A 56,699-nucleotide genomic window follows, 5' to 3' on the forward strand; every position below is an offset into this window, starting at 1 on the left:
GCCCGTCCCGATGACGGCGCCGATGCCCAGTAATGTTAAATCAAATCCACCCATCGTTTTGGCAGTCTGCCTTTTTCTGCTTTGTTCAAGCAGCTGGGTGATGTCTTTTTTTTGTAGGATATTCCGCAACACGCATCCCTCCATCCAAAAGCAAAAGCCAAGAGGGACTCTTTGGCTTTTACCCGTGTCACATCTTCTGTGTAATCGACAATCCTGTGTTCTGTTTCCCCGTCTGTTCCGTTTCTTTTCTTTTCCAATCATATTGTCTGCCGCATCCGATCAGATTATCCTTTCCGTCAAACGCAGTCACCCTTAATGATTTTACCTGAATCGTGTCTATAAAACCAGCATTGCATAAAAGGATATGGTAAAAAAGAGGGAGACAAAAGTCTGTGCAGGGCAGGATAAAAGTTGCGGGCATTCCGGCCGGAATTTTGACTTTCTCCGTAAGGTATCAGTAAAATGTAATAAAAAACAAACAAATGATGATGGATGCATCTTGAAATGGGGAGTTTCTGCATGAAGCACGATAACTTGCAAGCAAATGTACTGGATTACGCGCTCACGAAATATTTAAAGAGCACGAAAAAGCTTGATGAGGCGACAATTCCGAAGAGTATAAACAATATCAGAGGATTTATTCTGAGGATTATTTACCGGCACGGCACATGCACGATTAAAGATATATTACAGGAGGTCACATTATCGCCTTCCGCCACGACAACCGCTCTCAATCATTTAGAAAAAGAAGGATTCGTGGAAAGGTCGAGAAACAACGAAGACCGCCGCACGGTATGGATGACGCTTTCCGAATCGGGAAAAATGGCGGCCGTGCAAATGATTGAAAACCGGCAGCTTCTCATTGACGAACTGTTCGAAGCATTGACAGAGGAAGAAAAGAAAATCTTTTTCAGCCTGGTTGAAAAGGTTGTGAAATAAGCCGGCCTGACATAGCAGCGCCGGCCATTATCAAGGATTACTCCGTATCGCTGATCCGTTTGCCGGCGACGGCGTAATGATCCTTTCTCATTTCTTCAATCATGACAATGATCTTTTCTTCGGCTGCGCCTGTCGTTTCTTTTACGGCTTCGGTCACTTTTTCAACCAGATTCCGTTTTTGTTCATCTGTGCGGCCTTCAAGCATTTTAACGGTTACGAGCGGCATGGTGCTGATCCTCCTTTATCGTTTCCTCTCTTTGGAAGAGAGATCACTTATAGTATACTGAATGAAGGACAATCTTGCATTTTTTAAAAAAGGGGATTTTGACATTTGGACAGATTTTTATATTATCCGTTGGAGCTTATGCCCTATGTCGTGATTACGCTGATCGTGGCATTTACGATGCATGAACTGGCGCACGCGTATGTCGCGTATCGGTTCGGAGACGATACCGCGGCGAGACAGGGCAGATTAACGCTCAATCCGATTAAACATCTTGATGTTTTCGGAACGATTCTAATTTTGGTCGCGGGTTTCGGCTGGGCCCGTCCGGTGCCGGTGAACCGCCGCGCCTTTAAAAGACCGCGGCTGGCGGGAGTGCTGGTTTCCGTCGCCGGGCCCGTAAGCAACCTGCTTCTTGCCTTTATCGGTTTCTTTTTGCTAGTGTTGATGCATGCTTACGGAATGGAGCTGCTTTCTGCATTCAGCATGGGGCTTGACCGCTTTTTCTCTATTTGGATTCAGCTGAATCTCGCGCTGTGTTTATTCAACCTGCTGCCGCTTCCTCCGCTTGACGGCTACCGGATTATTGAGGATCTCGTGCCGCCGCGGGTGCGCGCCAAAATGACTCAGTTTGAGAGCTACGGGATTATCGTGTTTCTCGTGCTGTTTGTAACACCGGTCGGCTCCTATGTCGTGTGGCCGCTGTTAAGCGAGGGGAGAGACTGGATTCTTAAGGTATTTGCCATTATATTTCAACCGCTTTTGTAGGAGGGTATTTTCATGGAAGAAAAAAAGAAGAAAACAATCGGATTTAATATTATTAAAAGTGATCCGACCGACGGACATGGCGGTTTTGGCGCCGGGTCGCTGAGCCTTGATAATATTTCTCCGGTATTTGTCGATGTGGAAGAGAAGGAAGCTTTCGTTGACATCGGCGCAATGCATGCCCGCAGTGTCGTTGAAAAAGGCATCAAATTCCTGCCGAACAAAGATGAAGTGCCGAACGGAAAACCGTACTGGCTCGTGTGGGTCACCATCGACAGAAAAGAAGAAGGCCCTTATTACGCGGGTGTGACGGCTTGTGAAATGACCGTGGACAGAAGTATCCGCAGAGGCTATAAGTCATTGCCGGAGCATGTGAATTTAATGGATAAATCAATGAAGCGCCGCATTATCGTGGACAAAATGGACGCCAGCTCAAAGCAGGTGCTTGCTGAATTTCTGCAGAAGCATGACCAAGGGCTCTGGGAACGTTCATCCGATGAATTGAAAACGGGTCTGCTTCCGGGCGAAAAATAATTTGTGAACTTTTTATGAACTTTATAAATATTTGCACTATTTTGCAATTGTACTGAGTAAACTGTTGATACAGAATCAGGACATGGAAAGTCCCGAGCCGAACCAAGACTCGGGGTTTTTCATGTTTACGCGGAGGTTTCATCATGTTCACCGTCTTTGACATCGGGCCTTGGGTCATTGAAGCAGATACGGCGGAAACGAGAAAACAATATGAAAAATCATGGCCTGATCCCTGCGATTGCGGGAGCTGCCGGAACTTTTCCGAGGCGGTGAATCTCCTTCCCGCCGAGAAAACAAGATTGTTTACGCAGTTTGGGATTCGTCCGGCTGTCTGTCACGACTTGGGGGAGCATGGAAAGGAAAACGGCCTGCATCATTATGCGGGCAGCTATCCGATTGTCGGCATGCTTAGGGAAGGCTGGCCGAAGTTTCATATTGAGAGAGCGGGAGATACCCGCTTTTCGTTTTCTTTGCCTAGTACAACATTTTTTATACCGAAGGGTTTTCCTGACCCTATTATCCATCTCGACTTTTCACTCTTGCTCCCGTGGGTGCTTGAGGAAGACTCGGATTAAAGCCCGGCGCGCAATGCACCGGGCTCAGTCTTTTTTGCCGAGCCACTTATCCCACCACTTTTTGCGCGGAGCTTCTTTACGGGCGGGGACGTGTTCCTTTTCTTTTTTAGACGGTTCCGGTCCGTAGCACACATCCGCGGGCTCAGTGCCTGCGATGAAATACGTATAATGCTTTGCGGCGCATCCGGGTCCCGAAGTGTAGCCGGAAGCGGGATCGATATAGACGCCCGTGACGCCCTTCGGCGGTTTAAGCGCTATTTCCGGTTCTCCTTCGAGCGCCTTCTCCATAAAGTCCGCCCAAATCGTCTTCGCATAGCTTTTTTCTTCTACTGAATCAATCGTGCTGCTTTTGTCATAGCCTGTCCACACACCGGCGGCAAGAGCGGGATTAAAGCCGATCATCCAGCTGTCTGCGCTGGTCGTGCCTGATTTACCGCCATAGGTTCGGGTCAGCCGGTCAGAAATGGTGCGTCCCGTGACGGAAGTATAGCCGTTTAAATCCTGATCAAACATGCCCGTCATCATGCTCGCCGTCACAAAAGCGGCTTTTTTATCAAGCGTCTGCTGATGTCCGCGAGGCTGTTCATACAAGACGTTGCCGGCGGTATCCGTCACTTTTGTGATAAAGGAAGGGGTGATTTGTTTTCCCCCGTTTGCGAGCATCGCATAGGCATTAACCATCTCAATCGGGCGCACGGGTTCAGTTCCGAGCGCCAGAGACGGAAGGGGCTTTAAATGTTCGCTGATGCCGAATTCCTTTGCCGCCGACACGAGCTTATTCATGCCGAGAAAGAGATGGGTCTTCACGGCATAGATGTTGTCTGATAACGCAAGCGCCTGAAGCAGCGTAATCGGTTTATTGGCGTAGTAGCCGTTGTAATTGCTTGGAGAATAGGTATCTCCGTTTTCGTCAATCTGGAACTCAGTGGCTTCGCTTTTCATCAGCGTGACCGGTGTAAAGCCGCTTTGAATCGCTTTGTAGTACAAAAGCGGCTTGATCGTGGAAGCCGGCTGCCGTTTCGCCTGTGTCGCCCGGTCAAACGGGCTTTTTTCGTAGTCACGTCCGCCGAGAAGCGCAAGCACGCGCCCTGTTGCCGGATCAATCGCGGAAAAGCCGACCTGAATGTCAGAGCCGGTACGGATCGTATGTGCCACAGTGTTTTCCGCGATCCGCTGCATGCGCTTATCAAGCGTTGTATAAACACGCAACCCGCTCGTTGCGAGCTGTTCACGCGTCATGCCGAGCTTTTTCTCGAGTTCTTTCATCGCATCGTCGTAAAAATAAGGCGCCGTTTTCGCTGCGGTTCTGTTTTTCAGCGGCTGATAGGCAAGCGGCGTTTTCTTAATCCTTTCCGCCTTTTCTTTTGAGATCATTTTTTGTCCGGCCATCAGACGGAGAATGGTTTCCTGGCGCTGTTTGGCCTTCTTTTCGCTGACATATGGCGAATAGCCGGACGGGCCTTTCGGTATGCCCGCCAGAAGCACGGCTTCCGCATCGTTCAGATCTTTGGCGTGTTTGCCGAAATACAGGCGGGAGGCGGCTTCAATTCCGTATGCGCCGTGGCCGTAATATATCGTATTTACATAACCTTCTAAAATCTCGTTTTTAGAATAGTTCTGTTCAAGGCGGATCGTGTAAAATGCTTCGTTCCATTTTCGTTTCCATGTTTTATCATGCTCAAGGTAGAGATTTCTCGCGTATTGCTGGGTGATGGTGCTGGCGCCCTGAACCTTGGCCATTGCCTTTATGTCAGCCAGCGCGGCGGCGGCCATCCGCCGGTAATCAAAACCGTGGTGATTGTAAAAGTTTTGATCCTCCACCGCAATCGCGGCCTGCACCGCTGTCGGATTGATATCTTTTAACCGGACCCAGTAGCGCTTTTCCCCGAAATCGGTCTCACCTAGCTTTGAGCCGTCATTTGCATAAAGAATCGTAGACTGAGGAACCCGGACGGAGGGGGCGCCCTGCCATTTCGCTGCAAGAAGAACGGATGTGAAGCAGACGCCGGCCAGCATTCCGCCGATCAGTGTCAGAAAGATGCAGGCGCGGATGATTTTGAACGTGATTCTGAGCTGTTTTCCAGATACTTTATCCACTTTTGGGAACCCCCTTTTTCATGATTCTATTATTATGTGAAAAAAGGGGGTTTTTTAAACATATCAAACCGGACACTTCTTTACTTTTTCCCCTCCATCCTCTATACTTTTTCCTTAGGTGAAAATGAGATTTTAACCGGAATAAAAGCGATACAGACGCTTACAATAAATGAAATAAGCCTTGAAAGGGAGATGACAATTGAGCGAGCTTTGGTATACGGAGAAGCAGACGAAGAATTTCGGCATTACATTAAAGGTGAAACAAACATTACATACGGAACAGACGGAATTTCAGCATCTGGAAATGGTGGAGACAGAAGAATTCGGCAACATGCTGTTCTTAGACGGAATGGTCATGACTTCTGAAAAAGACGAATTCGTCTATCATGAAATGGTTGCGCACGTCCCGTTATTTACGCACCCGAATCCGGAAAACGTTCTCGTTGTCGGCGGCGGAGACGGCGGTGTCATCAGAGAGATTCTGAAGCACCCAAGCGTAAAAAAAGCGACGCTTGTCGACATTGACGGCAAGGTTATTGAATACTCTAAAAAATTCCTTCCGTCCATTGCGGGCAAGCTTGATGATCCGCGCGTCGACGTGAGAGTCGATGACGGTTTCATGCACATCGCGAAATCAGAAAATGAGTATGACGTTATTATGGTTGATTCAACAGAACCGGTCGGACCGGCCGTCAATCTGTTCTCAAAAGGCTTCTATGCCGGAATTTCCAAGGCGTTAAAAGAAGACGGCATCTTCGTCGCGCAGACGGACAACCCGTGGTTTACACCGGAACTGATTACAAACGTACAGCGTGACGTGAAAGAAATCTTCCCGATCACCCGTCTGTATACGGCTAATATCCCGACGTACCCGAGCGGCCTGTGGACATTTACGATCGGTTCTAAAAAGTACGATCCGCTTGAAGTGGAGGACAGCCGTTTCTTTGACATCGACACGAAATATTACACGAAAGAGCTTCACAAAGCGGCATTTGTTCTTCCGAAATTTGTGAGCGACTTAATCAAATAAAAACGTACGGCGCAGGAGCGAATCTTGCGCTTTTTTACAGGAAAGCGAGGGTATTATTGATGAGATTTGATGAAGCTTATTCAGGAAAAGTATTTATCGCAAGCCGCCCCGACTGGAAAGAGGCGGACGCCATCCTCTACGGCATGCCGATGGATTGGACGGTCAGCTACCGTCCGGGTTCACGGTTCGGCCCGGGGAGAATCCGCGAGGTGTCTATCGGTCTTGAAGAATACAGCCCGTACCTCGACCGTGACTTGGCTGATTTGAATTTCTTTGACGCCGGAGACATTCCGCTTCCGTTCGGCAATCCGCAAAGAAGCCTTGATATGATTGAAGAATACGTGGACGGCATCTTAGAAAAAGGCAAGTTCCCGCTCGGCATGGGAGGGGAGCACCTTGTATCATGGCCTGTCATAAAAGCCATGTATAAGAAGTTTCCGGATCTTGCCATCATTCATTTTGACGCGCACACCGACCTGCGCACGGATTATGAAGGCGAACCGCTTTCCCACTCTACTCCGATCCGCAAAGCGGCCGAGCTCATCGGGCCGCAAAACGTATTTTCATTCGGCATCCGCTCCGGAATGAAGGAAGAATTTGAATGGGCGAAAGAAAACGGCATGCACATTTCTAAGTTTGAAGTGCTTGAGCCGCTGAAAAAAGTGCTGCCGCAGCTTGCGGGACGCCCTGTTTATGTCACGATCGATATCGACGTTCTTGACCCCGCTCATGCGCCGGGAACGGGCACGGTTGACGCGGGAGGCATCACGTCTAAAGAATTGCTCGCGTCCATCCATGAAATCGCGCGCTCAGAGGTCAGCGTAAAAGGCGCCGACCTCGTAGAAGTGGCACCGGTCTATGACCACTCAGAACAAACCGCAAACACGGCAAGCAAGATGATCCGTGAAATGCTGCTTGGGTTTGTGAAATAGAAAGAATTTCCCCCGCTTGAAACATGGCGGGGGATTTTTATATTGTATATAAACTCCTTAGAAGTTAGTAAAAGCAATATATTATTTTACTATTAATAATTGATGTTATTGATAAAAATTATATAATAGGGTATTATTTAGTAAATACATCTTTAGAAAGGAAGTTAGAATGAAAACAGCAGTAGAAAATGAATTGGAATTAAAAAAGATTGAAATTTCAGTAATTAAACTGATAATTGCTGAAAAGCCTAATAAAGAGATCGCTAAGTCATTAAACTACTCGCAGCGTAATGTCGAATATATCATAGCCGGTCTTTGTAAAAAGTGGAATGTGAGTACTAGAGTCGGTATTGTTTCGGAAGCATATAAAAGGAATTGTATACAGTGAACGAAATGAAAGAAAAACCCCTATTGAGGGGGTTTATTTATATATGCTAAAAAAACATTCTATACAGGAATGCCGTAAAAATAAAAACTGAGATTGTCAGGTAGTTCAAATTTGTTCTCCATTTCAGAAGAATAAACAAAAGAAATAAATATGCAATATTGAACAAATCAAAGATAGAAAAAATCAAATGATTACTTGTGAAAAATAAACTAGTGTTTGGATGTTCTGCGAAAATATTTTTGAATGATATAAGAAAAAACTTAATTGCGACCGGGATGTTAGAAAACATAAATAGGGAATAAAAAGTTTTGATCTTAATTTGAGCGCCAAGAAAATTTATAATGAGAAATAATACGAATCCTTCAAAAATGACCCCGAACATTAAAAGAAACAGTGCGGCTATTGCAATGATGTAATCTAAATGTTTTACTTGCTCAACAACTTGTATAGGGATGTTTTTGGGAATTAAACTTTTCATAAAAGGTAAAAGGGAACTTAAATAAAAAGCTAACCCGATAATATAAAACAAAAACGAGGACAAAAAATTAATGTTTCGTTCCTTAAATGAAGATAATTCAATTTGCATAATCCTAAGAGGCTCCTTTTATAAAGATAGGTGTAATAAATGTTTCTAACATAGCTGCTATCATTAAACCGAGAAATATAATACCAATATATTTAAAAGTGAATTTCAAATTTATTTTGAGGAGTAATAAATCTAAAGTTAATTTCATTCCTACAGAGGCTGCAAGAAGCAATACCGGCACTTCAATTATTCCATGGGGTATAACAAGCAGTAAAAGGTTTAAATTGTCTTTAATGTTTCCTATCGCATTTCCTAAAATTAATCCATTAATAATTAAAACAGCAACCGTGCCAAGCGACAGCGTCAACGGGCCTAAAAAAACAAGCAGACTCGCTACTTTAATATTATTAAAGAAAATCTGAAAAAAATCCGGACGGATATTTCGATTTAGATTATTTACATTTGAAGCGGAATCTGTATAAAAATATGCTGTAAATAAAGCAATTAAAAATAAGATCAGACAGAGTATGTACAATTTGACTAAAACATTCTTTTTAAACAATGTATTTTCATCCATTCGTTAAAGGGACTGCCAGGGATATTGAATTTAATGTTTTATATTATGCTGCTGCTGTACTTGCTGCAGCCAATTGTTCTAAAACGGCCAATGGTAAGCCCGCACCAAGAGATCCTAAAACAGTAATGATAGCCAGAACTGAACCCGTTGCGGTGATAGCACTGACAATCCAACTAGGAGCGATAATTCCAGCTCTGTTTAAAATATCGATAACATCCATGCTTAAATGATTATGTTTCATACTGAAAAGAGCGAGAACAATGATTCCTGATGCTACTAATGTAAAAATCGCTTTACTATTTTGTGTTTTTAAAAGTAGATTCATTTTTTCCTCCAATTTTTTCAATATCCCCAGCAAGTTAAATAATAAAATATATTGGAATCTATTTGAATTGCGGATTTCCGAAAAAATAATAGTTAAGAGGTGAAATCCGTAAAAGTATCTGCTGGCTTATTTCGTACAAAGAAAGCCGGACCATATGTATGATCCGGCTTTCTTTGGTACTGAAACATTATACTTTTTTTTTCAAAAATAATATCAAAATAATCGGCTGCCCCATAGCCTGAAATAGCAGGAGCAAATATTTGAACCAGCTTTCACCCTTGTTGCGAATACTTTTCAATAATTTATTTATAGTCTTCTTTAGGTTTTCCTTTCCATCGGTTTACTTCTGCTTTTATGAACTTGTATTCGTACATTGCTGTATAATCCTCCGGAAGTGTATTGGAATCGTTACCTTGTTTTTCGATTTTGATAAACTTGAATCCATAAATAGAGCGCGCAGCCTATTAAAAGAATCGGAAATTGCCATCCTGTATTTCCGTTTTTAAAATAATCTATTAATGACCATATCAGTAAAGCGACAGTATAAAAACTAAATGCTATTCTGGCGGCTGTACCCGATTGGTGTTTTTGCATCTCATCCATTTTCTTCATAAGAACCGCTCCCTTAATTTTTTTTGGCGTTATAGTTGAATACTTTATCTATTCCCGTATTTAAAGCGTGAGCTATCGAAAAAGCCAGACTTAAAGTCGGGTCATATTTATTATTTTCAATTGCATTGATGGTTTGCCTGGTCACATTGCAGAGCTTAGCCAGATCATTTTGTGAAATATCAGCTGCTGTTCTAAGTTTTTTTATATTGTTATCCACTAAAACCCTCCTTAACTTATTTTGTTTTTTATTTTAAATTTTCAAATTTATATATATTTATTTTAAATAATATATGTATAAGTGTCAAATACTTTTTACACATTTGAGTTCTAAGGTATGTTTTTTGTTTTTGTAAATTAGTTGTTTATATAAAAAACGGCTTGCAGTTTAACCTGCAAGCCTAAAAGTAATTATCATTTAAATCATTCCGCGCTGAGCAATTTCAAATTGATGTTCCGGTGCACTTGCGATGTCGGCTGAAACAAAAACAGTGCTTACTGCCAAGCAAGTAAGTGCTAATTTATACTTCAATTTCATACAACTTCACACCTCCTTGAATCTGCTGTCTTGTTTCTTCCACCTTTAAAAAATATGCAGCAGCCTTCTCGAAATTCTCTCTTTCATGATAATATTTTGCCACATCTAAGGCAAAATCTTCAAGATCAGCATACATCATTTTATCTCTGAGAAAGTCAAAACATTCCATGATTGCTTCTTCATCAGGCTCACCGACATACAAAGATTCTAAAAATTCATATTCGACTATATATAGGGAATCTTCTGCCTCCTCTGCATAAGATACCCCTTTGTCATGATATTGTCTGGCTATGGCCATATTTCCGATTTTATAATGTATTTGTGTGATTAAGAAATAGGCTTGCGGGAGAGAAGTGATGATGTTCCCATCTTCAAAAACAGCTATTGCCCGTTTTATGTAATCAATGGCTGGTTTGTAATTTCCTTGGCTGTTAAAACAAAGTCCGATATTATATAGAGTCCGGCCCATTAATTGAGGCTGCTGTTCTGCCTCTGCCATGGCATAAGCTTTTTTAAAATGCTGAATTGCTTCATCATATTGCTTTAAGTCAAGAAAGTTGGTAGCGAACAATGAATGGCACTGAAGCACCCTTATATTATATGCCTCCTGCTTATGATAAATTTTATAAGCCTGCCGGGCATAATCCATAGAAAAATAAGTCTGCTTCATATAATAGTAGGACTCTGACATCTTAAAATAAAATTCAGCTTTCTCGATACAATCTTTGACAAAATCCAGCTTATATTCAGCTTTCTTAAAAAACTGAATCGCTGAAAGATATTCACGGCATTCCAGCTCATACATCCCCCGGAAAAAATTAAAATAATAATCAAGCCGTCCGGTCAGCCGGGCCTGCTTTTTATCAATATCCGCGAGCAGATCCGATAGTCTCGGCTGTTCTTCTATCCGCTGCGATTCCAGCGGTTCGAGGTATTCGAGCATCAGATTGTGGCGGAATTCCATGAGAGAATAGTACAGATGAAGATCCTGGTCATCTTCCAGGCCTGCAAGTTCTTCTTTGATTTCTCTCCGCAAATACTCGGCGTCCGGGATGCTGAACCTTCGAATGTACATATACCATTCGTTGATTTTTTCTCCAATCGCTGAAGACGATAAAACACTCGCCACTATTCCGAATCCCTCCCTTCCACGTTATGTATATGACATATTTTATCATTTTCATTCGGAAGGATAGCGCAAAAATACCGCAATGTTTTCTTTCGTTAAAACCGCATGTCTGCGGATATCATTTCAAAAATCCACTATTATCCCCGCAATTTGTACAAGCAAACAAATACACCTTCCCATATTCTGTTGTATCTGCGTGAGCAGTGTATGTCTGAAAAGGAAGTGAAGATATGAGAAATAACAAGCTTTCCTTTAAAGAAAAAGCAGGAGCCGCACAAGAAGAATGTTTATGTTTTTGCGAGGAAGAAGCAAGCCGTGAAGCGATGTTTCAAGCGCCGATTGAATTGCCTGAGGGGTTTGTTGTTGATCCGGCTGAAGCTGTTGCAAACGTGACGTGGAATGCAGGCAGCCTTTCTTGTGTCATTGAACGCTGTTTCATTGAGACGGGGCCTGAGCCTGATGAAATCGGTATTCAATTTGCAGTGCGCCTGCAGGGAACTGTTACGCTTCTCGTCAGTGTCTCACCAGTGCGAAATCAATATGGACAAGGGGACGGGGCTGTTTCTGTCATCCGCAATGCAGAGATTGACCAAGTCGTCTATTATTCTGATGAACCCGATGATTGCCCGGATGTCAGTGACATTACGATCGAGAACCTTATTGTCGTTCCGCCATTCTATGGCAGTCCTTTATCGGTGACGGGCACGATTGTGTTTGTTCCTGAGCCGGAGCCCGTTTATGCGTTTACAGCGAATCCAAATGATCAATCAGTTTCTGTGATTGATACAAACACTCATACTGTTGTGACAACGATTGCTCTGCCGTACCGGCCGACAGGTATTGAAATAACTCCGGATAAAAGCGCTGTGTTTGTTTTGCACTTCAACAATAATGTGATTTCTGTCATCGATTATGACACGTTAACGGTGACAGCATCCATACTGCTGGACCAGCCGTCTAGATCGATAAAATGTATCCCAAATCATGAGTTTGCTTATGTTCTCGGCGATACTGCGATTTATGTGATTGAAATTGATACGTTAACTGTGGATAGGTCGATTCCTGTGGAAGGATTTGATTTTGAAATTGATCCCAATGGGTTATTCGCCTATGTTCTTGATTTTGGTTTAGTGCAAAAAGTGGACCTATTCACCGGTGAAGTCACAGGAACAATTGAACGAGAGCTTATCGTATCATCCATAGAAACAAATTGGCCGGAGCGGTATGCGTGTGTCTTAGAACAAGAATTCTTATTCAATTATTTGACGGTTATTGACTTAAATACGTTTACGATCAGCATTACCCAAGAGCTGGAGTCTGATGGCCAATATGTAATGTTTACGAGTGGATCAGAGGTGTATTTACATGACAGCTTCACCGGAAATTTATATGCTGTCAGTCCGAATGGTGCAGGCGTTATAGGAAATGTTCGGCAATCGGCAAGAGACTTTGCGTTTACTCCGAATGGCGAATTTCTGTATGCTGCTCATTTTATAGAGCAGAACATCACTGTTTACAACACGGATGATTATTCTGCGGAAACTGTGATATCTCTTGGGGTTTCACCGGGAGCTATTGTGATTTAATCAACTGCATGCTGTACATTTCTAAAAGGACGTGAATTCATGAAAAAGAATGATCTGTCTGCTTTACAGGAAAATTGTTTCTGTTTTTGTGATGAGGAAATTAGCCGAGAAGCGCCGTTTCAAGTGCCGATTGACATTCCCGAGGGGTTCACCATTGATTCTGCCGAAGCAGCTGCGACGGTTACATGGAGTACTGATCATTTATTATGTATCAGTGAGCCTTGCTTAATCCAGACTGGGCCGGAACCAGAAGATATCGGTGTTCGATATGCCGTGAGAGTAAAAGGGACCGTTACGCTTCTTGTCAGTGTGTCGCCTGTACGAAATCAATATGGACAAGGGGACGGGTCTGTTTCTGTGATTCATACTGAAGAGATTGATCAAGTTGTTTATTATGCAGCGCAGTCTGGCCGCTGTCCTGATTTCAGTCAAATAACAGTGGAAGATCTTCTCATTGTACCGCCTTTCTACGGCAGTCCGCTTACGGTGACCGGGACACTTGTTTTACCGCCATCGCCAGACCCTCAATCGTATGTGTTTACAGCCAATTCAGGAGACAGCACGGTTTCGGTTATTGATTCAGATTTAAACACTGTTGTAAAAACAATCCCTTTTTCTGACGTGCCAACTAATCTAGGCGTTACTTTCGATAAAGCTTTCACGTATGTCCTCCATGGGAATACCAACCTTGTCTCAGTGCTAGATAATAAAACATTAACCATCATAAATACCATCACTGTTGGAGGAGGGCCGAGAAAGGTTGAATTTGATTCAACAGATGAGTTCGCGTACGTGATGGCCGCCGGATCTATATATATGATCAACATGGCCTCTCAATCGGTCATTGATGTCATTCCGATACCCGGCGCTTTAGACTTTGCTCTTGATCCGAATGGACAGTATGTCTATACCGCTAATGGAAGCAGTTGGTCGGTTGATAAATATGATGTAAATACTGGGCAGTTGGTAGAAAGTATCATAGATTCATTTGAATTTCCCAGTTTAATTGCAACTCCTTACGCTGGAAATTTTGCGTATGTGTTGAATGGTGAGCTGCTGCCGAAAGGTGTAACGGAGATCAGTTTGTCACCATTAAGCAGGGGAGGCGGCTTCAACCGTTTATTTGAAACTCTGAGGACGATTGTATTTTCTCGCGATAGCACTAGGGCTTATTTTCTAGAGCCATATAGTGAACCGTCTCTCATTAATAACTTATACGTAGTTAATACGGCTAGACAGAGGATCATTGCAAACGTGTCTCTGCCCGGCGCCTTTGATCTTGCCGTAACACCTGATAATCAGTACATTTATGCAGCACAGCCCGACGACAATACCGTAACCGTGTACCGCACGAGTGATTATACAGCCATGACGGTGATTCCGGTTGGGACTGGTCCGTCAGCGATTGCGATGTAGCTTATTTCACAGGTTGAGAGAAGCAGAGCTGCGATAAAAAAATCGTTTATAAATAAATGAGCCGATCTGCCGGATGGCAGCCAGGATGATCAAAAACAGCAGTTCACTTATGGTGAAACTGAACATCCGCCAACCCCCGGCTCCTGTCAGCGCTCCCGCATGCCCTTTTTTGAACAGGCTGCCATGCTGGAAAAGCTGCAGCAAGTACGTCCGTATAAAATACGATAAATACAAAATCAGTAACACCGCGAGTCCCATTGATACGGCAAGGGGCGTGTGAAAGCGGAAAGGGACGGCTTTGACGATTTCGAACACGCAGCCGAATATGATGACTTGGCATAATACAGCAGCCATCATGTGTGTTTGGCGGACGTTTTTATAGCTGTCACGCAGCGCTTTGACATCGTTGGCATTTCTGCTGCCCAATCTATGTTGCTGGAAGTCGCAGCAGCTTCGATGAGACTGTGTGGGTTTCTGAAAAGCTGCTGTCATGTTTTTCACGGATTGGGTGACATCGTGATATGATTTTCTCTTCTCATAAGGAACTGCTTTTTATGAGGTTTATCTTCAAATCTAATGAGCAATGATGGTAAGATAGAAGCAGTTGAAGTTTACAAACTGAAGGATTATACTATTCAAGTCAAAGTGGAATGATGAAAAGGACGTGTCAAAATGAAACAAGAGACACCGATAACACTCCATGTGAAGTCTGTGATCGAGGATGACGGAAATGAGGAAGTCATCGAATTCCGTACTACCGGATTTTACTATGTAAAACAACAAAAAGTGTATCTATCTTATTATGAAGAACACGACCTAGGCAGAGTAAAAACGATTGTGAAGGTGAGCGAAGGCGAAGTCCTGATCATGAGGTCAGGCGCTGTTAAAATGAATCAGCGTTTCATAACGGGAGCTTCCACAATTGCGAAATATAAAATGTCATTTGGTGAGCTTGAGCTGCAAACAAGCACTAAATCGATTCAATCTGATCTCGGTGAAGAAAAAGGCCGAATCAGCATCGCATATGACATGCATGTCGGAGACGAGCAGCAGCATTTACATAATATGACGATCACGTATGAGGGAGGAACTCACGCATGAATATTGCGGAACAAATGAAGGACGTGCTGAAGGAAGAGATCAAAGCGGCCGTTCTGAAAGCGGGCCTGGCGGACGAAAGCCAGATTCCAAGCGTACTGTTAGAAACGCCGAAAGACAAAACACACGGTGATTATTCCACAAACATGGCGATGCAGCTGGCGAGAATCGCAAAAAAAGCGCCGCGCCAAATCGCTGAGGAGATCGTGGCGTCATTTGATAAAGGCAAAGCTTCCATTGAAAAGATGGATATTGCGGGACCCGGCTTTATCAACTTTTACATGAACAACAGCTACTTAACAAAACTGATTCCGTCCGTGCTTGAAGCGGGTGAACATTATGGAGAGACAAACATCGGACAAGGCGAAAAGATTCAGGTCGAATTCGTATCAGCCAACCCGACGGGAGATCTTCACTTAGGCCATGCGCGCGGCGCGGCGGTAGGTGACGCGCTGTGCAGCGTGCTTTCTAAAGCGGGCTATGATGTGAGCCGTGAATACTATATTAATGATGCGGGCAACCAGATTAACAACCTGGCGCTTTCCGTTGAAGTCCGTTATTTTGAAGCGCTCGGCCTCGAGAAACCGATGCCGGAAGACGGTTACCGCGGCGAGGATATTATCGCCATCGGGAAAAAACTTGCCGAAGATTTCGGTGACCGTTTCGTACATGAAGAGGAGAGCGAACGTCAGGCGTTTTTCCGTGAATACGGCTTAAAGTACGAGCTTGATAAACTTCGCTCCGACCTGGAAAATTTCCGCGTGCCGTTTGACGTATGGTATTCTGAAACGTCCCTGTACGAAAACGGAAAAATTGATCAGGCGCTCGAGACGCTTCGCGAAAAGGGCCATGTATACGAAGAGGACGGCGCGACATGGTTCCGCTCCACAACGTTCGGCGACGATAAAGACCGTGTGCTGATCAAAAAAGACGGCTCATACACTTATCTGCTGCCGGATATCGCATACCATAAAGACAAACTTGACCGCGGATTCGACAAGCTCATCAATGTATGGGGCGCGGATCATCACGGGTATATTCCGCGTATGAAAGCGGCGATTGAAGCGCTCGGTTACAAGAAAGGCACATTGGAAGTTGAGATCATTCAGCTCGTTCATTTATACAAAAACGGCGAAAAAATGAAGATGAGCAAACGTACGGGGAAAGCCGTAACGATGCGCGACCTGATTGAAGAGGTCGGCCTTGACGCGGTCCGTTATTTCTTCGCGATGCGCAGCGCTGATACGCATATGGATTTTGACTTGGATCTTGCCGTATCAACATCTAATGAAAACCCTGTGTATTATGCGCAATACGCACACGCACGTATTTGCAGCATGCTTCGCCAAGGGGAGGAGCAGGGACTTAAACCGGCGGCAGATCTTGATTTCAGCCATATTCAATCAGAAAAAGAATATGACCTGCTGAAAACAATCGGCGGCTTCCCTGAGGCAGTGGCAGAAGCGGCGGAAAAACGCATTCCTCACCGTGTCACAAACTATATTTATGATCTGGCTTCCGCTCTGCACAGCTTCTACAATGCAGAGAAAGTCATCGATCCGGAAAATAAAGAGAAGAGCCGCGCGCGTCTCGCTTTAATGAAGGCGACGCAAATTACGCTGAACAATGCGCTTCAGCTGATCGGCGTATCCGCTCCGGAAAAAATGTAATGATGATCAAAGGACAAAGTCTTCGGGCTTTGTTCTTTTTTTTGCATATAAAGCGTGTGATGTAATTCACAATCCCGCACACTGAGTTTTTGTATGATAAGACTGATATTGAATCAGTGAAAGGGGCAAGCCGAATGATCAATCGTCAACATACTCAATTATCGTTGCAGTCATTAAGCTTAGTGGCAGGGTTTATGGTGTGGGTGCTGATTTCATCGCTCATTTCTCAAATGACATCAGATATTCATTTAAGCAAAGGCGAGATTTCATTGGTGACGGCGATTCCCGTTATTCTCGGATCGCTTCTCCGTATTCCTTTAGGATATTTAACGAACAGGTATGGCGCGCGGCTGATGTTTATGATCAGCTTCATCCTGCTTTTGTTTCCCGTATTTTGGATCAGTATCGCGAATTCTTTATTTGATTTAATCGCGGGCGGCTTTTTCTTAGGGATCGGGGGAGCGGTATTCTCCATCGGAGTGACGTCCCTCCCGAAATATTATCCGAAAGAAAAGCACGGTGTCGTCAATGGGATTTACGGTGCCGGAAACATCGGGACCGCCGTTACTACCTTTGCCGCGCCGGTTATCGCTCAAGCCGCGGGATGGAAAGCAACCGTGCAGATGTATCTTGTTTTGCTGGCTGTTTTCGCATTACTGCACGTTTTGTTCGGCGACCGGCATGAGAAGAAAGTCAAAGTTTCCATAAAGACACAAATGAAAGCCGTTTACCGAAATCATGTGCTGTGGATGTTGAGCCTGTTTTATTTTATTACGTTCGGCGCCTTTGTCGCCTTTACCATCTATCTTCCGAATTTTTTGGTTGAGCATTTTGGGCTGAGCCCTGCGGATGCCGGTCTGCGGACGGCCGGCTTTATTGCGGTCTCTACGCTGCTCAGGCCTGTGGGAGGGTTTCTTGCAGATAAACTGAGCCCGCTCCGCATTCTGATGTTCGTTTTCGCAGGGCTTACGCTGTCAGGCGTCATGCTGTCATTCTCCCCGGCGATCGGCCTTTATGCGTTCGGATCGCTGACGGTGGCAGTCTGCTCAGGGATTGGAAACGGGACGGTATTTAAACTGGTGCCTTTCTATTTTTCGAAGCAAGCGGGGATTGCCAACGGTATTGTGTCTGCCATGGGCGGACTGGGCGGTTTTTTCCCTCCGCTGATTCTGGCAAGTGTATTTCAGGCAACAGGCCAATACGCGATCGGGTTTATGGCGCTTTCAGAGGTTGCGTTAGCCAGCTTTGTCCTTGTGATCTGGATGTATTGGCAGGAAAGAATGAAAACACATACGGAGAAAAACAGTCATAGCCTTGATTCATAATGATCCATTCACAAGATTGTTAATTTTTTCTGGGCGAGTGCAAATCAAGTCACGTTACAATATACATACGCAACGTGACTTTCTTCGAGGTGAGCTCATGAATATTCTCTCTGTCCGAAAATCTGATAAAGAACTTCTTTCCCGCGAACTGCATGAATTGCTGGAATCGATCAGTACGAAAAGGAAAATGAAAAAACACACGTATTTGTTTCAAGAAGGAATGGATGCAGAAGAGCTTTATCTGATTCAATCAGGACTCATTGAAATCGGCAAGCTGACGTCTGACGGAAAAGACCTGACACTTAGAATCTGCCAGAAACACGATATTGTCGGGGAATTGACGCTATTCACAGATGAGCCGAGATATATGCTCAGTGCGAAAGTGTTAGAGGACGGGGAGGTGCTCGTCATTAATAAAAACAAGCTGGAAAAGGAATTGATCCAAAACGGTGTTTTGACGTTTGAATTTATGAAATGGATGAGCACCCATCTGCGAAAAATCCAATCTAAGATCAGGGATCTGCTTCTTCACGGCAAAAAAGGGGCGCTCTATTCCACCCTTATCCGCTTATCAAACAGCTACGGGGTGGAACGAAGCGATGGGATTCTGATTAACATCGTGCTGACAAATCAGGATTTGGCTAAGTTTTGCGCGGCGGCAAGGGAGAGCGTCAACCGCATGCTGGGAGACCTCCGCAAACAAGGGGTTATTTCGATAGACGAAACCGGAAAAATTATTTTGCACAAACGGGACTATTTACGATGTGAGATCGAGTGTGAAAATTGTCCGCTTGAGATCTGCAATATTGACTGAAAAAACAAGGGCAGCCGATGTCCTTGTTTTTCAGCTTGTGATACATATACACATGACGACGAAAAAGAAGCCGGCATTTACGATTTCCAGAATGCCGATTGTTTTCACCGGCCAGTCTCTTCCATGAAAAAACCAGGCCCGCAGACTGCTTGGGATAAAAGCGAGAAACGCCCAGCCTGCCCCGAGAAGGGCCGATAAAAAGGGGAGCAAGAGGTGATATCCCCATGACCAGTAAGCAAACCTTCTGTTTTTTCTCTCCCTTATGACCGATTTCACATAAAAAGAACTCCCGACAAAAAATAAAGCGGATTGCAAGAATAGAAACCAAGCCCAGCCGTCAAGGATTCCCGTTCCCAGCCAGCAGCTCGCAAGCCCGCCCGAACAAAAGAACAGAACACCCGCAATATCATTCGTGAGCGCCCGTTCGTTTTTTCGGCGGGCATAATGCGTATGTATGAGAAACAGCGGCAATAAAAAAACGCCGATCCAGACGAGCTGCGGCTTATGAAAGACAGAAATGATCAAAAAGCAGCAGGCTGGAAAACCGTAATACCATATCCACTTTTGATAGGGCTGAAGCTGTTTCTTTTTCAAAGCGAGCGAAACGGGATAAACCGTCAAGTAAAGGAACAGCCAGCCCAGAAAGAGCGGAATATGCCAGAAAACCGGGCCTCCCTTGACCATGCCGAGTAAAAATGGAATCAGCAGCATCGCCCATGCGCCGTGCTGCTTCGGAATCATCGCCTTCATCGAAACCCTCCTTTTTATTTCATTATAAGTGCAAACACTCTCCTGATAAGTGACCTTTATCATACAAGCTGTGAAATACATCACTGCCGCGCGGGCTCAATCGGGCTACACTAAAGATATCAATAGCACAGGAGGCTTTCCTATGAATCAGTGTGACTATTTATTATTTCTGAAACAACTTCCTATGTTTAATGAAGTGCCTCTGTCCATTGTCGAAACCTTGCTGAAAAACGGGACGTTTATCCGCGGCTCATCTGACCAATCTCCATCCTTTCTTCATTCACAATCCGTTTATATTGTATTGAAAGGCAATATCCGTTTTACGGACAGCAGGCTCCCTGAAGGGTCACAAACCGTTGCGCTGTGGGAAAAAGGCGATGTGTTTCCGATTGATGAAAAAGGCGGGCTCTCTTTATCGCCTTTTATCTCAGTCAATGCCTCACCGGATATTCTGGTACTCCATATTCCATATTCCGTATTTAAGCAAATGATGTCTTACCATCCGCGGCTGCAAATGAACTTTTTGGCGATGCTTCAGCAAAATGTCTTCTGTTCCTATCAGTTGTTTTTGCGGTATCTGCATACATCACGGGATGAAAACGCCGAACCCGGTTCTTAAACAGAACCGGTTTTTTTGATGACGCGGGCGTCCCTATATCGTTTGAAAATCCTTCCTGCTGCTCTGTGTGAACGTTTTGTGAAAAAAGCAGAGTGTGTGACATAGTTCACAAGGTGATGCGCCGTCTCTGTTTATAGTGTACATAGCATCACCTGACTCGGAAGGAGTGAACGATCATGAAGAAAAAGAAAATGAGTCCGTTGCTCAGGAGATTAAACTATTTTTCTCCTATCGAACATCATTCAAATAAACATAGCCAAACGACAAGCGAAGATCGTGATTGGGAGAATGTATACAGAAACAGATGGCAGTACGACAAAGTCGTTCGCTCCACCCACGGCGTCAACTGCACGGGTTCTTGCAGCTGGAATATTTATGTGAAAAACGGAATTGTCACGTGGGAAGGACAAAACTTGAATTATCCATCAACAGGACCGGATATGCCTGATTTCGAACCGAGAGGCTGTCCGCGCGGGGCCAGTTTTTCATGGTACATCTACAGCCCGCTCCGTGTGAAATATCCATATGTGCGAGGTGTGCTGATCAATTTGTGGCGGGAAGCACTGCAGACGCATCAAAATCCGCTGGATGCCTGGAAATCGATCGTTGAAAACCCTGAAAAAGCGAAGTCCTATAAACAGGCAAGAGGGAAAGGCGGATTTGTCCGCGCGGAATGGCCGGAAGTGCTGAAGCTGATTTCAGCCTCTCTGCTGTATACAGTGATGAAATACGGGCCTGACCGGAATGTCGGTTTTTCTCCGATCCCGGCGATGTCCATGATCAGCCACGCATCAGGTTCGCGATTCATGTCTTTAATCGGCGGCCCAATGCTCAGTTTTTATGACTGGTATGCGGATCTCCCGCCGGCATCCCCGCAAATTTGGGGTGACCAGACGGACGTTCCGGAAAGCAGTGATTGGTACAATTCAGGCTATATCATCACATGGGGCTCCAACGTTCCGTTAACGAGAACGCCTGATGCGCATTTTCTGGCGGAAGCCCGCTATAAAGGCGCCAAGGTCATTTCAATCAGTCCCGATTTTGCGGAGTCCTCAAAGTTTGCGGATGACTGGCTGAGCATCCGCCAGGGGACTGACGGAGCCCTGGCGATGGCGATGGGGCACGTCATTATGCAGGAATTTTACGTGAACCAAGAAACTGAACGTTTTATTGAGTACGCGAAGCAATACACCGATTTTCCATTCTTCGTCACTCTGTCAAAAGAGAAGGGCGTGTATACTGCGGGGCGGTTTTTGCATGCGAAAGACATCGGGCGGCAGACAAAGCATGATCAATGGAAGCCTGCGGTCTGGAATGAACAAACAAACGAATTTGCTATACCGCAAGGAACAATGGGCTCCCGCTGGGACGGACAGCAAAAATGGAACCTGCATATGATCGATGAAGACACTGGGGAACCGATTGAACCCCGTCTCTCCGTGCTCGGAATAGAGGACGAAATCGGCTCGGTGCGCATTCCGTATTTTTCAAATGACGGAAACAAAGTGCTTGAGCGGGATCTTCCTATTAAAAAATTGGATCTGAATGGTGAAGAGACGTACGTCACGACCGTGTTTGACTTGATATTGGCAAACTACGGCGTGAACCGGGGCATCGGCGGACAATCAGCCGCATCTTATGATGATCCCCGTCCGTTCACACCTGCCTGGCAGGAACAGATCACGGGAATTAAAAGAGAAGCCGTTATACAGATTGCCAGGGAGTTTGCTCAAAATGCGATCGATACAGACGGCAGATCGATGATTATCGTAGGGGCGGGAATCAACCACTGGTTCAACTCCGACACGATTTACCGTGCGGTGTTAAATCTTGTTTTACTCGTCGGCGCCCAAGGCGTAAACGGCGGAGGCTGGGCCCATTATGTCGGGCAGGAAAAGCTCCGTCCGGCTGAAGGGTGGCAGACGATCGCAACCGCAAAGGACTGGGAAGGCGTGCCTAAACTGCAAAACGGCACCTCATTTTTTTACTTTGCGACAGACCAGTGGCGTTATGAAGACCAGCCGATCAGTGACTTGGCTTCACCGATCGCCGCGTCATCCCGCTACAAGCATCACGCCGATTACAATGTGCTGGCAGCGCGATTAGGGTGGCTGCCGTCCTATCCGACATTCAATCAAAACGGCATCAATCTGTATCAAGAAGCTGAGAAGGCGGGGGCGGCGACACCTGAAGACGTAGGTGCGTACGTGGCCTCACGGCTTCAAGAGAAAAAATTGAAATTCGCGATTGAAGACCCGGACAATGAAGTGAATTTCCCAAGGAATCTCTTCGTATGGCGGGCTAATCTGATCTCAAGCTCAGGAAAAGGGCATGAATATTTTCTCAAGCATCTGCTGGGGACTACGAACGGTCTGATGAATGACGACAGCGACAGCATCCGCCCTGAAGAAATCAAATGGCGGGAACAGGCGCCGGAAGGCAAGCTTGACTTGTTAATCAATCTCGACTTTCGAATGGCCGGTACGGCGCTGTATTCCGATATCGTGCTGCCGGCGGCGACATGGTATGAAAAACACGATCTCAGCAGCACGGATATGCACCCGTTTATTCATCCTTTTGCTCCGGCGATCTCGGCGCCGTGGGAATCGAGGTCAGACTGGGATATTTTCAAAGCACTGTCAAAAGCCGTTTCCGACCTGGCGGAAGAAGTCGAGATGGAGCCGGTGAAAGAGGTAGTCGCGACGCCGCTCCTCCACGACACGATGCAGGAATTGGCCCAGCCGTTCGGAAAAATCAATGACTGGAGCAAGGGCGAATGTGAAGCCATTCCGGGAAAAACGATGCCGAACATCCATGTCGCTGAACGGGATTACAAACACATTTTTCATAAAATGACCGCGCTCGGCCCTCATACGGCTTTAAAACCGAGCGGAACAAAAGGGATGAGCTGGTCGATCGCCGATGAATATGAATCGCTCAAAAAGAGACTGGGAGAAACCGATTCAGACGGCGTTGCCAAAGGATGCCCGAATATAAGTGAAGCAAAGCAGGCGGCAGAAGCGATTTTAACCCTGTCGTCCACCTCAAATGGAAAGGTCGCCGTAAAAGCATGGGAATCGCTTGAAAACATCACAAACCTGAAGCTGAAAGACCTGGCGGAAGAACGCGAGGAAGAATGCTTTACGTTCGAGCAAATTACAGCCCAGCCGAAAACGGTCATCACGTCTCCGGCTTTTACCGGCTCAGAAAAAGGAGGGCGCAGATACTCGCCGTTTACGACGAATGTGGAAAAATTAATCCCGTGGCGGACGCTGACAGGCAGACAATCCTATTATGTCGATCATGAACTGATGATGGAATTCGGTGAAACGATGGCGACATTTAAACCGATCCTCCAGCACCGTCCGTTCCTAAGCAAGCGGCCTGATCAAGAGGGCAAAGAGATCGTTCTTAATTATTTGACGCCGCATAATAAATGGTCCGTTCACAGCATGTATTTTGATTCCCTGCCGATGCTGACGCTGTTCCGGGGCGGGCCGACCGTGTGGATGAATAAAGATGACGCAGAGGACACGGATATCAAAGACAACGATTGGATTGAATGCTTCAACCGAAACGGCGTTGTCGTGGCGAGAGCGGTTTTGTCTCACCGGATTCCTAAAGGAATGGCGTTTATGCACCATGCCCAGGACCGCCACATCAACGTGCCCGGCACAAAACTGACGAATAACCGCGGAGGCACCCATAACAGCCCGACAAGGATTCACGTCAAGCCGACCCAGATGATCGGGGGCTACGCACAGCTCAGTTACGGCTTTAACTATTACGGTCCGACAGGGAATCAGCGCGATCTGAATGTCGTCATCCGCAAGCTGAAGGAGGTCGATTGGCTTGAAGATTAAAGCGCAGATCGGGATGGTCATGAACTTGGATAAATGCATCGGCTGCCATACGTGCAGTGTCACCTGCAAAAACACGTGGACAAATCGTTCCGGTGCGGAATATATGTATTTTAATAATGTAGAAACAAAGCCCGGCATCGGCTACCCGAAGCAATGGGAGGACCAGGACAAATATAAAGGCGGCTGGACGTTGAAAAAAGGAAAGCTTGAACTGAAATCAGGCCCGAAAACAAACCGGCTTGCAGGCCTTTTCTATAATCCGAATCAGCCGACGATTGATGATTACTATGAACCTTGGAACTATGATTATGAAACATTAACAAACAGTCCGCAGAAAAAGCACCAGCCGGTGGCGCGGCCGAAATCGTCCTTGACGGGTGATTTTATGAATATCGAATGGGGCCCGAACTGGGAGGATGATCTCGCGGGCGGCCATATTACAGGGCTTGAAGATCCAAACGTTCAAAAAATGGAGGAATCGATCAAAACAGAATTCGATGAGGTCTTTATGATGTATCTGCCCCGTATTTGTGAGCACTGCATCAATCCGGCATGCGTGTCATCCTGCCCGTCCGGCGCCATGTACAAACGTGAGGAAGACGGCATCGTACTCGTTGATCAAAACGCGTGCCGTTCATGGAGATATTGCGTCTCATCCTGTCCTTATAAAAAAGTCTATTTTAACTGGCAGACGAACAAAGCGGAAAAATGCACACTCTGCTTTCCGCGCTTGGAGGCGGGGATGCCGACCATCTGCTCCGAAACGTGTGTGGGCAGAATCCGCTATCTCGGCGTCATGCTGTACGACGCGGACAAAGTGGAGGAAGCGGCCTCCGTTGAAAATGAAAAGGATCTCTACCATTCCCAACTGGACGTTTTTCTTGATCCGAATGATCCTGAGATTGCCAAACTGGCAAAAGAACAAGGCATCCCGGCTGAATGGATAGAGGCCGCGCAGCAATCGCCAATCTATAAAATGATCATCGATTGGAAGATTGCGCTGCCGCTTCATCCTGAGTACCGCACACTGCCGATGGTTTGGTACATTCCGCCGCTCAGCCCGATTATGAATCTCTTTGAAGGAAAAGGCAGCCGGCAAACGGCGGAAGATATTTTCCCGGCTATCGACCAAATGAGAATTCCGATTGACTATTTGGCGCAGCTATTAACGGCCGGTGATACGGATCATATTCGGTCAACGTTAAAGAAAATGTCCGTCATGCGTCAGTATATGAGGGCGGTTCAGACGAATAAATCCATCGACCCGGCACTGATCTCCGGTGTCGGTTTAACAGAACAGCAAATTGAAGACATGTATCGGCTGCTGGCGATCGCCAAATATGATGACCGCTTTGTGATCCCGAGCAGCCATCGAGAAGAAGTGTCTGATTTATACGCTGAACAAGGAAGCTGCGGTTTGTCATTTTCAGGCGGCCCCGGCTCTTGTTTCTAACTTTTGATAAATGAGGTGGAACAAGATGAACACCACAGACCGGCAAATCACATTCTCCGCTCTTTCCTGTCTCCTGTCTTATCCGGATGAAGAGTGGAGAGCCGGGCTTCCCGATTGGAAGGCTCTTATCCATGACATCACCAATCAGCAAATCCGTGAGAAACTGCTGCAATTTTTCGAGGCGGCAGCCAGGTTTTCTCGAGAAGCGCTGATTGAACACTATGTGTATACGTTCGATTTCGGAAAAAAAACGAATATGTACGTCACCTACTTTAACTCAGGCGAACAAAGGGAACGCGGCATCGAATTGCTGCATTTAAAAAACACCTACCAGCAATCCGGTTTCCTGCCGACAGAGAAAGAACTGCCTGATTACCTGCCGCTGATGCTGGAATTCGCCGCAGTTGCGGAGATTGAAGCGGTGAGAAGCGTGTTTGAGAAATACCTGTCCAATGTGAGGGAGCTGGCTTCCCGCCTCGAAAAAAATGACAGCATCTATGCTGAGCTGCTGCACGTGCTGCAGGCCGCGCTGGAAAACATCGGTGTACGTGAAAGCACTGAAGAAGGGGCTGTTCAGGCATGAGCGGGCAGATCCTGTGGGGGATTATGCCGTACATTGTATTGACGATCTTTATCGGCGGGCATATTTACCGCTATCAGCATGACCAATTCGGCTGGACGGCGAAATCAAGCGAGCTGTTAGAAAAGAAAAAACTCGCGGCGGGCAGCACACTTTTTCATTGGGGACTGCTGTGCGTTGTCGGCGGACATGTCATGGGAATTCTGATCCCGGAAGGCGTGTATACTGCACTTGGCATTTCAGAGCATACATATCACAAAATGGCGATCGGCGCAGGCCTGCCGGCGGGGATTGCGGCTTGTGCCGGACTAGTGATCCTGACGTACAGAAGGCTGTTTGACAAAAGAATCCGCAAAACCAGCTCCCCATCGGATATCCTGACGCTCATCCTGCTGCTGTTCATGATGCTGTCAGGCGTTGCGGCCACGTTTCTCAACATTGATTCGAAAGGATTTGATTACAGGGCAACAGTCGGGCCGTGGTTCAGGGAAATTGTTTTGTTCCGGCCTGACGCTTCTTTGATGGAGAGTGTCCCGCTATGGTTTAAGTTTCATATCATCATAGGGTACGTCGTTTTTATCCTCTGGCCGTTTACAAGATTGGTTCACGTGTTCAGCCTGCCCCTCAAGTATTTGACCCGCAGCTATGTTGTCTATCGGAAACGCACGTAAAAATCCCCCTGCAAGAGGGGGATTTTTTATGGTGAAAAAATAAAAACATAAGATATTTTCTGCCAAGGTAATGGCTGGGCGGCGGTGATTCCTGTTATGTTTTATGTGGAAATAATATCAACAAAAGGAGAGTGAAGAATGAAGCGGATTTTCCTCATTTTAGCCGCCTGTCTGATGACAAGCGCCGGCGTCCTGACACTCAGACATTCTCATGTATTAACCGGCGGCACAGCGGGACTGTCACTAAGCCTGTCGTACTTGTTTCATTCCTCGTTTGCGATTATCTTCTTTCTGATCAATATCCCGTTTTATATATTTTCTCTCATCAGAATGGGAATCAAATTCACTCTATCCACCGTTTTTGCAGTCACAGTGCTGACTCTGTTTACCGGCGCGGATCACTGGCTGCCGCCGGTCTCTGTTTCACCGCTTGCCGGGGCGATTTGCGGCGGGGCGCTGATCGGGTTCGGCCTGTCGCTCATGTTTTATCATCAGGCATCGCTCGGCGGCGCCAATATCCTCGCTTTATTTCTGCAAAAGCGCTGCGGATGGAATCCGGGTGCCGTTAATTTCCTCTTCGATTTTGGCGTCGTGCTGGCCGGCATTTTCTCCGTCGGATTGCTGAAAGGGCTCTTCTCCTTAGTGTCGATTGCGGTCACCGGTCTGATCATCGGCATCTTCAAAAATAAAATCAAAGGCAGCTGCTCGCTCAATCCGGCATTGCTTCAGAACATCACACCCGGCCAGTCACAGGAAGTGTCATCATAAGCCTTTCCGGCTCGTGCGGAGAGGCTTTTTCATATGTTTACAGGCCGGAAGACAGAGGGTATACAGAGTTATCGGATCAGATGGGAGAGAGTCGGGATGCTGAAAAGGAGACTGGAATTTTGCTTTTTATATATGATGCTTATCGGAGCATATGTCATATGGTTTTTTCCGGTTTCCAGGCTTGAGTTTTACGGAGGATTGCTTTGCTATGCAAGCATTATTTTGTTCAGCATCTATTCGTTAATTCTTGAAAACCGCACCTCGCAGCACACGCTGTTATGGATTCATATTCTTGTGTTTTTTCCGATCGCTGGGTACTTATTTTACCTTTTTTCCGGCCAGCTTTATGAAAAAGGCAAGCTGTTCAGGTCGAAACGGACATACAACCGGGAAAAGCTGAGAACGATATTTGATATGGAACAGACTCCCGATCTGTCCGGGCTGAAAGGAAATCAGAAGCGTTTCTTTCAATATTCAATCAAGGCGTCCCATATGAATATCAATACAAAAAGCAGGCTGAAGGTGCTCAAAAACGGGGACGAAACATTTCCGGAGCTGTTTGAAGCGCTCAGGTCGGCAGCATCATTTATACATATTGAGTATTACATGTTCAAATCAGACATGCTCGGGCACAAGATGATGGAGATTATGATGGAAAAAGCGCGTCAAGGTGTTGAAGTGCGGTTTTTGTTCGACGCGGCCGGCAGCCTGAAGCTGGCCGGCAAAGACATTAAAAAACTGAAACACGCGGGCGTGAACATCGTCCCGTTTCTGCCGCTGAAATACGGTTTTTTCAACCAAAAATTCAATTTCAGAAATCACCGCAAGATCGTCATCGTTGACGGGAAAACCGGTTTTGTCGGCGGGCTGAATGTCGGCAAGGAGTATATCGGCAAAGACCAAAGTGTCGGTTTTTGGCGGGACACCCATATGAAAGTCGAAGGAGAAATCGTTCAGACGCTCCACAGCATTTTTATGCTTGATTGGGAATACGTTTCGGATGAGGTGCTGATTGATCAGAAAGCATACAGCCGCCCGGTCCCTGCAGAAAGCGGCGGCGTCTATCAAGTCGTTTCGACGGGCCCCGATATGAAGGAACGGATGAGCGATCTGTATTATGCCATGATAGCGGCAGCCGAATCATCTGTATGGATCGCGACGCCTTATTTCGTGCCGAATGAGCAGATCCGCACAGCGCTAAAGGAGGCTGCTGCCAGAGGCGTCCGGGTGCGAGTCATGGTGCCGGAAACCAATGACGGATTTTTAACCCAGTATGCGACGAGATCGTATTTCCCCGAGCTTCTTCGCGAAGGAATCGAAGTCTATTCCTATCAAAAAGGCTTTATGCATCAAAAGGTGCTCATCACTGACGGAAACCTCGCCTCTGTCGGGACGGCGAACATGGACATGAGAAGCTTTCAGCTGAACTTTGAGGTCAATGTCTTTTTTACAGATCAAAAGGCGATCAAAGATCTTGAAGCGCATTATCTGGAGGATATGAGAGAGTCTGAGAAAATCAGCCCCGTCCGTTTCTATAAGCGCACATTATGGGAAAGAACGAAGGAATCCTTCGCGCGGTTATTTTCCGGCGTTTTATAAAAAACGCTTTTAAAACTCCTTGTGTATAGTATAATTGAGAAATATTATCATTAGGAACGAGGCACAAGGAGGACGGAATCGTGCTGCGACAATTTTTTTCTTATTATAAACCGTACAAAAAGCTGTTTTTTCTCGACTTCTTTTCTGCCATCGCCGGCGGATTGATGGAGCTGAGTTTTCCTCTGATTGTTAATTACTTTATCGATACATTGCTCCCGGGGCGGGATTGGCGTCTGATTATTTTGACTTCCGCTGCTTTATTCGGAGTCTACGCCCTCAGCTCGGCGCTTCAGTATGTTGTGACGTATTGGGGCCATATGCTCGGCATTAACATTGAAACCGATATGCGGAAAAAGCTTTTTGACCATCTGCAAAAGCTTTCGTTCAAATTTTACGATAACAACAAAACGGGCAGTTTAATGTCCAAGCTCACCAATGATTTGATGTATATCGGAGAAACCGCCCACCACGGGCCTGAAGACCTGTTTATCGCGGTCATGACGATTTTGGGCGCGTTCGGTGTGATGCTGTTCATTAACTGGCAGCTCGCGCTGTTGACCTTTATCATTATGCCGGTCGTCATTTGGCTTGCTTTGTATTTTAATAAAAAAATGACCTCTGCGTTTACAAAACTGAACAAAGACGTCGGAGACTTCAGCGCGAGGGTCGAAAACAATATCGGCGGCATCCGTCTTGTTCAGGCTTTCAGCAATGAAGCGTTTGAAAAGCAGCGGTTTGACGTGAACAATCAGCGTTTCCGCAAAACAAAGCTGACGTCATATAAAATCATGGCGAAAAACGGCTCGATCAGTTACATGCTGACAAGATTTGTCACGCTGTTCGTCCTGTTGTGCGGGACATGGTTCGTGATCCGCGGATCGTTATCTTACGGGGAATTCGTCGCTTTTGTGCTTCTGACGAACGTTCTCTTCCGTCCGATTGATAAAATCAACGCGATTATTGAGCTGTATCCGAGAGGCATAGCCGGTTTTAAAAGCTTTATAGAAATAATGGAAACGGAGCCTGATATCAAGGACGCCCCGAACGCGAGACATGTGTCCGGTTTAAAAGGGAATATCCGTTATGATGGTGTGTCATTCGGTTACGAAGAAAACAGTCCGGTTCTGTCGGGAATCAATTTGTCCATTCATGCCGGGGAGACAGTCGCATTCGTCGGGCCTTCGGGAGCGGGGAAATCAACGCTGACAAGTCTGCTGCCGCGCTTTTATGAGCCGTCTGAAGGCGTGATTTCCATCGACGGAATCGATATTAAGGACATGACGCTGTCATCATTGCGCGGACAAATCGGCGTCGTCCAGCAGGATGTCTTTCTGTTTTCCGGCACATTGCGGGAAAACATTGCGTACGGGCGGCTCGATGCGTCTGAGGAAGAAATCCGGCAGGCCGTCCGCCAGGCACATTTAGAGGATTTGGTAAACGGGTATCCCGACGGTTTAAACACGGTGATCGGCGAGCGCGGCGTGAAGCTGTCAGGCGGGCAGAAGCAACGGCTTTCCATCGCCAGAATGTTTTTGAAAAACCCGTCGATCTTAATTTTAGACGAGGCTACATCAGCCCTCGATACAGAAACGGAAGCCGCCATTCAAAAATCGCTGCAAGAGCTGTCTGAAGGACGCACAACGCTTGTGATCGCCCATCGGCTGGCTACGATTAAGGATGCGGACAGGATCGTCGTCGTCACGAAAGAAGGCATCGCTGAACAAGGTCATCATAAGGAACTGCTGGCATCCGGCGGCATGTACCAGAGACTCCATCAGGCCCAATTCGGCGAGCTGATACATGAATAATGGAAAAAGGATAGACGAGCGGGGGCCGGGCAGCCTCCTGTCTATCCTTTTTTATGTAGTCCGTATTTAATGGGCTTCTTTTTGCGCAGGTTCGATGATATGTTTGAAACGGTCAACAAGCTGCACCGCTTTCTTTCCTTCCACTACAATTAAATATTCTTGTTCTTTATGAGCCATTCTGAACGTTTCCAGCTCAATGATATCTTTGATTTTGCACATTGTTTTTTTAGAGTAGATATACAGCTCGTGGCCTCCCGTGTGGCAAAGCTGATATAGCTGAAGCATGTTTCTTAAAGTGAACTTCTTAGCGGCTATTTTCAAAGATGTAATGTTTTTCATGTGTTTTCTCCTCCGTCTGATGGTCTGTTATTTCGGAAATTCCCCATATGAACGGGTGATAAACCTGGTTATACCTTCCACCTCAGCACTCCGCCCGCCAGGCGTTTAACTCCGCGGATGGCGCTTAATTCTTCGACGAGCCGGAGCAGCGCCCGGTCTTTCTCTTTCGCCTCAATCATAAAATCGATGTCCGCATCCCATTGTCTGAACCGCTCCAGCACCGGCAGAATAAAATTCGCATCCACATAGTCCGCATGACTGCGTACGGCTGATTCTGATTTTGGCGAGGAGAGATGGACCTTCGGCTTTAAGCCGATCCGCTGCCATGTTTTGATCATCCGCGGAAGAATGTCATCTAAATCAGCGTCATCGGCCGGATTGGCGTAAAAATGGTGATAATCAAACACAAACGGAATGCCTTCTTGCTCACATACACTGAGTGTTTCCTCGGACGTATATGTTTTATCATCGTTTTCTAAAGTCATCCGCTGTTTGATGACATCGGGAAGTTCTTTCAGATTCACGCGGAAACGGCCAAGCGCGCTTTGTTTGTCACCGTAAGCGCCTCCGACATGGATGTTGATGACGGAACGGTCCGCGATGCCCATTGCGTCCAGCATGTCATAATGATAGGCCATATCCTTGACCGCATTTGCGGTAATCTCCCGTTTCGGGCTTGTAAAAAGCGTGAATTGGTTCGGATGAAAGCTCGTTCTGAGGTCATATTTTCTGACCAGCCCGCCGATCTCACGAAACTCCTGGCGAAACGGCGTGACAAAATCCCACAGTACATCCGGGTGCGTGGCGAGCGGCACAATTGAGCTTGAGAACCTGTATAAAGGGATGCCGTGGCCGACCACATAGTGGAGGGTGCGCAGCGTATTGGTAAGATTTGCTTTCGTCACAGAAAGCAGGGCGTCTTTCCGCTCACTGCGGGAAAGCTTGGTATAGCGCGCATATGTTAAGGTTTTGGCGGGGGACGCGTCCCAAAGGCACATGGCGTTTGCGACGAATCCGAATCTGAACAGCATATGGTTTCTCCTTTATAAAAAGTAAGATATGGCCTTTCCCAGCCATTCTGCAGGAAGCTGTCTGACGGAGCGCTGTTTCACTTTTTCTAATGTGAGAAGCTCGGATTTTTCGATGTCCTGCTTTATGGTTGAAAGCACTTCCTTTGTAAAGGCTTCATCATGAATGATGACATTCACCTCTTCATTCCAGAACAGGCTCCGTTTATCAAAATTCGGCGTGCCGATAATGCTGATGCGGTCATCTATAATGAAGGCTTTAACATGATAAAAGCCTTGATAATACCGATAGATGAGGCAGCCGGCCTTCAGAAGCTCGGGATAATAGGCAAAAGCTGTTTCCCGAACGAGCGGGTGATCTGATTTCATCGGAACGATCAAGATGACTTTGACGCCTTTTCGGCAGGCTGAAATAAGCGCTTCCTGAAGCTTTTTGCTCGGTACATAATAAGGCGTGCCGATGATGATTTTTTTCTCCGCCTTACGGATGCAGTTTTCATAATGCGATTCAAGCGAAAAACCGTCAGATGCATATGTCCTATGAGAGATATTCCCTTCGGATAATGCCGGATAAACCCCGGGTGATTCGGGTGTTTTTCCGGTGTTTCGTTTCAGGTCGCTTACAAAAAGCGTCTGAAGATCCGCCGTGCCTTCGCCGGTCATCCGCAGGTGATAATCCTCCCAGTTTCCGAACTTCGCTTTTTTGCCGAGGTACTCTTCAGCGATATTAAAGCCGCCGACATAGCCGATTTTGCCGTCAATGACGGTCACTTTCCGGTGATTCCGTTTTTGCAGCCTGAAAAAAAGAAACGGAAATGCCGGTTTATTTAGAAAATGAACGTGAACGCCGGCTTTTTTCATCGTTTGAATGGAAGGCTTTTTCACTTGGCGGCTGCCTGCCCAATCGAGCAGCAGATATACGGAGACGCCGGCCCGGGCCTTTTCTTTCAATAAATCAAACATCTCATGGCTGACTTGGTCGTTCTTCATAATAAAAAACATCATATGAATAGAAGAGACGGCTTGGCGGATATCAGCCGTCATCTGCTGCACAAGCTCGCTGCCGCAGTGAATGAGTGTGATATTACTCTTTTTCGGGTCAAAAACGGGCTCATACGCCTGTTTTTTGTACGCCGCCCGGCCAAGCAGCATATCAAACAGCATAAGTGCGATCAATATGATAAAAATGACAAGCAACACAAAAATGACCTTCATACCGACGCTCCTTTCCGAAGTATCCGTAGTGTGCCCTGAGAATGTGAATTTAATTATTGACTGAACACTCATTCATTATTTATGATAAAGTAAAGATATGACAATGAAGAGGGGAATCAGAACAAAGGGGGAGACAAGATGAACGCATTTCTCATGGTAAACGCGCTGCTGTTTTCAGCTGTAACCGCTTACGCCGTTTATTTATTCATTTACCTGATCAGAACGAGGATCGCTTATATTAAGCTCGGCCAAAGGGAAGAATTTGATAAACGCCTGAAAGAACGTCTTCATAAGATATGGGTGAATGTGTTCGGACAGAAAAAATTGCTGAAAGATAAAAAGAGCGGAATCATCCACGTTCTGTTTTTTTACGGTTTTATACTCGTTCAGTTCGGCGCAATTGATTTTATTCTGAAAGGGCTGCTTCCTGACCGGCATCTGCCGTTCGGCCCGCTTTATCCGGCGTTTACCTTTTTTCAGGAAATCGTCACGTTTCTGATTTTAATCGCCGTAGTCTGGGCGTTTTACCGGCGCTACATTGAAAAGCTCGTCAGACTGAAACGCGGGTTTAAAGCGGGGCTTGTCCTGCTGTTTATCGGCGGACTGATGGTGACGGTGCTTCTCGGGAACGCCATGAACCTTTTATGGCACGATCATTCTCTGTCTTGGACGGAACCGATCGCATCCTCCATTGCGTTTGTGCTCGGGGGTCTTTCAGCGCCGGCGGCCGCCGCCGTATTTTATGTTTCATGGTGGCTTCATCTGTTGTTTTTGCTCAGCTTTTTAGTGTACGTGCCGCAATCAAAGCATGCGCACTTAATTGCGGGTCCGGCGAATGTGTTCCTCAGCAGGCTGGATTCAAAAGGAAAGCTGGAAAAAATCGATTTTACCGATGAGACGAAAGAAAGCTACGGCGTCGGAAAGATTGAAGACTTCCGCCGCTCTCAGCTTGTCGACCTTTACGCCTGCGTCGAATGCGGCCGCTGTACAAATATGTGTCCGGCCTCCGGTACGGGCAAGATGCTCTCGCCGATGGACCTCATTTTAAAGCTCAGAGACCATTTGACGGAAAAAGGCGCTGCCGTGACATCAAAATCTCCGTGGGTGCCCGCGCCCGTTTTTCAGCACACGAAGGCGAATCAGCTCGCCGCGGCTTCCTCAGGGGGAGGATCGCGTGAAGCGGCGGCAGCCATTGATTACAACCCGAGCTTAATCGGCGAGGTCATCACGGAAGAGGAGATTTGGGCGTGCACCACTTGCCGCAACTGTGAAGATCAATGTCCGGTCATGAATGAACACGTTGATAAAATTATCGATCTGCGCCGCTATCTTGTGCTTACGGAAGGGAAGATGGACAGCGACGCGCAGCGGGCCATGACAAGCATTGAAAGACAGGGAAACCCGTGGGGCTTAAACCGGAAAGAGCGGGAGAACTGGCGGGAGCAGGCTGATACAGAGATTCCGACAGTGAAAGAAATGAAAAAACAAGACAAAGAGTTCGACTATTTGTTTTGGGTCGGCTCAATGGGTTCCTACGACAACAGGAGCCAAAAGATTGCCGTCTCATTTGCAAAGCTGCTCAATGAAGCGGGCGTATCCTTTGCGATTCTCGGCAATAAGGAAAAAAACTCAGGCGATACGCCGCGCCGTTTGGGCAACGAGTTTCTGTTCCAAGAGCTGGCGGAACACAACATCGGCGAATTTGAAAAACACGGAATCAAAAAAATCGTCACAATTGATCCGCACGCCTATAATATGTTCAAAAATGAATACCCTGATTTCGGATTCCGGGCCGAAGTCTATCATCATACTGAATTATTAGCCGAGCTTGTGTCACAGGGGAAACTAAAACCGCTTCACCCGGTCAATGAAACGATTACCTTCCATGACTCGTGCTATTTAGGAAGATACAACGAAGTGTATGAGCCGCCGAGAGCGATCTTAAAAGCCATTCCGGGCGTTCAATTGAAGGAAATGGAGCGCAGCCGCGAAAACGGGATGTGCTGCGGCGCCGGGGGAGGGCTCATGTGGATGGAAGAAGAAACGGGAGCGAGGATCAACACGGCCCGGACTGAGCAGGCGCTTTCTGTCAGTCCGACGGTCATCAGCTCCGGATGTCCTTACTGTCTGACCATGCTCGGTGACGGGACGAAAGCGAAAGAAGCCGAAGACGCGATCGGCACTTATGATGTCAGTGAATTGCTCGCCATGTCTGTATTCGGCGCCGGAAAACAAGAGTCTTTATAGAAAGAAGCGGGCCGCCGGCGCATATGCCGGCGGCTTTGTTTTCGCACATCAGCCGATTTATGAAGGGAAGGCTCTAAAATTTCTTAAATTACGCTGTTTAGGGTAGCATATTCTGTTTTAATTTGTTTATAATGAGAGGTATGGTTTATGAACAAAACAATACAAATTCGTTCTTATTATAGGATAGAAACAGATACATATAAGTAATAGAAAGGGAGTGTCCGACCTTGGGTATCAAACAATATTCTCAGGAACAGCTGAAGCAGATGGCTTTAGTTGAAATCGCTCACGAAATTTTCTCAGAACATAAAAAACCGGTTCCGTTCCAGGAGCTGCTGAATGAAATGATCTCCTTGCTCGGTGTTACGAAAGAGGAACTGGGCGACCGTATCGCCCAATTTTATACAGACCTCAACATTGACGGCCGCTTTATTGCTCTGTCAGATCAGACATGGGGGCTCCGCAGCTGGTATCCGTACGATCAGCTGGACGAAGAAACACAGCCGACTGTAAAAGCGAAAAAGAAAAAAGCGAAAAAAGCCGTTGAGGAAGATCTCGATCTTGATGAATTCGAGGAAGTTGATGAAGATGACATCGATCTCGATGAAATGGAAGAAGATATTGACCTTGACGCAGACAGCTTTGAAGACGAAGATATCGATGAAGAAGATGACGACGAGCTTGAGATTGAAGATGAGATGATTGAAGAAGATGAGGAAGATTATGATGATGAGGAAGAGGATCGCAAAGACTGATTTTATATCAGCAAAACGATCTTGACTTTCATTGTCGAACTATGTAGTATGTATTTTGGGCTCTTCAAAAAGAAGAGAATTCATAAGAGTGCTACGCTCCCTTTCAAGAAATTGAAAGGGAGCTTTCTTATTTTCATCTCCCAAATTCTTTTACACATCATTTGTTTTTAGTGAAATGATTTTCTATAAAACGGCACATTTTAAGGAATGTAGCGCAGACCGAAGAGAGGAGCAAACGAAATGACGAAATATATTTTTGTAACCGGGGGAGTTGTATCATCACTCGGAAAAGGAATTGTGGCAGCATCACTTGGCCGCCTTTTGAAAAACAGAGGCATGAGCGTCACCATCCAAAAATTTGACCCTTATATCAACGTTGACCCGGGAACGATGAGCCCGTACCAGCACGGTGAGGTATTCGTTACCGATGACGGCGCTGAGACTGACCTTGACTTAGGGCATTATGAGCGGTTCATTGACATTAATCTGAACAGATTCAGCAACGTGACGACCGGTAAAATCTATTCTGCCGTATTGAAAAAAGAGCGCCGCGGGGACTACCTCGGCGGAACGGTTCAGGTCATTCCGCACATCACAAATGAACTGAAAGACCGTGTGTACCGTGCAGGCAAAGAAACAAACGCAGATGTAGTCATTACTGAGATCGGCGGAACAGTGGGAGACATCGAATCCCTTCCGTTCCTTGAAGCCATCCGTCAAATGAAAAGCGACATCGGCCATGAAAACGTGATGTACATTCACTGTACGCTTGTTCCGTACATCAAAGCGGCGGGCGAGCTGAAAACAAAACCGACGCAGCACAGCGTAAAAGAGCTGAGAAGCCTCGGTATTCAGCCTAATATCATCGTCGTGCGCACGGAAATGCCGATTTCTCAAGATATGAAAGATAAAATCGCGCTCTTCTGCGATATTGACACGAAAGCGGTCATCGAGTGCGAAGATGCGGACAACCTTTACTCCATCCCGCTTAACCTTCAGGAGCAGGGACTCGATAAGCTTGTCTGCGATCATATGAAATTAGAATGCAAAGACCCGGATATGACGGAATGGAAAGACCTTGTCACGAAAGTGAAAAACTTGTCTAAAACCATTACAATCAGCCTTGTCGGTAAATACGTCGAGCTTCAGGACGCTTACATTTCAGTCGTTGAATCACTGCGCCACGCGGGCTATGCGTTTGACGCTGATGTGAAGATCAAATGGATTAACGCCGAAGAAGTGACAGAAAGCAATATTCAAGAGCTGACTGGCGGCACAGACGGAATCATCGTGCCCGGCGGTTTCGGGGACCGCGGCGTAGAAGGGAAAATCATTGCCGCCAAGTATGCGCGTGAGAATAAAATTCCGTTCTTCGGCATCTGCCTCGGTATGCAGATTGCATCCATTGAATATGCGCGAAACGTATTAGGTCTGGAAGGGGCTCACTCTGCGGAGATCGATCCGTCCACTCCTTATCCGATCATCGACCTTCTGCCAGAACAAAAAGATGTCGAGGATCTTGGAGGAACGCTTCGTCTCGGACTGTACCCTTGTAAGCTTCAGGAAGACACGAAAGCCTTCGAAGCGTATGCGGATGAAGTGGTATACGAACGCCACCGCCACCGTTATGAATTCAACAACGAATACAGACAGCAAATGGAAGAGAACGGTTTTGTGTTCTCAGGAACAAGCCCTGACGGCCGCCTTGTGGAAATCATCGAGCTGAAAGATCATCCTTGGTATGTCGCTTGCCAGTTCCACCCTGAGTTCAAATCAAGACCGACAAGACCTCAGCCTTTATTCAAAGACTTTATCGGCGCTTCCGTACAAGCTGCAGAACAGAAGTAATAAAAAAAGACTTGCCTCCTTTAAAAGCGGCAAGTCTTTTTTCTGCATCAGGCATATTCCTGCATCATTTCCTTTAACGTAAAGGATAGCGCGTGATAGACATACAGGCCTGTCATTAATGAAGGAAAGCCGTATCTTGTCCCGTCTTCATCGGGCAGAAGCGGCATTTTTAATTTGCTGTCAATATGAACATCACAAAATTCCTCAATCCCGGTTTGATCTTTGATGACAGGAGATACGCAAACGAGGCCGACCCCTTTTTCATAAAGCTTTTGAGCCAGCGCCTGTTCTTCAGCTGTGCCCGGACCTGAACAAAACATCAGCACCCTGTCGCTTTCTGTAACCGAATCAGCTGTATCCGGAAACGCTTTGACGGAAGGCATCGGTTCTGAGCCGAGCTCCGCCTCGCACAAAATGCCCTGCATCTCATTTGCGCCGTATAAATAAATGGTATGACCGCTGACGGCTGCCTGCGCCAGCAGGCGCGCACCGTCTTCTATTGCTTCGGATTCCTTATCCTGAATGCGGGAAAAAATGCCTGCAAGCTGTGTCGTAAATATCTTTAACATGAGTGAAACCTCCTTTACACATACAAGAACAGTATACAACAAAAGAGAAAATGCTCAGAAAATGTCGGAAAGTAGACTATTATAATTAAAGGAAATGTGAAAATCAAACAGAATACATAAACAACTGCTTCCTTTTGACGAAAATGATAATATTGGGGTGTAAAATGATGAATGAAAAGATTTTAATCGTAGATGACCAATACGGTATACGCATATTGCTCAATGAAGTGTTTCATAAAGAAGGGTACCAGACGTTTCAGGCCGCCAACGGCATACAGGCGCTGGACATTGTAACGAAAGAACGGCCCGATCTCGTGCTTTTAGATATGAAAATCCCCGGCATGGACGGTATCGAAATTCTCAAGCGCATGAAGATGATCGACGAATCCATCCGCGTCATTATCATGACCGCTTACGGAGAACTCGATATGATTAAGGAATCAAAAGAGCTCGGAGCGCTGACCCATTTTGCGAAACCTTTTGACATTGATGAGATCAGAGACGCGGTGAAAAAATATTTACCTCTAAAATCGAATTAATAAAATTAGAAACAATTATGTCATTGTGTTGCCGATTTGTCGAAAAGTTGGTATCCTAGAGATGGAGAAAAAGCGATCTGTTGTTTTACATATGACAGGTTTTTATGGTCATGCTATAGGTGGAAAGCTTTTTTCGAGAAGAAGCAAATCAGGCTACATAAGGAGGACTTTCGACATGCCTTTAGTTTCAATGACGGAAATGTTGAATACAGCTAAAGAAAAAGGATATGCTGTTGGACAATTTAACTTAAATAACCTTGAGTTCACTCAAGCTATTTTACAAGCAGCAGAAGAGGAAAAATCCCCGGTTATTCTTGGTGTTTCAGAAGGCGCGGGACGCTACATGGGCGGCTTCAAAACAGTGGTTGCCATGGTTAAAGCTCTTATGGAAGAATACAAAGTGACAGTTCCTGTCGCGATTCACTTAGACCACGGTTCAAGCTTTGAATCTTGTGCGAAAGCGATTCATGCAGGTTTCACTTCTGTAATGATCGACGCATCTCACCATCCGTTTGAGGAAAACGTAGCAACTACAGCTAAAGTGGTTGAGCTTGCTCATTTCCACGGCGTTTCAGTTGAAGCTGAGCTTGGAACTGTAGGCGGGCAGGAAGATGACGTGATCGCTGAAGGCGTAATCTATGCTGACCCTAAAGAGTGTCAAGAACTTGTAGAGCGCACTGGCATCGACTGCCTTGCACCTGCACTGGGTTCTGTTCACGGTCCTTACAAAGGCGAACCGAACCTCGGTTTCAAAGAAATGGAAGATATCGGTAAATCAACCGGCCTTCCGTTAGTACTTCACGGCGGTACAGGAATTCCGACTGCCGACATTAAAAAATCAATCTCACTTGGTACGGCTAAAATCAACGTAAACACTGAAAACCAAATTTCTTCTGCAAAAGCTGTCCGCGAAACATTGGCAGCTAAGCCGAACGAATACGATCCTCGTAAATATCTTGGACCTGCTCGTGAAGCGATCAAAGAAACGGTTATCGGCAAAATGCGTGAGTTCGGTTCTTCAAACCAAGCTTAATCCGATGTAACATCCATAAACCGCCTGACAGCATTGACAGGCGGTTTTATGTCTTACCTTTAGAAAGCGCAATCATGTTTTACAGTTCTGAAAATTTATTACTGGGGAGGCTTTCCTTATGTTATTTTTCATTGATACAGCAAACATTGACGAGATTAAAGAAGCTTATGAACTTGGCGTTCTTGCCGGAGTTACGACAAACCCTAGTTTAGTGGCGAAAGAAGCTGACGTGTCTTTCCATGACAGACTTCGTGAGATTACGGAAGTCGTGAGCGGATCAGTAAGCGCGGAAGTCATTTCCCTGAATGCTGAAGAAATGATTGAAGAAGGTAAAGAACTTGCGAAAATCGCGCCGAATATTACGGTGAAAATCCCGATGACGTCTGAAGGGTTAAAAGCCGTAAAAGCGCTGAGCGACCTGAACATAAAAACAAACGTAACGCTCATTTTCAGCGCCAACCAGGCGCTTTTGGCGGCAAGAGCCGGGGCGACTTATGTATCTCCGTTCTTAGGCCGTCTGGATGACATCGGCCATAACGGTCTTGAACTGATTTCAGAAATAAGACAGATTTTTGACATTCATGACATTGATACACAAATCATCGCAGCTTCCATCCGTCATGCACAGCACGTGACTGAAGCCGCTTTACGCGGTGCGCATATCGGTACGATGCCGCTGAAAGTCATTCACCAGCTGACGAAACATCCGTTAACGGATAAAGGCATCGAGCAATTCTTGGCTGACTGGAATAAATAAGGGGGAAAAGGGCGGCAAACCGGTTGCATCCGTTTGCCGCACCCTTATGTTTTCCTGTTTGGCAGCGGGCCTTCAGTATCAAAGTGAAGAGTGTGTTTCCCCGGAATATGAACCCGGCGGGCCTCTGTGCATCCTGTGTTAAAAATGCCCCGCAAAGCTTCGCTATTTTCTTCCTGTTATTTTATAATGTCCTTGTATTCTTTCTCTTCGAATTGGCTACATTTTGGACAAGAGCTTTATTTGCAGAGACAGAATAAAATGCCATTTTATTTACGCTCCGCAGCTATCTTCTTATGGAAGGAGACTATCATGGAAAAGTTGAATATTGCCGGCGGCGATCCGTTAAACGGAACCGTACATATCAGCGGCGCGAAAAACAGCGCCGTCGCATTGATACCCGCAACCATTCTGGCAAATTCCGAAGTAACGATCGAAGGGCTTCCGGAGATCTCAGATATTGAAACGCTGCGTGACCTGCTGAAAGAAATCGGCGGAAACGTCCATTTTGAAAAAGGAGAAATGGTCGTCGACCCTTCCCCGATGATCAGCATGCCGCTTCCCAACGGCAAAGTGAAAAAACTCCGCGCTTCCTATTACTTAATGGGCGCGATGCTCGGCCGCTTCAAACAGGCGGTCATCGGACTGCCGGGCGGATGCCATCTCGGGCCGCGGCCGATTGACCAGCATATCAAAGGGTTTGAGGCGCTTGGGGCGGAAGTCACCAATGAACAAGGCGCGATTTATCTGCGCGCCGAAAGGCTGAGAGGCGCACGGATTTATTTAGATGTCGTCAGCGTCGGAGCGACGATCAATATCATGCTTGCCGCTGTACTGGCTGAAGGTAAAACCGTGATAGAAAACGCCGCCAAGGAACCTGAGATTATTGATGTTGCCACATTGCTCACCAGCATGGGCGCAAAGATCAAAGGCGCGGGAACCAATGTAATCAGAATCGACGGCGTAAAAGAGCTGCACGGATGCAGGCATACGATCATTCCGGACAGAATTGAGGCGGGCACCTTTATGATCGCCGGCGCCGCGATGGGGAAAGAAGTCATTATTGATAATGTCATACCGACTCACCTGGAGTCTTTAACGGCGAAGCTCAGGGAAATGGGTTTTTACATCGAGACGAGTGACGATCAGCTTCTTATGCTCGGCGGGCAGAAGCAGATAAAACCGGTCGACGTAAAAACGCTTGTTTACCCGGGATTCCCGACTGATCTTCAGCAGCCGATGACATCTCTGTTAACGAGAGCCAGCGGCACGAGCGTCGTAACCGACACCATCTACTCGGCCCGATTTAAACATATAGATGAGCTGAGACGGATGGGGGCCAATATGAAAGTGGAAGGCAGGTCGGCCATTATCACCGGTCCGGCCGAGCTTCAGGGCGCAAAAGTAAAGGCGAGCGATCTGCGTGCAGGCGCTTGTCTGGTCGTCGCCGGGCTCATGGCTGACGGCGTAACCGAAATTACCGGTCTTGAGCATTTAGACCGCGGCTACAGCAATCTTGAGAAAAAACTCGAAGGTCTGGGCGCCACAATCTGGCGGCAAAGGCTGACGGACGAAGAGATAGAACAGCTCCAAAATTCATAGAAATGCGGACTTTTGAGAGGAGATCGTGTTGAAATGGAAAGAAGCTTATCGATGGAATTGGTTCGAGTCACTGAAGCGGCGGCTTTAGCATCTGCCAGATGGATGGGCCGCGGGAAAAAAGATGAAGCTGATGATGCGGCGACAAGCGCAATGCGTGACGTGTTTGACACGGTGCCGATGAAAGGCACGGTCGTGATCGGGGAAGGCGAGATGGATGAAGCGCCGATGCTTTACATCGGCGAAAAGCTCGGAAACGGATACGGCCCGCGCGTCGATGTCGCCGTCGATCCTCTTGAAGGCACAAACATCGTAGCGAGCGGCGGCTGGAATGCGCTGACGGTGATCGCGGTCGCCGACCATGGAACATTGCTGAACGCCCCGGATATGTATATGGAAAAAATCGCGGTCGGTCCCGAAGCGGTAGGTTGCATCGATATCGAAGCGCCTGTCATTGATAACTTAAAAGCCGTTGCGAAAGCGAAAAATAAAGACATTGAAGATGTCGTGGCAACCATTTTAAATCGTGACAGACACGAAAAAATTATCTCTGAATTGCGTGAGGCGGGCGCCAGAATCAAACTGATCAACGACGGCGATGTCGCGGGCGCCATCAATACGGCCTTTGACCATACGGGAGTAGACATTCTCTTCGGTTCAGGCGGGGCTCCTGAAGGCGTGCTGTCTGCCGTTGCGTTAAAAGCGCTAGGCGGCGAAATCATCGGCAGGCTTCTGCCGCAAAGTGCGGAAGAGCAGGCGCGCTGTGAGCGAATGGGCCTTGATGTATCCAAAGTGCTCCGGATGGAGGATCTTGTGAGAGGGGATGACGCCATTTTTGCCGCAACGGGCGTCACGGACGGAGAGCTGCTGAAAGGCGTTCAGTTCAAAGGCTCCGTCGGCACGACTGAAAGCCTGGTCATCCGGGCGAAATCAGGAACGGTCCGATTCGTTGACGGAAGACACAGCCTGAAGAAAAAACCAAATCTTGTGATCCGGCCATAAATAGAGAAAAGCGGGACGGAAAGTCCCGCTTTTCTTTTGCAAAAAAGAGTCAACCCTATCATTTATATGTCAAAGCATTATTTAAGTTGAATAATTTTTTGAAATGAGGTAAAAATAAAGAGTGCTGCGATTTTTCTGTGTCATTCCTTCTTTTGAGTACTGGGAAATTTTCAAATTCTACCGCATACAGACGATATAAATATTGATCTTCTCAAGTTTTTGTCCTCGCTTCCTTCAAAACTCATTAAGACATTCCTTTTTTAAAAAAGCGCCGATCATGGGTGGAAGTGTTACCGATAGAAGTTCCTGAACGTTTTATAAAAGAATGTGCTTTGGCGGAATCATGCGAAGCAGCCGATTTGAATGAAAACAGCAATACATTGACTATGAAAAGCGTGGTGTTTTTATGAAAGACGTATCTATTTCCTCTTTGGAAAATATGAAATTAAAAGAACTATATGAACTGGCCAGACATTATAAAATCTCCTACTACAGCAAACTGACTAAAAAAGAATTAATCTTTGCCATCCTGAAAGCCAACGCCGAGCAGGAGGATCTTCTGTTTATGGAAGGCGTGCTCGAAATCATCCAATCGGAAGGATTCGGCTTCCTCAGACCGATTAATTACTCGCCAAGCTCAGAAGACATCTATATTTCTGCTTCCCAGATCCGCCGCTTTGATTTAAGAAACGGTGACAAAGTATCCGGCAAGGTGCGTCCGCCGAAAGAAAACGAACGCTATTACGGACTTTTGCACGTTGAAGCGGTAAATGGAGACGATCCGGAATCTGCGAAAGAGCGCGTTCATTTTCCCGCGCTGACACCGCTTTATCCGGACCGCCAAATGGTGCTTGAGACGAAACCGAATTATCTCTCAACAAGAATTCTCGATATGATGGCTCCCGTCGGTTTCGGCCAGCGCGGTCTGATCGTGGCGCCGCCGAAAGCCGGTAAAACCATGCTGTTAAAAGAAATCGCTAACAGCATTACGACAAATCAGCCTGACGCTGAATTGATCGTTCTCTTAATTGATGAAAGACCGGAAGAAGTAACGGATATTGAACGTTCCGTAGCGGGCGATGTCGTCAGCTCGACGTTCGATGAAGTGCCGGAAAATCACATTAAGGTAGCGGAGCTTGTGCTTGAACGGGCGATGCGTCTCGTTGAACACAAAAAAGACGTTATCATTCTGATGGACAGCATTACCCGCCTGGCACGGGCCTACAACCTCGTTATCCCGCCAAGCGGACGTACGCTTTCCGGCGGGATTGACCCGGCTGCGTTCCATCGTCCGAAGCGCTTTTTCGGTGCCGCGAGAAACATTGAAGAGGGCGGCAGCCTGACCATTTTGGCGACGGCGCTCGTTGACACGGGCTCCCGGATGGATGACGTCATCTACGAAGAGTTTAAAGGAACGGGCAACATGGAGCTTCACCTTGACCGTTCTCTTGCGGAAAGACGGATTTTCCCGGCGATCGATATCCGCCGCTCCGGCACGCGGAAGGAAGAGCTGCTCGTGCCGAAAGAGCATCTTGACCGTCTATGGGCGATCCGCAAATCGATGTCTGATTCTCCGGACTTCGCAGAGAAGTTTATGAGAAAAATGAAAAAAACAAAAACGAATCAGGAATTCTTCGATCTGATCAACCAAGAATGGAAGCAGGCAAACCTTTCATCATCAGCCCGCCGCTGATAAAAAATGTATTTGCAAATGCAGTAAATGACTGATATAATTCTCTCATATGCGTTCCGGATTCGCTCCGGAATAATAACTCTGTTTCCACACGGGATTCAGGGCGGAAGGAGATGGATACAATGAAAGCAGGAATTCATCCTAATTTCAAAAAAGCAACAGTTAAATGCGCTTGCGGAAATGAATTTGAAACAGGCTCAGTAAAAGAAGAGGTACGCGTTGAGATTTGCTCTGAATGCCACCCATTCTACACTGGACGTCAAAAATTCGCTTCTGCTGATGGTCGTGTTGATCGCTTTAACAAAAAATACGGTCTTAAGTAATAATAGATTTTACAGGCAGGCAAGAATTGCTTCTTGCCTGTTTTTTATGTCCATAAACAGGAAAAAAGGGGAGCGGATAGCCTATGTACATAATGAAGCAAAGCGGATGGCTTGAGCTGATATGCGGCAGCATGTTCTCTGGGAAATCAGAAGAGCTGATCCGCAGAGTGAAAAGAGCGACTTATGCGAAGCAGGAGGTCAAGGTGTTCAAACCTGCCATTGATAATCGCTACAGTGAGGAGGCTGTCGTTTCTCACAACGGCACATCCATGACAAGCCACGTCATCTCGTCTTCGGCTGAAATATGGGATCATATCAGTGAAAGCACGGACGTCATCGCGGTAGATGAAGTGCAGTTTTTCGGCGAATCGATCATCGGTGACTTATCCTCGCTTGCGGATAAAGGCTATCGTGTCATCGCGGCCGGACTTGATATGGATTTCCGGGGAGAGCCGTTCGGCGTGGTGCCGAATCTGATGGCGGTTGCCGAATCAGTGACGAAGCTGCAGGCGGTCTGCTCCGTTTGCGGGTCGCCGGCAAGCCGTACGCAGCGTTTGATTGACGGGAAGCCCGCTTCCTATGATGATCCGGTCATTTTAGTCGGCGCGTCGGAGTCATACGAAGCGAGATGCAGACATCATCACGAAGTGCCGAAAAAACAGACTGATAAATAACCCTTTTCATGAAAACATCGGTAAAAAATCCGGTGTTTTTTTGACGGTTTTTCAAAAATTGTAGTTAATTAACTTAAAAAAGAGTATGAAAAAATTAAGTAATTTTCATCTCTTGAATTTTCATTTTTACAGGCATAAAATGACTAAGTAATGTAAATAGTTATGAGACATTGTTCGAATAATTGTCAAAAAAAGATATAGCAGATCGCGATCACACTAGCCAAAATGGGTAATTACTTAACTTTGTTAACTATTTGAAGAAAGAAGGAGATTTTCTTGAATAATATTAAAGTAACGAAGGAAGGCAACTTAGAAACTACTTTAAGAGGAAAAGAAGTTCTATCTATCCCTACTTTAAATAAAGGTGTTGCGTTTTCAGCAGAAGAAAGAAAAAGCCTTGGATTAGACGGGCTGCTTCCTCCGACCATTCTGTCTCTTGATGAGCAGGCAAAACGCGCATACGAGCAGTTTCAAGCTCAGCCGGACCGCCTTCGCCAAAACGTGTATTTGAATGATTTGCAAAACCGTAACGAAGTTCTTTTCTTTAAATTGCTTCAAAACCATCTTCGTGAAATGCTGCCGGTTGTTTACACACCGACTGTCGGTGAAGCGATTCAAGAATACAGCCATGAGTACAGAAGACCTCAAGGGATTTACCTTTCTATCGACAACGTGGAAGGAATTGAAGAGGCATTTGAAAACCTTCATGCCACTGCCGGAGATATTGATCTGATCGTTGCGACAGACTCAGAAAGCATCCTCGGAATCGGTGACTGGGGTGTAGGCGGTATCAACATCGCCATCGGTAAATTAGCCGTATACACAGCGGCTGCCGGTATTGACCCAAGCCGTGTTATTCCTGTCGTTCTTGACGTCGGTACGAACAATGAAAAACTTCTGAACGATCCTTTATACATCGGTAACCGCCATGAACGTATCCAAGGCGAACGTTATGAAGCTTTCATTGACGCTTATGTAAAAGCTGCGCTTAAATATTTCCCTAAAGCTCTTCTTCACTGGGAAGACCTTGGAAACAAAAACGCGCGCAATATCATGAAGAAATACAACCATGAAATTCTTACCTTCAACGATGACATTCAAGGAACAGGCGCGATTACGCTTGCAGGTGTGCTTGCGGCTATGAAGAAAACAGGCGCGTCTATTAAAGACCAGCGTGTGGTTGTCTTCGGTGCGGGATCTGCCGGAATCGGAATCGCTGACCAAATCCGCGACACTATGGTGCTTGCCGGTCTTTCTGAAGAAGAAGCCAACAAAGCGTTCTACACAATGGACTACAGAGGCTTGTTAATTGAAGGTATGGAAAACATTCTTGATTTCCAAGAGCCGTACCTGCGCACAGCTGAAGAAATTAAAGATTGGAAACGCGATGAAAACGGACAAATTCCTTTCATTGAAGTGATCCGTCAAGCGAAACCGACAATCTTAATCGGTACATCAGGCCAAAGCGGCGCATTCAGTGAAGAAATCGTCAAAGAAATGGCAAAACACGTTGAGCGTCCGGTCATCATGCCGATGTCTAACCCGACACCGCTTGCTGAAGCCGTTCCTAGCGATCTTTTCAAATGGACTGACGGCAAAGTGCTTGTGGCGACAGGAAGCCCGTTTGACAATGTGGAGTACAATGGCGTTTCTCATGAAATCGGACAATCTAACAACGCGTTCGCGTTCCCTGGACTTGGTCTCGGTTCAATCGTTGTAGAAGCGAAAGTGATTACTCCTGCAATGTTTGCGGCAACTGCTGACGCAATCGCAGAAAGCGTTGATTTTGAAACACCGGGTGCAGGCCTTCTGCCGAGCATGAGCGACTTACAAGAAGTTTCAATTAAAGTTGCGATCGCCGTAGCGGAAACTGCCATTAAAGAAGGCGTGGCAAACCGCATTCCTGAGAATGTAGAACAAGCCGTTCTTGATGCAATGTGGAAACCGCAATATAAACAAGTTATCGCTAAATAATTTTACGATTAATTTTACAGTCCGAGGGAAAGCTTTTATGTAAAGGCTAAAGTATACGGACATTAAGGATTTGGAGGAGAATATTTTGAGCTTCTTAGATATTTTAATCCTCCTGGCGCCGATCTTTTTCGTGATCGTGCTGGGATGGTTCGCAGGTCGCTTCGGAAGTTATGACGCGAAGTCAGCAAAAGGGGTAAGCACCTTAGTTACGAAGTACGCGCTTCCGGCGCATTTTATCGCAAGTATTTTAACCACTTCAAGAAGTGCGTTTTTATCTCAGGTTCCTTTGATGATCGCTTTGATCATTGGGATTGTCGGATTCTTTATCGTCATTCTGTTAGTTTGCAAATTTATCTTCAAGTATGATTTAACGAATTCATCTGTATTTTCTTTAAACTCTGCACAGCCGACATTTGCATTTATGGGTATTCCGGTACTCGGAAGCTTATTCGGAGCAAACGAAGTAGCGATTCCTATCGCCGTTACGGGTATCGTGGTTAACGCCATCCTTGACCCGCTTGCGATCATTATCGCTACTGTCGGAGAGTCATCTAAGAAACAAGACAGCGAAAACGAGAACTTCTGGAAAATGACTGGTAAGTCTATTCTTCACGGTCTTTCCGAACCGCTTGCGGCTGCACCGCTTATCAGTATCATCCTGGTACTCTGCGGTGTAACACTCCCTGGCTTGGGTGAAAAAATGCTTGATCAGCTCGGAAGCACAACATCAGGTGTTGCACTCTTTGCCGTCGGTGTAACTGTCGGTATCCGCAACATCAAGCTCAGTCTGCCGGCTTTCGGTATCGCTTTGTTAAAAGTTGCCGTTCAGCCTGCGCTGATGTACTTGATCGCTCTTGCAGTCGGACTTCCGGCTGACCAGATCACGAAAGCGGTATTGCTCGTTGCATTCCCTGGATCTGCGGTAGCGGCGATGATTGCCACACGTTTCGAAAAACAAGAGGAAGAAACTGCGTCCGCGTTCGTGATCAGTGCGATTTTATCTCTCATCTCACTGCCGATCATCATTGCGCTGACTGCATAATGAAAAGCTCCCTGTTTCAGGGAGCTTTTTTGATTAGAATTGAAATTTAAAAGGCGAAAATTTCGTTTTTTTTCTGGGTTTCTTATGTTCTGAAGAAGCGGCTGTTTCTGAGAGGGGAGCTGTCTGGGCAAGTTCCTGGATGCGGGAGGCCAATGTCTGCAATTCGGTATTGAGGTCGTCAATTTCTCGTCTGTGCTGAAGAAGCTGATAAGACACCCCTTCATCCGCCTTTTGTTTCAGCTGGCGTTCAAGCTCCTCTATCCTTGAAAGCAGATGGTTCTCATCCTGTTTCTCTTTCGTGAGAATATCCAGTTTGCGCTCCAGCTCTGCCAACCTTTGTTCAGCGCCGTCATTGATTTTCGGACGCTGTAAAATGAAGCCTGTCCGTTTTTTCGGCTGCCGGGGCACTTGAACGTCCAGAAGGGCAGTGCCTTCAGAAATTTGCCGTTTGACCGATTTCAGCACATCAAGATCTTCAGGTGTAAAGGAATAATGTCCGAGCTCATTCCGCTCAGCCGGAAGATTCAGCTGCTTGACCCACCTTTGCACCGTTTTTGCGGAGACACCGAGCTCTTTCGCGGCCATGTTTGTATTCATGATCACATACCTCCTTTTTGCTAGGTATTCGACCATGAGGCGGCGTTCCCTTCATGTTAGACAAAACAAGAAGGAATTCGCCAAAGAAAGCGGCATTTCTTCAAAAAACGTTACGCTTCATACAATTCAAGTGGAAGCTTGTCGGGATCGAAGAAAAAGGTAAACCGTTTCCCCGTCAGCGGATCGGTTCTGATCGGTTCTGTGCCGACGCCCTTTTCCTTTAACTCCCTGACGGCTGCTTCAAGATCGTTTACGGTGAAGGCGAGATGCCGGAGACCCGCGGCTTCCGGTCTGGTCGGCCGTTCGGGCGGATCGGGAAAGGAAAACAATTCAATCGCATACACGCCGTCCAGCGCCAGATCGAGTTTATAAGATCCGCGATCCTTTCGGTATGTTTCTTTTATAATGCCGAAACCGAGTATCTCGGTGTAAAAAGCTTTCGACTTTTCATAATCAGAGCATATGATTGCTATATGGTGGATGGATTTCAGCATATCCGCCCCTCCTTTTTTGCTTCAGTATAACAGAGGCGAATTGCTTTTGACTGGTGATAAGCCCTATACTATAATGAGAATGTTACGCACAGGAAAACAGAGGTGAAGACCGTGTTAGACCGTTTACAGTCAATTGAACAACGATACGAAAAATTAAATGAGCTTTTAAGTGATCCGGAAGTGGTCAACGATCCGAAAAAGCTTAGAGAATATTCGAAAGAGCAATCTGATATACAAGAAACCGTTGAAGTCTATAGACAATACAGAGACGCATCAGAACAGCTTGCCGATGCGAAAGCGATGCTTGAGGAAAAGCTTGATGCCGATATGAGAGAAATGGTGAAGGAAGAAATCTCCGAACTGCAGGGAGAGACGGAAACCTTATCAGAGCGTTTGAAAGTGCTCCTCATCCCGAAAGACCCGAACGATGACAAAAACGTAATTATGGAGATCCGGGGAGCAGCGGGAGGAGAAGAAGCCGCGCTGTTTGCGGGAAATCTCTACAGAATGTACTCCCGTTACGCCGAGATCCAAGGCTGGAAGACTGAAGTCATGGAAGCAAACGTGACCGGAACGGGCGGTTACAAAGAAATCATCTTTATGATTACGGGAAAAGGCGCATACTCCAAGCTGAAGTATGAAAATGGCGCGCACCGCGTACAGCGTGTTCCGGAAACGGAATCAGGCGGCCGTATTCATACATCCACGGCGACGGTGGCGTGTCTTCCTGAAGCGGAAGAAGTAGAAGTGGACATCCACGAAAAAGACATCCGCGTCGATACATTCGCATCAAGCGGACCGGGCGGACAAAGCGTAAACACGACGATGTCGGCCGTACGCCTGACGCATTTACCGACCGGTGTCGTCGTATCCTGTCAGGATGAAAAATCTCAGATTAAAAATAAAGAAAAAGCGATGAAGGTGCTCCGCGCCAGAATCTATGACAAATTCCAGCAGGAAGCTCAGGCTGAATATGATCAGACCCGTAAATCAGCCGTCGGATCAGGCGACCGTTCCGAGCGTATCCGCACATACAATTTCCCGCAAAACCGTGTGACGGATCACCGCATCGGCCTGACGATTCAAAAGCTGGATCAAATCCTGGAAGGCAAGCTTGATGAAGTGGTTGAAGCGTTAATCGTAGAAGACCAGTCAAGCAAGCTCCAGCAGGCGGAAAATTAAGATGAAGACCGTTTTTGAAGCCCTAAGCTGGGCTTCTTCTTATTTAACCGAAGCGGGAAGAGAAAAAAACGCGGCCGAGCTGCTGCTGTTAAATGATATCGGAATGGATCGGAGCAAACTTCTCGCAAGTCTGCAGGAGCCCGTCGGCGAGGACGAACTTTACCGTTTCAGACGGCACGTGGAGATGCATAAAGAAGGTATTCCGATTCAATATATTATCGGGAAAGAACAGTTTTACGGCAGGGAATTTTTTGTGAATGACGATGTTCTCATTCCGCGTCCGGAAACGGAAGAAGTCGTCTTTCATCTGCTGGACAGACAGAAGCGGGTATTTTCCGGGGCGGAACGCCTGAACGTCATTGATATCGGAACGGGGAGCGGAGCCATTGCGGTGACGCTCGCGCTTGAATGCGGACATTTTTCAGTATCGGCTTCGGATATTTCAAAAGAAGCGCTGCAGGTGGCGGAAAGAAATGCGCAAAACCTCGGAGCGGACGTGTGCTTTTTGCAGGGAGATCTGTTAACTCCTTTTATTTCATCAGGAAAAAAAGCGGATATTATTGTTTCCAATCCGCCGTATATTTCTGAAGAAGAAATGGCGGATTTGTCGGATATCGTCCGTTTCCATGAGCCGCTTCATGCTCTTACGGACGGCGGTGACGGTTTGAAATTCTACAAGCGGTTTATGGAGGAGCTGCCTCTTGTCATGAAAGATAAAGCGCTTGTCGTCTTTGAAATCGGATATAATCAGGGAAAAGCCGTGAAAGACCTGTTCCGTCATTCCTTTCCGAATGCGGAAGTGGAAGTCGTACAGGACATCAACGGAAAAGACAGAACCGTATCCGCGGTCATCACATCATGAAAAAAGCCCGCCGGTGACGCACACGGCGGGCTTTTGTTACAATGGAAAGAAAATGAAAGGGGCATCCGCCTTGAAAAAAGCGTTCGCCTTCGGATGTATAATCGCCGCCGCAGCTTATGCGGCTGGATTTGTCCTGCCGTTTGGCTTTGACATCATTTTCGGCGCCGTTACGGCTGTTCTTATCGTCGCGGCGGTCATCGTTTCCGGGCTGGCCGTAAGCGGAGCGGAGCAGCGGGCCAATTATCATTCTGAAACAGAAGAAGGACGGCACGCCCGTTTAAAGATGGCCGCCGTTTTCTTTTGCGCCGCTCTCCCTTCAGCCGGCTGTCTGCTGATTACGCTTCTGTAGCCGGATTTTGTCTTTGCAGCAATACGGAATCCCATACCCAATAGACGACGGCTGTTAAAACCGCAAAGATATAAAAGGCTGAATTAGAAAACAGAGATTGGCCTGACGGCTGCAAAAGACCGAAGATGATCCCGTTTGCAATGAACGACACCCCCAAATAATAAAGAAAATACAGCGGATGAAATCTCTTCGGCTTTTTATTCAGAAAGTATTGAAGCGGCAGCGCAAAAATCAAATAAGGAAACAAAAAATAAAACGCCATCGAAATGAAAGCCGCGATAATGAATTGATGAACATACAAAATAGAATAAATGACAGACATACATGCCGCCGACAGCAGCACGGTGTAATTATATTTCATCTGAAAACCTCCTATCAAAATAATATCGTACCATATTTTGAATCTGTCAATGCAGATTATCAGCTTGCTAGATTTTTTTCTTCCCGCCGGTTTAAACCTTTTCCGTCATGTCCATAATGGGACTAGATAAAAAAAGCACGGAGAGGAACGGTGGGGACCGATGAAACAGACAATGATGATCTGCATATATATTTTTCTTTTATTATCAGGAGCGCTTGCGGGTTTGACAAAAGAAGAAACGGCGCGGGCATCAGCCGATGAGCCCGTCGTCATACCGGATGAAGCGATCCGGCTCAGGATTTTGGCCAACAGTGATAACGATGAGGATCAAAAGCTCAAGCGCCAGATCAGAGATGCTGTAAACGAGCAAATCACGGACTGGGTGAAAGATATCACTTCCATTGAAGAAGCGCGGCGGCTCATTCGTTCGAAGCTTCCTGAAATTAAAGAAATCGCCAAACAAACGATGAAAGAAAAGGGTGCGCATCAATCCGTTTCAGTTCAATTCAATAAAATTTCGTTTCCGACAAAGCTGTACGGCAATATGGTCTATCCGGCCGGAAAATATGAAGCGATTTTAATTACACTCGGCAATGGCGAGGGCGCCAACTGGTGGTGCGTCTTGTTTCCGCCGCTGTGCTTCCTTGATTTCTCAAACGGCGAAGCGGTGAAAGATCAGGAAGACGGCGGACAGAAGCAGGAAGAAACGCAGAAACAGACAGAAAAAGTGCTGGATGACGTAAAAGCAAAGGCTGATAAAGCGAAGAAAGAAAATAAAGATGATGATGATACCGAAGTGAAGTTTTTCCTCGTCGATTGGATTTCAGATCTATTTTCCTGAAGCAAAAGGCATAAATCCGGATTCGATTCATAGATTGGAAGAAAGAGTTGATCGAAACGGAGGGAAATATATGTTTTATCAGCTGAGAGTGGCAAGAGATCAAGATACGGAGGCGCTGGAGGCCTTTTTGAAAAAGTCTGATACGGCACATGCGGAAATCGATCAGCAGATCAGCCGGTTTATCGTGCTGGAAGACAGCGAAAAAAAGATTGCCGCCTGTCTCGGGATCGAAAAATTCAGCGGCGGAAAAGGGCTTCTCCGTTCACTCGTCATGTCGGACAGGCTGAATCAAAGCCATATCGTTACGCTGTTTCAAAGTATGGATGTGCTGTGCAAAAAACATGAGATTCAAGATGTCTACTTAGTCGCCAATCAGCCCTCATCCGCTGAGTTTCTGAATGTGATGGGATTTGAAGCGTGCGCCGATGCGCCTGATGAACTGTATACGTCCGAACATTTCCGCAACTCGTTATGCACAGAAGGTTCGTTTTTAATGGTGAAAACCTCTGCCTGATCTAACTTATACACAAGGTTATCCACTTATTAAAAAGTGTTGTCCACAGTTTGTGGATAACACTTGTTTTATTAAAGGACATCTTTTATACTTTCAAAAGGAATACACGAGAGAAAATAAAGTTTTACCGCTTTAAAATAAGGAGTTTGGTTATACATGAAAACAAGAAGATGGTTTGTGGATTGTTCCGCAGAATTATCCACAACCGATCCCCAAATTACACAAGCCGCGGAATTGCTCCGGCAGAATGAGGTTGTGGCTTTTCCGACAGAAACCGTTTACGGACTGGGCGCTAACGCTGAAAATACGGAAGCCGTAACGAAAATATATGAGGCGAAAGGAAGGCCGAGCGATAACCCGCTGATTGTGCATATATCCCATATCAGCCAGCTTGATCGTTTTATCAGCCATATTCCTGAGACGGCGAAAAAGCTTATGGAGCTATTCTGGCCGGGGGCGCTGACCCTTGTCCTGCCGTGTAAGCCCGGTGCGCTGTCACCCCGTGTCACCGCGGGACTTGAGACGGTAGCGGTCAGAATGCCTGATCATCCGGCAGCATTAGCCCTCATCAGCTCGGCCGGACTGCCGATCGCCGCGCCGAGCGCCAATTTATCAGGAAAACCGAGCCCGACGAAGGCCGAGCATGTCGCTCATGATTTAAACGGCCGTATTGCCGGTATTGTGGACGGCGGCGCGACGGGAATCGGAGTGGAATCAACCGTTCTGTCCTGTACGGGGAAACAGCCCGTGCTGCTTCGTCCGGGAGGCGTGACAAAAGAGCAGATTGAATCCGCCGCCGGTCCGGTTCTTGTGGATAAAGGGCTGACCGAAGAAGATGAGGTTCCTATTTCTCCCGGTATGAAATATACACATTACGCGCCTTCTGCGCCGATGGCTATTGCCGACGGCGGCGCCCGGAGAATTCAAGAACTGGCAGACGCATATAAAAGCCGGGGAAAACGAATCGGCATTTTGACAACAGAAGAGAACGCCGATAGTTACCAGGCTGATTATATCAAGGTCTGCGGCAGACGCGCCGACCTTGAAACAGTGGCGTCCGCCTTATACGATGCGCTCCGCAGCTTTGATGAAGCGGAAGTGGATATGATTATTTCTGAGTCCTTTCCGGATACCGGAGTGGGGCTCGCCGTTATGAACAGGCTGATGAAAGCCGCAGGCGGCACCGTTATCCATTAACTTGTTCTACCCCTTATCGGACATGCATAAGCTAAACAAGCGGGCACGTCCAAGGGGGTTTTTATTCATGTCGAATCTATTCATCGGGGAACTTGTCTCCTTAAGCATCATGGCATTTGCTTTGGGGACGGATGCCTTTTCCGTCGGGCTCGGAATGGGAATGATTCAGCTGAAGAAAAAACAGATTTTTCATATAGGGGTTGTCATCGGGCTGTTTCATGTCATGATGCCGCTTGTGGGAATGGCGGCCGGGCATCTGCTGTCCGGTTTTCTGGGGATGCTCGCCGTTTACATCGGCGGATCTCTTCTTTTCATTTTAGGGGTGCAGATGATGATCGCCGCGTTTAAACAATCGGACGGGCCGCTCATATCTCCGGCAGGCTCGGGACTGTTGCTGTTTGCGGTCGGTGTCAGTCTGGACAGCTTTTCTGTCGGGCTCAGTCTCGGGATGAACGGCTCCA

The 56,699-nt window shown here is 46.6% G+C and carries 58 protein-coding genes and 2 pseudogenes (2 of these 60 cut by a window edge); 42 read left to right on the forward strand and 18 right to left on the reverse strand.

The window, feature by feature from the left end:
• Window positions 1-129, reverse strand: the start of a protein-coding gene (locus ACWJJS_RS01785) for an amino acid permease (RefSeq protein WP_146283978.1). Its footprint begins 1,251 nt before the window's first position; the window shows 129 of its 1,380 coding nt (coding positions 1-129); the start codon lies at window positions 127-129; its stop codon lies off the left edge, out of view.
• 390 nt (window positions 130-519) lie between these two features.
• On the opposite strand from ACWJJS_RS01785, the gene ACWJJS_RS01790 reads away from it, so the two are divergent.
• Window positions 520-939, forward strand: coding sequence for a MarR family winged helix-turn-helix transcriptional regulator (locus tag ACWJJS_RS01790; RefSeq protein ID WP_454023264.1), 420 nt, complete (start codon window positions 520-522; stop codon window positions 937-939).
• A gap of 37 nt (window positions 940-976) precedes the next feature.
• Here the strand turns inward: ACWJJS_RS01790 and ACWJJS_RS01795 are convergent, their stop codons facing one another.
• Complete coding sequence (locus ACWJJS_RS01795) at window positions 977-1,165, reverse strand: 2-hydroxymuconate tautomerase (protein ID WP_003151042.1); 189 nt, start codon at window positions 1,163-1,165, stop codon at window positions 977-979.
• 105 nt (window positions 1,166-1,270) lie between these two features.
• Here ACWJJS_RS01795 and ACWJJS_RS01800 point away from each other — a divergent pair, with 105 nt between their 5' ends.
• The 3 genes from ACWJJS_RS01800 to ACWJJS_RS01810 all read left to right on the forward strand — a co-directional run bounded on the left by ACWJJS_RS01800 (window position 1,271) and on the right by ACWJJS_RS01810 (window position 3,036).
• The gene (locus ACWJJS_RS01800; RefSeq protein ID WP_003151043.1) at window positions 1,271-1,930 is read left to right on the forward strand and encodes a site-2 protease family protein; all 660 of its coding nucleotides are present in this window, start codon (window positions 1,271-1,273) and stop codon (window positions 1,928-1,930) included.
• Between the two features lie 12 nt (window positions 1,931-1,942).
• Window positions 1,943-2,461, forward strand: a complete 519-nt coding sequence (locus ACWJJS_RS01805; protein WP_015387555.1) for a YwhD family protein — start codon at window positions 1,943-1,945, stop codon at window positions 2,459-2,461.
• A 143-nt stretch (window positions 2,462-2,604) separates the two neighbouring features.
• Complete coding sequence (locus ACWJJS_RS01810; protein ID WP_454023265.1) at window positions 2,605-3,036, forward strand: hypothetical protein; 432 nt, start codon at window positions 2,605-2,607, stop codon at window positions 3,034-3,036.
• A 24-nt stretch (window positions 3,037-3,060) separates the two neighbouring features.
• On the opposite strand, the gene ACWJJS_RS01815 is transcribed toward ACWJJS_RS01810, so the two are convergent.
• Window positions 3,061-5,133 (reverse strand): transglycosylase domain-containing protein, encoded by a 2,073-nt coding sequence (locus tag ACWJJS_RS01815; RefSeq protein ID WP_278071396.1) that lies wholly within the window; start codon window positions 5,131-5,133, stop codon window positions 3,061-3,063.
• A 199-nt stretch (window positions 5,134-5,332) separates the two neighbouring features.
• Between ACWJJS_RS01815 and speE the strand changes: the two genes are divergently transcribed.
• The 3 genes from speE to ACWJJS_RS01830 all read left to right on the forward strand — a co-directional run bounded on the left by speE (window position 5,333) and on the right by ACWJJS_RS01830 (window position 7,483).
• Window positions 5,333-6,163, forward strand: a complete 831-nt coding sequence (gene speE, locus ACWJJS_RS01820) for a spermidine synthase (RefSeq protein WP_003151052.1) — start codon at window positions 5,333-5,335, stop codon at window positions 6,161-6,163.
• A gap of 59 nt (window positions 6,164-6,222) precedes the next feature.
• Entirely contained in the window at window positions 6,223-7,095 is an 873-nt protein-coding gene (gene speB, locus ACWJJS_RS01825) for an agmatinase (protein WP_003151054.1), read from the forward strand.
• A 169-nt stretch (window positions 7,096-7,264) separates the two neighbouring features.
• Window positions 7,265-7,483 (forward strand): helix-turn-helix transcriptional regulator, encoded by a 219-nt coding sequence (locus ACWJJS_RS01830; protein WP_003151056.1) that lies wholly within the window; start codon window positions 7,265-7,267, stop codon window positions 7,481-7,483.
• A gap of 590 nt (window positions 7,484-8,073) precedes the next feature.
• Here the strand turns inward: ACWJJS_RS01830 and ACWJJS_RS01835 are convergent.
• The 6 genes from ACWJJS_RS01835 to ACWJJS_RS01860 all read right to left on the reverse strand — a co-directional run bounded on the left by ACWJJS_RS01835 (window position 8,074) and on the right by ACWJJS_RS01860 (window position 11,187).
• The gene (locus ACWJJS_RS01835) at window positions 8,074-8,586 is read right to left on the reverse strand and encodes a stage II sporulation protein M (protein ID WP_032859656.1); all 513 of its coding nucleotides are present in this window, start codon (window positions 8,584-8,586) and stop codon (window positions 8,074-8,076) included.
• A 43-nt stretch (window positions 8,587-8,629) separates the two neighbouring features.
• The gene (locus ACWJJS_RS01840; protein WP_014306021.1) at window positions 8,630-8,911 is read right to left on the reverse strand and encodes a hypothetical protein; all 282 of its coding nucleotides are present in this window, start codon (window positions 8,909-8,911) and stop codon (window positions 8,630-8,632) included.
• A gap of 408 nt (window positions 8,912-9,319) precedes the next feature.
• Window positions 9,320-9,523, reverse strand: a complete 204-nt coding sequence (locus tag ACWJJS_RS01845; protein ID WP_069473623.1) for a hypothetical protein — start codon at window positions 9,521-9,523, stop codon at window positions 9,320-9,322.
• A gap of 13 nt (window positions 9,524-9,536) precedes the next feature.
• Window positions 9,537-9,740 (reverse strand): helix-turn-helix transcriptional regulator, encoded by a 204-nt coding sequence (locus ACWJJS_RS01850; protein ID WP_003151064.1) that lies wholly within the window; start codon window positions 9,738-9,740, stop codon window positions 9,537-9,539.
• 198 nt (window positions 9,741-9,938) lie between these two features.
• Complete coding sequence (locus ACWJJS_RS01855; RefSeq protein ID WP_069473622.1) at window positions 9,939-10,058, reverse strand: PhrC/PhrF family phosphatase-inhibitory pheromone; 120 nt, start codon at window positions 10,056-10,058, stop codon at window positions 9,939-9,941.
• Window positions 10,042-11,187: a response regulator aspartate phosphatase gene (locus tag ACWJJS_RS01860; RefSeq protein WP_077722992.1), complete on the reverse strand. Its 1,146-nt coding sequence runs from the start codon at window positions 11,185-11,187 to the stop codon at window positions 10,042-10,044. The genes ACWJJS_RS01855 and ACWJJS_RS01860 overlap by 17 nt, the downstream gene beginning before the upstream one ends.
• Window positions 11,188-11,417: 230 nt before the next feature.
• Between ACWJJS_RS01860 and ACWJJS_RS01865 the strand changes: the two genes are divergently transcribed.
• The gene (locus ACWJJS_RS01865) at window positions 11,418-12,773 is read left to right on the forward strand and encodes a YncE family protein (RefSeq protein ID WP_454023266.1); all 1,356 of its coding nucleotides are present in this window, start codon (window positions 11,418-11,420) and stop codon (window positions 12,771-12,773) included.
• Between the two features lie 39 nt (window positions 12,774-12,812).
• Entirely contained in the window at window positions 12,813-14,189 is a 1,377-nt protein-coding gene (locus tag ACWJJS_RS01870) for a YncE family protein (protein WP_454023267.1), read from the forward strand.
• Window positions 14,190-14,195: 6 nt separating this feature from the next.
• Here ACWJJS_RS01870 and ACWJJS_RS01875 read toward each other — a convergent pair.
• Window positions 14,196-14,708: pseudogene (locus ACWJJS_RS01875) on the reverse strand (bacteriocin biosynthesis protein AlbG); the annotation flags it as partial.
• Between the two features lie 153 nt (window positions 14,709-14,861).
• Between ACWJJS_RS01875 and ACWJJS_RS01880 the strand changes: the two are divergent.
• From ACWJJS_RS01880 to fnr, 4 genes are all read left to right on the forward strand, one after another.
• Complete coding sequence (locus ACWJJS_RS01880; protein WP_454023268.1) at window positions 14,862-15,290, forward strand: DUF1934 domain-containing protein; 429 nt, start codon at window positions 14,862-14,864, stop codon at window positions 15,288-15,290.
• A complete protein-coding gene (argS, locus tag ACWJJS_RS01885) occupies window positions 15,287-16,957 on the forward strand; it encodes an arginine--tRNA ligase (RefSeq protein ID WP_025853601.1) in 1,671 nt (556 codons plus the stop codon). The genes ACWJJS_RS01880 and argS overlap by 4 nt, the downstream gene beginning before the upstream one ends.
• A gap of 134 nt (window positions 16,958-17,091) precedes the next feature.
• Window positions 17,092-18,282, forward strand: coding sequence for a nitrate transporter NarK (gene narK, locus ACWJJS_RS01890; RefSeq protein ID WP_454023269.1), 1,191 nt, complete (start codon window positions 17,092-17,094; stop codon window positions 18,280-18,282).
• Window positions 18,283-18,379: 97 nt separating this feature from the next.
• Complete coding sequence (fnr, locus tag ACWJJS_RS01895) at window positions 18,380-19,096, forward strand: fumarate/nitrate reduction transcriptional regulator Fnr (RefSeq protein ID WP_017418713.1); 717 nt, start codon at window positions 18,380-18,382, stop codon at window positions 19,094-19,096.
• A 30-nt stretch (window positions 19,097-19,126) separates the two neighbouring features.
• Here the strand turns inward: fnr and ACWJJS_RS01900 are convergent, their stop codons facing one another.
• Window positions 19,127-19,846, reverse strand: a complete 720-nt coding sequence (locus ACWJJS_RS01900; protein WP_102422802.1) for a YwiC-like family protein — start codon at window positions 19,844-19,846, stop codon at window positions 19,127-19,129.
• Window positions 19,847-19,988: 142 nt separating this feature from the next.
• On the opposite strand from ACWJJS_RS01900, the gene ACWJJS_RS01905 reads away from it, so the two are divergent.
• From ACWJJS_RS01905 to ACWJJS_RS01940, 8 genes are all read left to right on the forward strand, one after another.
• Complete coding sequence (locus ACWJJS_RS01905) at window positions 19,989-20,465, forward strand: cyclic nucleotide-binding domain-containing protein (RefSeq protein WP_007407629.1); 477 nt, start codon at window positions 19,989-19,991, stop codon at window positions 20,463-20,465.
• Window positions 20,466-20,641: 176 nt separating this feature from the next.
• Window positions 20,642-24,328, forward strand: coding sequence for a nitrate reductase subunit alpha (locus ACWJJS_RS01910; RefSeq protein ID WP_454023270.1), 3,687 nt, complete (start codon window positions 20,642-20,644; stop codon window positions 24,326-24,328).
• A complete protein-coding gene (gene narH / locus ACWJJS_RS01915; protein ID WP_167860502.1) occupies window positions 24,318-25,781 on the forward strand; it encodes a nitrate reductase subunit beta in 1,464 nt (487 codons plus the stop codon). The genes ACWJJS_RS01910 and narH overlap by 11 nt, the downstream gene beginning before the upstream one ends.
• Window positions 25,782-25,806: 25 nt before the next feature.
• Entirely contained in the window at window positions 25,807-26,364 is a 558-nt protein-coding gene (gene narJ, locus ACWJJS_RS01920) for a nitrate reductase molybdenum cofactor assembly chaperone (protein ID WP_017418718.1), read from the forward strand.
• Window positions 26,361-27,032, forward strand: coding sequence for a respiratory nitrate reductase subunit gamma (narI, locus tag ACWJJS_RS01925; RefSeq protein ID WP_369614462.1), 672 nt, complete (start codon window positions 26,361-26,363; stop codon window positions 27,030-27,032). Before narJ ends, narI begins: the two co-directional genes overlap by 4 nt.
• A gap of 138 nt (window positions 27,033-27,170) precedes the next feature.
• Window positions 27,171-27,800, forward strand: a complete 630-nt coding sequence (locus ACWJJS_RS01930) for a YitT family protein (protein ID WP_077722981.1) — start codon at window positions 27,171-27,173, stop codon at window positions 27,798-27,800.
• 96 nt (window positions 27,801-27,896) lie between these two features.
• On the forward strand, window positions 27,897-29,399 hold the full coding sequence (gene cls, locus ACWJJS_RS01935; protein WP_454023271.1) for a cardiolipin synthase: 1,503 nt from the start codon (window positions 27,897-27,899) through the stop codon (window positions 29,397-29,399).
• An 80-nt stretch (window positions 29,400-29,479) separates the two neighbouring features.
• Complete coding sequence (locus tag ACWJJS_RS01940) at window positions 29,480-31,207, forward strand: ABC transporter ATP-binding protein (RefSeq protein WP_025853595.1); 1,728 nt, start codon at window positions 29,480-29,482, stop codon at window positions 31,205-31,207.
• A gap of 66 nt (window positions 31,208-31,273) precedes the next feature.
• Here ACWJJS_RS01940 and ACWJJS_RS01945 read toward each other — a convergent pair whose 3' ends face one another.
• From ACWJJS_RS01945 to cls (ACWJJS_RS01955), 3 genes are all read right to left on the reverse strand, one after another.
• Window positions 31,274-31,546 (reverse strand): hypothetical protein, encoded by a 273-nt coding sequence (locus ACWJJS_RS01945; RefSeq protein WP_003151087.1) that lies wholly within the window; start codon window positions 31,544-31,546, stop codon window positions 31,274-31,276.
• 68 nt (window positions 31,547-31,614) lie between these two features.
• A complete protein-coding gene (gene uvsE, locus ACWJJS_RS01950) occupies window positions 31,615-32,577 on the reverse strand; it encodes a UV DNA damage repair endonuclease UvsE (protein ID WP_326360475.1) in 963 nt (320 codons plus the stop codon).
• 12 nt (window positions 32,578-32,589) lie between these two features.
• Window positions 32,590-33,789: a cardiolipin synthase gene (cls, locus tag ACWJJS_RS01955; RefSeq protein ID WP_146275712.1), complete on the reverse strand. Its 1,200-nt coding sequence runs from the start codon at window positions 33,787-33,789 to the stop codon at window positions 32,590-32,592.
• A gap of 138 nt (window positions 33,790-33,927) precedes the next feature.
• Here cls (ACWJJS_RS01955) and ACWJJS_RS01960 point away from each other — a divergent pair, with 138 nt between their 5' ends.
• From ACWJJS_RS01960 to pyrG, 3 genes are all read left to right on the forward strand, one after another.
• Entirely contained in the window at window positions 33,928-36,036 is a 2,109-nt protein-coding gene (locus ACWJJS_RS01960) for a heterodisulfide reductase-related iron-sulfur binding cluster (RefSeq protein ID WP_229154549.1), read from the forward strand.
• A 227-nt stretch (window positions 36,037-36,263) separates the two neighbouring features.
• Window positions 36,264-36,791 carry a DNA-directed RNA polymerase subunit delta gene (rpoE, locus tag ACWJJS_RS01965; protein WP_146275710.1) on the forward strand — a complete coding sequence of 176 codons (528 nt, stop codon included), beginning with the start codon at window positions 36,264-36,266 and terminating at the stop codon, window positions 36,789-36,791.
• A gap of 240 nt (window positions 36,792-37,031) precedes the next feature.
• On the forward strand, window positions 37,032-38,639 hold the full coding sequence (gene pyrG, locus ACWJJS_RS01970) for a glutamine hydrolyzing CTP synthase (RefSeq protein ID WP_003151098.1): 1,608 nt from the start codon (window positions 37,032-37,034) through the stop codon (window positions 38,637-38,639).
• Between the two features lie 47 nt (window positions 38,640-38,686).
• Here pyrG and ACWJJS_RS01975 read toward each other — a convergent pair whose 3' ends face one another.
• On the reverse strand, window positions 38,687-39,208 hold the full coding sequence (locus tag ACWJJS_RS01975; RefSeq protein WP_077722977.1) for a DUF2529 domain-containing protein: 522 nt from the start codon (window positions 39,206-39,208) through the stop codon (window positions 38,687-38,689).
• A gap of 164 nt (window positions 39,209-39,372) precedes the next feature.
• Between ACWJJS_RS01975 and spo0F the strand changes: the two genes are divergently transcribed.
• The 11 genes and pseudogenes from spo0F (at window position 39,373) to ACWJJS_RS02030 (ending at window position 49,841) form a co-directional block, all read left to right on the forward strand.
• The gene (spo0F, locus tag ACWJJS_RS01980) at window positions 39,373-39,747 is read left to right on the forward strand and encodes a sporulation initiation phosphotransferase Spo0F (protein ID WP_012118670.1); all 375 of its coding nucleotides are present in this window, start codon (window positions 39,373-39,375) and stop codon (window positions 39,745-39,747) included.
• A gap of 175 nt (window positions 39,748-39,922) precedes the next feature.
• Complete coding sequence (locus ACWJJS_RS01985) at window positions 39,923-40,780, forward strand: class II fructose-bisphosphate aldolase (protein WP_003151102.1); 858 nt, start codon at window positions 39,923-39,925, stop codon at window positions 40,778-40,780.
• 118 nt (window positions 40,781-40,898) lie between these two features.
• Complete coding sequence (gene fsa / locus ACWJJS_RS01990; protein ID WP_003151103.1) at window positions 40,899-41,537, forward strand: fructose-6-phosphate aldolase; 639 nt, start codon at window positions 40,899-40,901, stop codon at window positions 41,535-41,537.
• 309 nt (window positions 41,538-41,846) lie between these two features.
• Window positions 41,847-43,136: a UDP-N-acetylglucosamine 1-carboxyvinyltransferase gene (locus ACWJJS_RS01995; protein WP_014306008.1), complete on the forward strand. Its 1,290-nt coding sequence runs from the start codon at window positions 41,847-41,849 to the stop codon at window positions 43,134-43,136.
• Between the two features lie 33 nt (window positions 43,137-43,169).
• On the forward strand, window positions 43,170-44,135 hold the full coding sequence (gene glpX, locus ACWJJS_RS02000; RefSeq protein ID WP_003151105.1) for a class II fructose-bisphosphatase: 966 nt from the start codon (window positions 43,170-43,172) through the stop codon (window positions 44,133-44,135).
• A 201-nt stretch (window positions 44,136-44,336) separates the two neighbouring features.
• Window positions 44,337-44,545, forward strand: a pseudogene (locus tag ACWJJS_RS02005) (hypothetical protein).
• Window positions 44,542-45,828 carry a transcription termination factor Rho gene (gene rho / locus ACWJJS_RS02010; protein WP_003151107.1) on the forward strand — a complete coding sequence of 429 codons (1,287 nt, stop codon included), beginning with the start codon at window positions 44,542-44,544 and terminating at the stop codon, window positions 45,826-45,828. The pseudogene ACWJJS_RS02005 and the gene rho overlap by 4 nt, the downstream one beginning before the upstream one ends.
• 122 nt (window positions 45,829-45,950) lie before the next feature.
• Window positions 45,951-46,151 carry a 50S ribosomal protein L31 gene (rpmE, locus tag ACWJJS_RS02015; protein ID WP_003151132.1) on the forward strand — a complete coding sequence of 67 codons (201 nt, stop codon included), beginning with the start codon at window positions 45,951-45,953 and terminating at the stop codon, window positions 46,149-46,151.
• A gap of 83 nt (window positions 46,152-46,234) precedes the next feature.
• Entirely contained in the window at window positions 46,235-46,825 is a 591-nt protein-coding gene (locus tag ACWJJS_RS02020) for a thymidine kinase (protein ID WP_038464350.1), read from the forward strand.
• A gap of 276 nt (window positions 46,826-47,101) precedes the next feature.
• Window positions 47,102-48,799, forward strand: a complete 1,698-nt coding sequence (malS, locus tag ACWJJS_RS02025) for an oxaloacetate-decarboxylating malate dehydrogenase (protein WP_003151135.1) — start codon at window positions 47,102-47,104, stop codon at window positions 48,797-48,799.
• A gap of 85 nt (window positions 48,800-48,884) precedes the next feature.
• A complete protein-coding gene (locus tag ACWJJS_RS02030) occupies window positions 48,885-49,841 on the forward strand; it encodes an AEC family transporter (protein ID WP_003151136.1) in 957 nt (318 codons plus the stop codon).
• 33 nt (window positions 49,842-49,874) lie between these two features.
• Here ACWJJS_RS02030 and racA read toward each other — a convergent pair whose 3' ends face one another.
• Window positions 49,875-50,438 (reverse strand): chromosome-anchoring protein RacA, encoded by a 564-nt coding sequence (racA, locus tag ACWJJS_RS02035; protein ID WP_454023272.1) that lies wholly within the window; start codon window positions 50,436-50,438, stop codon window positions 49,875-49,877.
• Between the two features lie 110 nt (window positions 50,439-50,548).
• Window positions 50,549-50,932: an SMU1112c/YaeR family gloxylase I-like metalloprotein gene (gloA2, locus tag ACWJJS_RS02040; protein WP_454023273.1), complete on the reverse strand. Its 384-nt coding sequence runs from the start codon at window positions 50,930-50,932 to the stop codon at window positions 50,549-50,551.
• 111 nt (window positions 50,933-51,043) lie between these two features.
• Between gloA2 and prfA the strand changes: the two genes are divergently transcribed.
• The 3 genes from prfA (at window position 51,044) to ACWJJS_RS02055 (ending at window position 53,325) form a co-directional block, all read left to right on the forward strand.
• Complete coding sequence (gene prfA, locus ACWJJS_RS02045; RefSeq protein ID WP_003151139.1) at window positions 51,044-52,114, forward strand: peptide chain release factor 1; 1,071 nt, start codon at window positions 51,044-51,046, stop codon at window positions 52,112-52,114.
• A gap of 1 nt (window position 52,115) precedes the next feature.
• Window positions 52,116-52,976: a peptide chain release factor N(5)-glutamine methyltransferase gene (gene prmC / locus ACWJJS_RS02050; RefSeq protein ID WP_454023274.1), complete on the forward strand. Its 861-nt coding sequence runs from the start codon at window positions 52,116-52,118 to the stop codon at window positions 52,974-52,976.
• 70 nt (window positions 52,977-53,046) lie between these two features.
• Window positions 53,047-53,325: a DUF5316 family protein gene (locus tag ACWJJS_RS02055; RefSeq protein WP_454023275.1), complete on the forward strand. Its 279-nt coding sequence runs from the start codon at window positions 53,047-53,049 to the stop codon at window positions 53,323-53,325.
• On the opposite strand, the gene ACWJJS_RS02060 is transcribed toward ACWJJS_RS02055, so the two are convergent.
• Window positions 53,312-53,686: a UPF0715 family protein gene (locus ACWJJS_RS02060; protein ID WP_003151143.1), complete on the reverse strand. Its 375-nt coding sequence runs from the start codon at window positions 53,684-53,686 to the stop codon at window positions 53,312-53,314. The genes ACWJJS_RS02055 and ACWJJS_RS02060 overlap by 14 nt on opposite strands.
• 160 nt (window positions 53,687-53,846) lie before the next feature.
• On the opposite strand from ACWJJS_RS02060, the gene spoIIR reads away from it, so the two are divergent.
• The 4 genes from spoIIR to ACWJJS_RS02080 form a co-directional block, all read left to right on the forward strand.
• Window positions 53,847-54,527: a stage II sporulation protein R gene (gene spoIIR, locus ACWJJS_RS02065; RefSeq protein WP_077722976.1), complete on the forward strand. Its 681-nt coding sequence runs from the start codon at window positions 53,847-53,849 to the stop codon at window positions 54,525-54,527.
• A gap of 70 nt (window positions 54,528-54,597) precedes the next feature.
• On the forward strand, window positions 54,598-55,041 hold the full coding sequence (locus ACWJJS_RS02070; protein ID WP_003151145.1) for a GNAT family N-acetyltransferase: 444 nt from the start codon (window positions 54,598-54,600) through the stop codon (window positions 55,039-55,041).
• A gap of 156 nt (window positions 55,042-55,197) precedes the next feature.
• Window positions 55,198-56,238 (forward strand): L-threonylcarbamoyladenylate synthase, encoded by a 1,041-nt coding sequence (locus ACWJJS_RS02075; RefSeq protein WP_070082510.1) that lies wholly within the window; start codon window positions 55,198-55,200, stop codon window positions 56,236-56,238.
• 67 nt (window positions 56,239-56,305) lie between these two features.
• A protein-coding gene (locus ACWJJS_RS02080; RefSeq protein WP_003151147.1) for a manganese efflux pump MntP crosses the window boundary here: on the forward strand, window positions 56,306-56,699 show its 5' portion. 164 nt of this gene lie beyond the right edge of the window; 394 of the gene's 558 nt are visible here — the first part of the coding sequence; its start codon is at window positions 56,306-56,308; the stop codon falls past the right edge of the window.

Source organism: Bacillus sp. JK106, assembly GCF_053663355.1.

What these genes read in the sequence shown, in the direction of transcription:
- ACWJJS_RS01805 (WP_015387555.1), top strand. Translation starts at nt 1,943, where the DNA reads ATGGAAGAAAAAAAGAAGAAAACAATCGGATTTAATATTATTAAAAGT.
- gloA2 (WP_454023273.1), bottom strand. Translation starts at nt 50,932, where the DNA reads ATGCTGAAATCCATCCACCATATAGCAATCATATGCTCTGATTATGAA.
- rho (WP_003151107.1), top strand. Translation starts at nt 44,542, where the DNA reads ATGAAAGACGTATCTATTTCCTCTTTGGAAAATATGAAATTAAAAGAA.
- ACWJJS_RS01945 (WP_003151087.1), bottom strand. Translation starts at nt 31,546, where the DNA reads ATGAAAAACATTACATCTTTGAAAATAGCCGCTAAGAAGTTCACTTTA.
- ACWJJS_RS01855 (WP_069473622.1), bottom strand. Translation starts at nt 10,058, where the DNA reads ATGAAATTGAAGTATAAATTAGCACTTACTTGCTTGGCAGTAAGCACT.
- cls (WP_146275712.1), bottom strand. Translation starts at nt 33,789, where the DNA reads ATGAAGGTCATTTTTGTGTTGCTTGTCATTTTTATCATATTGATCGCA.
- ACWJJS_RS01995 (WP_014306008.1), top strand. Translation starts at nt 41,847, where the DNA reads ATGGAAAAGTTGAATATTGCCGGCGGCGATCCGTTAAACGGAACCGTA.
- spoIIR (WP_077722976.1), top strand. Translation starts at nt 53,847, where the DNA reads ATGAAACAGACAATGATGATCTGCATATATATTTTTCTTTTATTATCA.
- ACWJJS_RS01845 (WP_069473623.1), bottom strand. Translation starts at nt 9,523, where the DNA reads ATGAAGAAAATGGATGAGATGCAAAAACACCAATCGGGTACAGCCGCC.
- ACWJJS_RS01790 (WP_454023264.1), top strand. Translation starts at nt 520, where the DNA reads ATGAAGCACGATAACTTGCAAGCAAATGTACTGGATTACGCGCTCACG.
- rpmE (WP_003151132.1), top strand. Translation starts at nt 45,951, where the DNA reads ATGAAAGCAGGAATTCATCCTAATTTCAAAAAAGCAACAGTTAAATGC.
- ACWJJS_RS01840 (WP_014306021.1), bottom strand. Translation starts at nt 8,911, where the DNA reads ATGAATCTACTTTTAAAAACACAAAATAGTAAAGCGATTTTTACATTA.
- prmC (WP_454023274.1), top strand. Translation starts at nt 52,116, where the DNA reads ATGAAGACCGTTTTTGAAGCCCTAAGCTGGGCTTCTTCTTATTTAACC.
- ACWJJS_RS01795 (WP_003151042.1), bottom strand. Translation starts at nt 1,165, where the DNA reads ATGCCGCTCGTAACCGTTAAAATGCTTGAAGGCCGCACAGATGAACAA.
- ACWJJS_RS01905 (WP_007407629.1), top strand. Translation starts at nt 19,989, where the DNA reads ATGAATCAGTGTGACTATTTATTATTTCTGAAACAACTTCCTATGTTT.
- ACWJJS_RS01930 (WP_077722981.1), top strand. Translation starts at nt 27,171, where the DNA reads ATGAAGCGGATTTTCCTCATTTTAGCCGCCTGTCTGATGACAAGCGCC.
- ACWJJS_RS01870 (WP_454023267.1), top strand. Translation starts at nt 12,813, where the DNA reads ATGAAAAAGAATGATCTGTCTGCTTTACAGGAAAATTGTTTCTGTTTT.
- cls (WP_454023271.1), top strand. Translation starts at nt 27,897, where the DNA reads ATGCTGAAAAGGAGACTGGAATTTTGCTTTTTATATATGATGCTTATC.
- speB (WP_003151054.1), top strand. Translation starts at nt 6,223, where the DNA reads ATGAGATTTGATGAAGCTTATTCAGGAAAAGTATTTATCGCAAGCCGC.
- ACWJJS_RS01865 (WP_454023266.1), top strand. Translation starts at nt 11,418, where the DNA reads ATGAGAAATAACAAGCTTTCCTTTAAAGAAAAAGCAGGAGCCGCACAA.
- glpX (WP_003151105.1), top strand. Translation starts at nt 43,170, where the DNA reads ATGGAAAGAAGCTTATCGATGGAATTGGTTCGAGTCACTGAAGCGGCG.
- ACWJJS_RS01880 (WP_454023268.1), top strand. Translation starts at nt 14,862, where the DNA reads ATGAAACAAGAGACACCGATAACACTCCATGTGAAGTCTGTGATCGAG.
- ACWJJS_RS02070 (WP_003151145.1), top strand. Translation starts at nt 54,598, where the DNA reads ATGTTTTATCAGCTGAGAGTGGCAAGAGATCAAGATACGGAGGCGCTG.
- ACWJJS_RS01810 (WP_454023265.1), top strand. Translation starts at nt 2,605, where the DNA reads ATGTTCACCGTCTTTGACATCGGGCCTTGGGTCATTGAAGCAGATACG.
- ACWJJS_RS01830 (WP_003151056.1), top strand. Translation starts at nt 7,265, where the DNA reads ATGAAAACAGCAGTAGAAAATGAATTGGAATTAAAAAAGATTGAAATT.
- narK (WP_454023269.1), top strand. Translation starts at nt 17,092, where the DNA reads ATGATCAATCGTCAACATACTCAATTATCGTTGCAGTCATTAAGCTTA.
- ACWJJS_RS02075 (WP_070082510.1), top strand. Translation starts at nt 55,198, where the DNA reads ATGAAAACAAGAAGATGGTTTGTGGATTGTTCCGCAGAATTATCCACA.
- fnr (WP_017418713.1), top strand. Translation starts at nt 18,380, where the DNA reads ATGAATATTCTCTCTGTCCGAAAATCTGATAAAGAACTTCTTTCCCGC.
- spo0F (WP_012118670.1), top strand. Translation starts at nt 39,373, where the DNA reads ATGATGAATGAAAAGATTTTAATCGTAGATGACCAATACGGTATACGC.
- ACWJJS_RS01985 (WP_003151102.1), top strand. Translation starts at nt 39,923, where the DNA reads ATGCCTTTAGTTTCAATGACGGAAATGTTGAATACAGCTAAAGAAAAA.
- narI (WP_369614462.1), top strand. Translation starts at nt 26,361, where the DNA reads ATGAGCGGGCAGATCCTGTGGGGGATTATGCCGTACATTGTATTGACG.
- pyrG (WP_003151098.1), top strand. Translation starts at nt 37,032, where the DNA reads ATGACGAAATATATTTTTGTAACCGGGGGAGTTGTATCATCACTCGGA.
- narJ (WP_017418718.1), top strand. Translation starts at nt 25,807, where the DNA reads ATGAACACCACAGACCGGCAAATCACATTCTCCGCTCTTTCCTGTCTC.
- ACWJJS_RS01960 (WP_229154549.1), top strand. Translation starts at nt 33,928, where the DNA reads ATGAACGCATTTCTCATGGTAAACGCGCTGCTGTTTTCAGCTGTAACC.
- uvsE (WP_326360475.1), bottom strand. Translation starts at nt 32,577, where the DNA reads ATGCTGTTCAGATTCGGATTCGTCGCAAACGCCATGTGCCTTTGGGAC.
- argS (WP_025853601.1), top strand. Translation starts at nt 15,287, where the DNA reads ATGAATATTGCGGAACAAATGAAGGACGTGCTGAAGGAAGAGATCAAA.
- fsa (WP_003151103.1), top strand. Translation starts at nt 40,899, where the DNA reads ATGTTATTTTTCATTGATACAGCAAACATTGACGAGATTAAAGAAGCT.
- ACWJJS_RS02060 (WP_003151143.1), bottom strand. Translation starts at nt 53,686, where the DNA reads ATGAAATATAATTACACCGTGCTGCTGTCGGCGGCATGTATGTCTGTC.
- racA (WP_454023272.1), bottom strand. Translation starts at nt 50,438, where the DNA reads ATGAATACAAACATGGCCGCGAAAGAGCTCGGTGTCTCCGCAAAAACG.
- ACWJJS_RS01835 (WP_032859656.1), bottom strand. Translation starts at nt 8,586, where the DNA reads ATGGATGAAAATACATTGTTTAAAAAGAATGTTTTAGTCAAATTGTAC.
- ACWJJS_RS02020 (WP_038464350.1), top strand. Translation starts at nt 46,235, where the DNA reads ATGTACATAATGAAGCAAAGCGGATGGCTTGAGCTGATATGCGGCAGC.
- ACWJJS_RS01900 (WP_102422802.1), bottom strand. Translation starts at nt 19,846, where the DNA reads ATGAAGGCGATGATTCCGAAGCAGCACGGCGCATGGGCGATGCTGCTG.
- ACWJJS_RS01975 (WP_077722977.1), bottom strand. Translation starts at nt 39,208, where the DNA reads ATGTTAAAGATATTTACGACACAGCTTGCAGGCATTTTTTCCCGCATT.
- ACWJJS_RS01910 (WP_454023270.1), top strand. Translation starts at nt 20,642, where the DNA reads ATGAAGAAAAAGAAAATGAGTCCGTTGCTCAGGAGATTAAACTATTTT.